The organism is Bartonella sp. HY761 (assembly GCF_026743145.1).
Classification (GTDB): Bacteria; Pseudomonadota; Alphaproteobacteria; order Rhizobiales; family Rhizobiaceae; genus HY038.
Window position 1 is genome coordinate 1 of the sequence record NZ_CP104888.1, and the last position, 57,671, is coordinate 57,671.

Sequence of the window (57,671 nt, forward strand, 5' to 3'; positions counted from 1 at the left end):
TTCCACCAGTAAAGAAGTGTTGGTGCGGTGCTTATGGACCTCAGCCTATAATTCAGTGGTTTTTTGGTTGCTTTATATCGGCATTTTCAAGCTTTTTTACCAAATTATCGAAATTGTTATTGCTTTATTAATAAATTATCGTCTATATTTTCGTAAATATTCGAATTTTTGCAATTTTTGCGAAAATATCACCAAAAGGGATTTATTTGCCAAAATGACTACTGATAAAGCAAATCGTTTCGATTATCTTATTGCCGAGCAGGGCGAAAAAATCTCCAGTGCTTTAAATATGTTGCGCATGCAGCAATATCCGCCCGATGCGAAAAAAGGCTTACGAAAGTTTCAAACCGCTGAAGTTGCGCAGTTAATTGGTGTTACGCAAAGTCATTTGCGGCAGTTAAATATTGAGGGTAAGGGCCCGCAGGTCGAAACAATTAGCGGCCGTCGCTATTACAGCGCCAATGATATGCTGGCTTTGCGTGATTATTTGGAAGACAATAAAAAATCTGACAAACGCTATTATGTGCCGCGCCGCCGCGAGGGCGAGGCTATGCAAGTCGTGTCGGTGGTAAATTTTAAGGGTGGTAGCGGCAAAACCACCACAGCTGCCCATTTAGCGCAATATTTGGCTTTAACTGGCCACCGTGTTTTGGCGGTTGATCTTGATCCACAGGCATCTTTAACCTCGCTTTTTGGTATTCAACCAGAAATGGATGACACGCAATCCTTTTATGAAGCATTGCGTTTTGATGATGAACGCGTGCCAATTTCCAACATTATCCAAAGCACCAATATTCCCGGTCTTGACATTGTACCGGCTAATTTGATGCTGCAAGAATATGAATATGATGTGCCACTTGCGATTTCGGGTAAAAAGGGTGAAGAGGGGCGGCTTTTCCATATTCGCATCGCCAATGCGCTAAAATCAGTTGATGACCAATATGACGTGGTGGTGATTGATTGTCCGCCGCAACTTGGTTATTTAACCATTACTGCGCTTATGGCATCGACGGGGATTTTAATTACCATTCATCCGCAAATGCTTGATATCATGTCAATGTCGCAATTTTTAATGATGCTTGGCGGCATTATGACATCGGTCGCCGATGCCGGTGCGCAAATTAAGGTAAACTGGTTTCGTTATCTCGTCACTCGGTTTGAGCCAACCGATATTCCACAAGCGCAGATGGTTGGCTTTATGCAAAGCATGTTTGCCGCAAATATGCTTAAAAATCCGGTTTTAAAATCGACAGCTATTGCTGATGCTAGCATTAAAAAACAAACGCTTTATGAGGTGGAGCGCGGCGAATTTGTGCGTGCTACCTATGATCGGGCAATGGAAAGTTTAAACTCTGCCAATAGCGAAATTGTTGACATTATCCACCAGCATTGGGGCAGGGTGTGAATTTTTTGTCAGCCGTTTTTATTGTAAAATCGATAAATGAAATAAATAAGTTGCGCCTTTTGAGCAGCTTTTGCAACCGATTAAAGGATCATCATCATGTCGCGTAAAAATCCCTTTGCCAATCTTGATATGTCATCTTTAAATAAAGAAGAAGTAGAAGCCAATCGGCCAAAGGCAAGCAAAACTGGCTATGCTATGACCGGTGCTGCTAAAGCCGTTGTACGCTCAATTGAGGAAATGGCAGAAAATACCAAGAAGCTTATGGATGGTGAAACAATCATCACGCTTGATCCCAATTTGTTAGATGCGTCTTTTGTGTCTGATCGCTTGTCACAAAATGACGAAGCTTACCGCGAATTGCTGGAAGCGATCAAAGAGCAGGGGCAATTATCGCCAATTTTGGTGCGCCCCCATGAAGAACAAGCAGGGCGTTATATGGTGGTGTTTGGCCATAGGCGGGCGCAAGTTGCAAAGGAATTAGGGCTGCAAGTTAAGGCGGTGGTAAAAAGCCTTGATGATGTGGCATCTGCCGTGGCACAGGGGCAAGAAAACTCGGCCCGAGCTAATTTATCCTTCATTGAGCGAGCATTTTTCGCGCAAAATCTTGCAGCGCGTGGCCTATCGCGTCAAGTGATTAAATCAGCATTAAGCCTTGATGATGCCATGCTATCCAAAATGCTAAGCGTTATGGAAATTATGCCGCAAGCTTTGCTAGCTGCACTTGGTGCGGCAAAAAATATCGGTCGTGATAAGTGGTTAAGCTTACGCCAAATCATTTTAAATCCCGCATTTTTAGACCGTGCCCTTGAATATGTTAAAAATGATGACTTTATTGCCCTTGGATATGAGCAGCGCTTTGATGATTTGCATCAATATTTGGTAAAATATCAAAAGAAATCTGCCGCTAAAACCAATGCAAAAACAAAGGCAAAAGGCCAAACGAGCGGCAATGTAAAAAATGCGGTTAAAGCTTGGCAGTCGGATGACAAAAAAATTGATGTTGCGATTAAGCCAAAGCCAAAAGCTCTTAGTTTGGAATTTAATCACGCGGATAGCAAAGCCTTTGGCGAATGGATCGGCAATAATTTAGCAAAGTTTTATGAAGATTATTTAAATACCCAAAAGAGTTGAAACCACAAAGTAGATAGATAAATATTAGTGTTGTTAGAGCGCATTTCGATCTGATTGGATCAGATCGGCGCTCTAATCCATTGTTTACACCGCATTTTTTGTCCGAAAACCGCTTCACATTTTTTTAAAAAACGCTTTAATTATAGGTAAGCTATCTTATTTCAAAGACCCAAACTGATTAAGAGGCGATAATGTCAACGAATTTTTCTTTTAGGTTTAAGACAAAGAGTCCATCTCGTAGCGATATTTACCGCTATATATTAAGAATTTTTACTAAATATCAGGAGGTTTTTCTACGTGGCTCTTTCCATCAAAAAGCAACATTGCGGCATAAAGGTTGGTCTAGCCCAAAAAGCGTGGATTTTGAATTTAGCGGCTATTTCGAAAATATGTCAAAAAACACATTGCTAAAAAACCTAGCAGACTGTAACGGCCAATTTGATTTCCAGTTTGGTGCGCCTGTTGGTGATCGTTATCTTTTTGATTTTCGTACACTGGACCAAAATCAATCAGACAATAAAGATTTTGATTATACTATCGAAAGTCCGAGCGTTAAATTTGGACCTTTCTTCGATTTTGTCGATGATATAGATGGTATATTTTTCGATGAGGAATTTGTCTTTGGTACAATTTCTATCGATCCCACTTTGAGATTGGAGGACCAATTTGTCGTATGCATAAAGCAAGGCGTAACAATAGATCAAATTCCAACTTGGTTACATGGCATATTCGATCCAGATCGCTTTACAGCTCTTGGTGATTTTTTAGGCAATGGTGTCAATTTTTATATGGATAAAAAATGCCAAAGCGAATTTGAAAGTGGACACTTAAGAGAATATTGGTTTTTTGACTATTTCTCAAATCTGCCAAAGTACAAAAATAAAATTATGTAAAAAAATTAGGGGCTGGCATAGATAATGGTTAAGTAAAATTATTTCATAAAGCTTGACAATAGTTTAGGCTCAGGACTCATTAATTAAGATAGAATATTACGGTTGCGGCGATGCATATAGCCGAGAAGAAGGTGTGTGCACATCGGTCATAGCGTGTCGCGATGCGCCGCCAGTCTTTTAGCTTGGCAAAGAGGTTTTCGATTATGTGACGCAACCGATAAGTTTGCCTGTCATAAACTATCTCGGTGGTTCTGCCCTTTCTGGGCGGAATGCAAGCCTTTATTTTTTTGTCAAGCAATGCCTGCCGGAACCAGTCAGCATCGTACCCCCGGTCTGCAATGAGTTCCTTGGCATCTGGCAGATGCGCTAGCAAAAGAGCGGCTCCTTTGTAGTCACTCATCTGCCTTTCAGTTAGTAGCAGACATATTGGCTTTCCATTTTGATCGCAGACCGTGTGCAGCTTTGAATTCAAGCCGCCTTTCGTGCGCCCGATACGGCGGGGAATATCCCCTTTTTTAACAGGCTGGCAGCCGTGCGATGCGCCTTGAGGTGTGTGGCGTCAATCATGATGCGTTGAGGTTTTGGGCCCTGTCCGGCCAGCATTGCGAAGATGCGGTCAAATACACCCAACCTGCTCCAGCGGATAAAGCGATTATAGAGCGTTTTATGCGGACCATAACCGAGGGGCGCATCTTTCCATTGCAGACCATGTTTGATGACATAGACAATGCCGCTGATAACGCGCCTGTCATCGACACGAGCAACCCCATGAGACAGTGGAAAACAGGGCGATATTCGCGCCATCTGCTCTTCGCTCAATAAAAACAAATCACTCATTAGTTTCACCTCCACAAAACCAATGAATCACAAATCAACAAAAAAAGGAATCCAAAAAATTAATAGGTCCTGACCCTAATCAAGTTCTGTGTTGGTCTATAGTTAAAACGCCATTCACACTCCTTTAAATAGAGGTGAAAGTGCTCTTTTGGGATGCCATTAAAGCGACGCATATGCCCTTGGCTTGGCTCCAGAAGGTCTCGATCCCATTGATATGATTGCGCATCAACAAAGGTTTTTGCCCAAAAATTTTTGAATAGTTGATCCGCTTATGGTGAAATTCAGATACATCGAGAACATGATAGGCAGAAAAGCTTATCTCGATAAACAATGGAATCTGGCTTAATTGATTGTCTAATAATCGGTAAAAGTGTTTCATTACGGGCATTTGGTATAGGAAAAGCATGAACTTTTCCATTACGTTTTAGCAGGAATTAGTCTATCAATGGCGGTTGCATCATTTTAACCTGCTATTGGTAGCAAGCTTATTAATATGGAAGCGCTATAGAAAATATATATTGAAACAATTGATAAAAAAGTGGCACAACAATTTTTTTCAGTTAATGCCTCAGTTGGAAAGCTAGTGTTTAATGGTGAACCTTTTACAACCTATACAGCTATACAATTAGCTGATAGACTGGAAGAAATTGAAATAATAAATGTTTTAGCAAGAACTCATTTCTGACAAAAATATTGACAGTGGCTAATTCGGGCAAATCTTATTTGATAGAAAAATCAAGTGCTGTATTTTCTCAAAAAAGGCAGAAAAACAAGCATCGGCTTTGACATGTCAACCTACAAATTGCGAAACAAAGTTGAGAACTTGTATGTAAAACTTAAAAATTGGCGGCTTATTGCAGCAAGATATGCTTAAATAAAGTTGCTCTCATAATTTTCTCAGCAATATGGCATCGCCCCAGCCCTTATATTTATCATTAATGAATGAGCCTAGAATAAACTGCCAAAGCAGTTGCTAAAAAGCCAATGATCAGCTGATCAAGGCACTTTCAAGCACTTGAGCAATTTGCATAAAACTATCATCATTTAATCGATAATTATTAGTAATTGTTATCATTCTTTTTGCAAAATCATCGGCATTGGCTGTTGTATTTGAGCTATTATCTTTCCCCAATATTGGTTGCAGATAATCATAATTGGGAATTGATGACACAAAAAGTCGTGTTACCCCCAAATTGGACGGCCAAAGCCGCTCCATAGCTTTTTGGCAGCTAGCATTGCTTGGCATTAATACCATGATAAAAGGCCAAGTGCCCTTTGCTGCATCCGCACCTTTAACGATTTTTACGCCAAATTCGCGTAAAATGGGGTTATTTTCCAACACTTCGATGCGTTTTAAGGCTTGCATCTTGGCTTTTTGTAAAAACTCCGGCAATCTTAATGCAGCTTTTGCCCCAATTTCGCGGCGCTTTTTGCCAACCTCAAAAATTGGTATTTCTTGAGCAAAATAATCGCCAACCGCATTAATGTAATCGTGTTTTTTTAGCGCTTTGCGCCGACCAAGCCCATAAAAAAGCTCTAACAAAGGTGGATTATAGCAGCAATAATATCCAATTAATTGCGCAAGTTTTATTTTATCAGCGAAAAAATTTGGCTTTACAAGGTTTTTATGGGTTATTTGCAGTTGGTGAAATAAATCGGGGTCTTTTGCGGTTAGTAAACCACCTTCAAAAAGAGTTAAACCTTTGCCAACTGCAAGGCTAAAAAATGCTATATCGCCGCTTTGCCCAATTTCTGCTCCAAGCGCCTGCGCGCCATCTTCAATAATATAGGCACCAATGTTACGCGCGATATTAAGGCTTGCTTCTACATTAGCAAGGCGGCCACCAATATGGGTGGGCAATATCGCTAAGGTTTTGCAACTTGCCAATTGTTGCAATTGTTCAAAGCAAAAATCGAAGCTATTTTGCGCAGTATCGCAAATAATTGGCTTTAAGCCGCAATGATGAATGGCAAGCGGCACTAAAGGGCAATTAAAGGCGGGAATAATCACTTCATTGCGGGTATTGGTAAGATCATCCTTATTATTTAAGCGCTTTAAAGTTTCAAGCGCAATAATTAAAGATGCTGTACCAGAACACTCAAGCAACAAGGGTGGTAAATTAAATTGCTTCGCAATGATTTCAGCTATATCGCCGCCTTTACCAAAAAAATCTGTTGAAACAAGCGGTAAGCCCGCGGTTGGCGGCAACTCGCCATAAATTGTGTCACTTGTCAAAATTTTTGGGTGCTGTTTTTTCGAGGTAAAAAGTAACGGCAAAATTATACTCCTCGATTAAGCTTGTTTCGACTATATTGGCAAGGTTTTTTGCTTTTCCAATTCATCGCGTTCAGCAAAGGCAAGGCAGATAATACCACCAACGATTAATATTGCACCGATAATATGGCTAAGGGGTACATTTTCACCAAAAATAATGACGGAAGCAATCATCACCGTTACCACTTCTAAATGACTGGCAGCAAAGGCTGGGCCAACGGGTGCGCGCCGCAGCAAGGTCATCCAAGTGAAAAACGCACCAATATAGCCGGATATGGCTAAATAGACCCAAGGATGGGAAATAATCCGCCAAAACCAGTCAAGGCTTAACTCCAACGGCTCAGCAATCAGTGCGGTTTGCTTAAAGCTAATTTGCCCGACGGTATCGAACATCATCAAAAAGAAAAACCCTAAAATATAAAAACGCCGCATTTAAAATGCTCCCACAACTGCAACACCAAGTGCAACCAAACTAATGCCGATTATCCGCATCGGGGTGAGTTTTTCATGAAAGAAGATACGGCCCAATACCATGATAACGATAATATTAACCGAGCCGAGCAATATGCCTTCTGATAGGGGCACAAGGGTTAAAAAGGCGAGCCATAGGAAAAATTCGCCCACATAGGCAAAAATACCAACCCATAAAATCGGTTTACGCACCAAGGCATGCCAATAGGCTTTTAAGCCAGGTTCCTCTTCCTCATCATCAGGGATTGTTGCCGCGGCTTTAAATGCAAGTTGGCCAACAGTGTCGAAAACGACATTAGCAAGCCATAGGGTTAAAACGAGCCAATTCATATGTTCTTGCCCTGATTTACTGTCGGTTGATTTGCTGTTAATTGGTTTGCAGCTTGTAAGTTCATGTTTTCAAAAACAGGAGAAAAAGGCGCCGGAATAATTTCAGGCAAATCATTTATGTCCAATTGAGTGTCGCTACACAGTTTTGAAAAAAACTCGACGCTTTTATTAATCACATTTTTTCGGTCGCGATCAATAGTGATAAGATGGTAGCTATTATCAAGCGGAATAAACTCAACCGGTCCAGCCACGTGCTCGGCAATATAGCCACCATTGGTTTTAATATTAGCGATGTCATCATTAGCCGAATGCATAACAAGGCAGGGTGCGCGAACTTCATCTATTTGCGGGCGCATATTTTTGACCAGCATCATCATTTCTGCCAAAGATGGAAATGGATTTCCTGCAAGACCGCCCTTGGTGCTATCACCAGAAAACATGCTGTCGGCAACGGTTTTGCGAATACGCTCATCTTTAAGGCCATAAGGGGGGCGCTCGATAAAAACGCGGTTATGAAATAACCCCATTTTATAAAGCCAAAGAATAAGAAATTGTGTACGGCGTATCAGATAGGGAATACTCCAACCATCATAAATAAGCGTTGCGCCATAAACACCAACACCAGCAATATCCTTGGGGCGTTCTGCTGCAAGTTTAAGTGCCAGTAATGCGCCCATCGAAAGACCGCCGACAAATAATGTGTCAACATGCTCCAAAAATGCATCTGCCGCATCGTTAACGCTTTGGTACCAGTCTTGCCAATTGGTTTTGACAATATCTGCCTCATCACCACAATGGCCAGCAAGTTGCATGCCAAAAACGCTAAAGCCAGCCTTATTTAAGCCCTTGGCAAGAATATGCATCTCAGTAGGGGTGCCGGTTAAGCCATGGATAAGCATAACACCGGCGCGCCCACCCGGCATGTAAAAACTAACATCGCTAATCATGATGCTATCCGCGCCGCCTTTTGTGCGGTGAAGCTATGGGCGCCCATATCATTTGAATGAGTGTTGGACAATTCAACCATCAAATCTGGCCAAAGCGCCATAATTTGTGAAAAATCTTTCACTCGTATATGGGCAATGGCGTGTTTTTCGCAATAATCGGCAAGTTTACCCTTAGCAAGTACAAAATCCGCCTTTTGCGATGGGCAAAAATCTGACGTGCCATCGCCAATATAAATAGTTTTACCAAAAGGGCTAAGTGGCAATGGGTCATAACGGCGACATTTGCAATGACCTGATGGACAATTATTGGCCTTAAATGGAAATTCCAATTTCCATTTTTCACCACCCAAATGCACAAGATGATTGGAATAGACTGGCAAATCTTTAATGCCACTATGTGCTAAAATATGGTTGATGCTGTAATCAAGCCCATCGCTAACGATTTGAGCCGCAGCACCTTGTCGCTTAATCATGTCGAGAAATGGTTTAAAAGCCACATCAATTTGCGCTTCATTTAGCGCGCTATCAAGCTGTTGCGGCGTAGCGCGGATAAGCGCAACTTGCTTTTCCATACATTCTCGTGCGCCAATCGCGCCAGAAAGCCACAAATTTTCTAATTCTTCAAAACCAGGCAAAGCAAATTTATTCAACAATAAATCGGTGACATCTTGATAACAAATTGTGCCGTCAAAATCGATTAATATAGTTGTACGACCATTTAGCTTCATAGTGTCGATATTTGTCATCGAAAAGCTATTGACAGCTAAGGGGGAAAAATTTTTATGTTGCTTATACATTTGTTATGGTTTTTCCTGCGGCTTAAAAAAGTCAAAGTTTTAAACTTAAACACTTGCCATAACTTATGCTATCTACATATAAACTGATATAAGATCTTTGTAGCTTTTATGTAACCAAACTCTGTAACCAAATATGGCAAGATGAATAAAAATATTTTAATAATTGAAGACGATCAACGCCTTGCTGACCTTGTGATGGCCTATTTAAGCAAACAAGGCTATGATGTAACTATTCATTCCCGTGGTGACACGGCGGAAAATGCTATAGCAACTCATAAGCCTGATCTTGTTATTTTAGATGTGATGTTACCAGGTAAATCGGGTCTTGATATTTGCCGCGATGCGCGCAGCTTTTATGATGGGCTTATTCTCATCATGACCGCGAGTGAAGACGATATTGATGAAATTGTCGGCCTAGAACTTGGCGCTGATGATTATTTGTCAAAACCTGTGGAGCCACGCCGTTTGCTTGCCCATATCAGGGCGCTTTTACGCCGCAAGGAAGGCGAACCCCAACGGGTCGAACAAGCCAATGGCTTTGTTAAAGATGTGCCAAAAATTAGTGTGTTACATTTTGGCCAATTAGCCATTGATGATGAAAACCGCCTTGTCACCCTTGGTGATGAAAAACTAGAATTTACCACGGCAGAATTTGATCTTTTATGGTTGCTTGCCAGCCAAGCAGGACAAATCCTATCACGCGATGATATTTTAAATGCTTTGCGCGGGATTGAATTTGACGGGCTTGATCGCTCCATTGATGCAAGGGTATCGCGCTTGCGAAAACGCCTTAAAGATGATCCTGATGATCCGCAATTTATCAAAACTGTGCGTGCAAAAGGCTATTTATTTTTGCAGGCGCAAGAAAGATGAAAACGCGGGCGAGCGAAAAGGTAGAGCGGGAAAAATTCCGCCATAGATTTTATAATTTATTGCGTGCTATTGCCGTATTATTATGCCTTTTGCTCGCGCAAAGTGCTATTGCTTATTTGACGCTGCAATTATTTGACGCCTTGCCCTCATCAATTACTGGTATTCTTGAAGATGAATATGTCGAGCGTAGCACGCATCAAGGCACTATTTTTCTCATTAAAGAAGAAATTAATGAACAAAAAAATGTGTCTCCCGCAGTCGTTTTAAATGAATTGCAGCCGCAATTTGCCTTCCGTCTTGCCTATTCACCGCCCGGCACTATTTATTCGCAAGATGTGCTTGAACAGCTTGAAACGGGGGGAAGTGCTTTTGAGGATGGCTATCTTTATGCCAGTCTTGATAATGGCGGTTACTTGGAAATGGGTCCGCTCATTGTTTCAGATGTTTTGGAAGCTAATGCCAGTGCATTTTTAACCTTGCTTGGGCTTTGGGCAATGGTCAGTGCATTGATTACCTTTGCCATTCTTTATATTGCTTATGCCCGTACATGGCGTGAAGCAATGATGATCAGGCGTACAGCTTTTGACCTTGGCAAGGGGGAGCTTTCTGCAAGAGTACCGCGCATTCATACTGAACCGCTTAAAATGATTGGCCATGTGATTAATGATATGGCCACCCGTATTGAATTACTGGTTAATCATAGTGATGTGATGCGTCATACCATGGCGCATGAATTTAGAACGCCGCTTGCTCGCTTACGTTTTGCCCTTTCCATGATTGACGACGCCGAAGGCGATGAAAAGGAAAAGCTTTACGAGGGTATTGAGCATGATATTAGCGAGCTTGAGGGGTTGATTAAAGTATCGCTTGATTATTTCCGCCTTAACAATAAATCAGCACCAACCAATCCAATTCCGGTCATGGTTAAGGATTGGGTTGAAGAATTGGTGGCTAAACTTAAGCCGTTAAAGCCAGAAAATTTTGAACTGGTTTTAAACGTGCCGGATATTGTTGGCGAGTTTGATTTAGAACTTGGCACTATTGCGCTGCGCAATATTATTTTAAACTGTTTTAAATACGCCAAATCAAAAGCCGTTTTGCATGTTATCAAAGATGGTGATGCGGTAATTTTTGAGCTTGACGATGATGGCGAAGGCGTGCCGGACGCTTTTCGTGAGGAAGTCTTTTCGCCTTTTTATCGCATGGATGTGCATAAGGCCGACATTAAAAACGGCTATGGCGTAGGGCTTTCCTTTGTGCGGGTCATTGCTGAACTTCATCATGGTTCTGCTTTTGTGGTTACCAGCCCACTTGGCGGCGCACGTTTTGTCTTGCGACTTGGCAATTAAAGTAGATTTAAAACTAGCATCAGGACTTATTAATTTAAAAATGCAATTTTATAACATCTAGTTTAAAAAATTTTTGCAATAAAAAATATTGAAAAAATTTTGATCACTAGCAATTTTTTGAGAAGCTACTCATAGGAACAATGTATTATATAATAAGATTTTTTATATGCTGTTTAATCTTTTCTTTATCGTCAAATGCATATATAAGCTCATAAACAGCGTCACATAAATCGTTATTCGTTACAAATTCTTTGGCCGATAATAATCTTGCCGCATAAAAATTTTCATATGCTTTGATTTCATCAACATCTAATAAATTAAAATAATTGGCATCCAACACATCACTAGAAATATCGGGCGCTTCTAATAAAATAATAGAGTTTTGATCTATCATCTTGTCAATCATGGTCTCAATTTTAAGTCTTATTATTTTAGTAGTTATGGTGCTATTGCCATTCAATAGACATTCATAAATATAGCTATCTTCGTATGCTAATCTATGCATATTCACTTTCTTTCATGCTTTGACGTAAAGACCAGATTTATTAATTTTCATGAAATGTCACAAAAAGTATAAAATTTTACAAGACGAAAAGCGAAATTAGATTATATACTCGACTGAACATTAAGAGTTTAACCGAAAATTAAATTGAGTATTACCAGTGATTTATGCTTCATTTTGTTTGTTAGAACGAAGGAGTCTCATAATGAGTTGGACTGATAATACTCGTCATCAGTATAACAGAAGAACACTGCGTTATTCAAGCGATTGTAGCGATGGTGAATAGCAGATAATTCAACCATTTTTAACTCGGTCTTGCAAAGTTGGTCGCGCACGAAAGCACAATGATGGCGATATCTGGAACGCTATTCAATATATAGCTAGTACAGGTTGTCAATGGGATCATCTGCCCAAAGACTTTGCGCCTTTTACAACGGTTCAATATCATTTTTATCGCTTACGTGACAGCGGTTTACTTGACATCCTTAATGAAGCGCTTGTTGCCTTTACGCGTTTGATTGACGATAGAGTACAAAAACCAATAGCTGCGATCATCTATAGCCAATCTGTGAAGACAACTGAAAGTGGCGGCGTGGTAGGTTATGACGCAGGCAAAAAAATCATGGGTCGCAAACGTCATACTATAACCGATATGGCAGGCAGCCTGCTAGATATTGTAGTTTCAAGATACAGTATTCAAGATCGTGATGGTGCAGTTCCGCTTATTAATTCTTGTAAAACCATGTATCCCTTAATCAGCTAAATTTATGCAGATGGCGGCTATGCTGGTAAAAACTTGAATTAGCTTTGGAGCACCATAAAGACCTTGTTATTGAAACAGTAAGACGATCCGATACACAAAAAAGCTTTGTAGTATTGCCTAAAAGATGGGTTGTTGAGCGAACCATCGCATAGCTTAATCGTTGCAGAAGGTTGGCAAAGGATTGGGAACAGACAATAACCTCATCAACTGGTTGGGTACTAATCTCATCAATAATACGTATGAGCCGAAAAATAGCAAGGTATTGAAATATAATTATAATAATTTTGAGTCAGACTCTTAGAAATACGTATGCGGTACTGTTTGTAATATAAAATCAATTTAATAATTTCATCATTATGAATATGCTTTGTATTTTATGCCTCATATAAGGGACTATGCAAAATTTTGTAATCAATCAAAATATAGTTTAATTTAGAAATATTCAAAATATCAATGCATCTGCTATTGTAAATCTAATTATATTCGTGCAAATAATGCCGTTTGATGAAAAAAATATAGCGTCATTTTTTTATGACGGTGTTTTTTAGGGATTTGATATTTATAAATTAGACCTATAAAAAGTAAATGGTTTTTGATATTTAAATGAAAATGAGACGAAATATTTTTGAATGTTATGGTGTCTAATTTGAAAATTCATTCTATATTTATATAATAGTATTTGAAGGCTTTTTCAGTAATTAAGTGTAAGATTATGGTTTTGTCAATTAAAGATGTTTTATTAAATATATTTACCGTTAAACGGCGGCGTTTGCCTTGGGATTTTAATTCTTCCTTTTACCAATATTTATATGATGATGTTTCGATATCGGGTAAATCTCCGCGTCGGCATTATCGCAGCATTGGCCGCCATGAAGGAAGACTATATAAAAAGTCACATTTCGTTAAAAAGACTGACTTGAATGATAATTTTGAAACGATTGTATTTTGCTGTGATGATGAACATGACAGTCTATTTTTTTTCGAAGCGATAAAGAAGCTGTCAGAAAATCATAATATTGTTGTCGTATCTAATTCCAATCACTTAAACGAAATATATCTTCCTTATTGCAATTGGTTTATTCTTAATAAGATTTTTGACCGTGGTGGCAAACATACTTCCAGTTTTATAAAACAGTTATGCTCAACGCCCAATTTGAAATTTGTGGTTTCTAATATTTATGAAGGTGGTTTTTTTTACAAGCACCTTGAAAAAGCAAATATTGCGAATATTCTGATTATTGGCGAAAATCTTGCCTTTGGTAAATGCGATTTGTCCCGTGGATTGCGCAGCGCCACGCGTGTGGTGTACACGAGTGAAAGCTATGCTGAAAAAGTACTATATGATTATATGTATGGCTATCCTGACCAAGTGAGCATATTGTCATCTGCATCCCAAAATGTGGTATTCTCTTCAAACAAATCAGACTCTAAACTTGTTATTGGCTATGGCGATGTGTCATTTGCTGATGGTTTTGATCTTTTTGCAAAGACTGCAAGTCTTTATAAAGAGCAATATCCTGATGATGATACCGAATTTGTTTGGTTACGATCTTCAAATAAGGCTAACAATTTTAGCTGTTTTGAACAAAATCAAAATTGGTTGCAAATACAAAAGGCTGATAATTCCTGCCGCGTCATATCCAAAAATAGCGCAATCGCTAGCTATTATCAAAAGGCTGAGATTTTTTTTGATACATCTCGTTTTGCAAATAAAATGTCTCAGGTGAAATCTGCTTTACAAACTGGAAAAGCGGTTTTTGCTCTTAATACAACTTTACCATTATTGACTCTTTATCGGCAAAATGAACTTGATGATAATTATTTACTAGATCAAAATGATCCTAAGCAATTTATAAAAAATTTACATGATCACTTATATTCAACACCTAAAGCCAGTAGAGATCAATTTATTGAAGTAAGTCGCAATATCGGCGGCGTTATACAGTTTGTTGAAGAATTAGCGGCAATTGGTAACGCTGCTGCTGAACAAATTAGACAAGAAGACAAAGATGCATCAGAGCTTTTTGCTAAAAAGGAATTTGATTTTGAATTTTGGTCGGGGGATAGTTCTAAGCTTTTTACACGTGCAACTATAAAACAATATATCCGCAGTTGGAAAAGCGGTGTGTATCCACGCCGGCCTTGTGCAGGTTTTCAACCCGGAATTTATGCAGAATATCATGATCTTGGCCCAATGCGCAAAGACCCGTTTTTGCACTATCTTGAAGCCGGCAAGCCTAATGGTCCTTGGCAGTGGGAGATGCTGACAAAGCCTGTTAAAATTGAAAAAGCCGTGCTTAATCAAAAAATTGCTTTGCAGATTCATGCCTATTATGTTGAAAAATTGGACGTTATGATCAATGCTTTATTGGTTAATGAAGTGCGGCCAGATTTATTCATCAGTGTCAAGGATGAAGCGGCTAAAACGTTTGCTGAAAGTTTGTTAGAAAACTACCCAGCTAAGGTGTCTATTTTGATTGCGCCAAATCGCGGGCGGGATATTGGGCCTTTGCTAACTTTGTTCCGGGAACAATTGCGTCATGGTTACGATATTATAGGCCATTTGCATACGAAACATAGTGTGCATATTGATGATCGCTCATATGCCGAGTTATGGGGAAAATATTTGACAACCAATCTTTTGGGTGATGGAAAAAAAATCAATGCCGCGGATACAATTATTCAGACGCTGTATAATGACAAGAATATAAATCTTGTTTTTCCAGATGATCGCAATGGCATTAGTTGGGCAAAAAATCGTCCTGAAGCCAAAAGACTAGCACCGCGCCTTGGTATTAACAAATTACCCAATTATATTAATTTTCCAGTTGGCACGATGTTTTGGGCGCGAAGTGATTTAATGCAGCCATTTTTCGATCTTGAACTTGAATGGAATGACTATATGAGTGAACCGCTTCCCCTTGATGGTACTAATTTGCATGCAATAGAGCGTCTTTTTGGTGTGATGAATGACAAAATATCAAAGAAAGTGGTTTGCGTCATGTTCGGTGATATTAAAAGATAAGACGCAATGAGTGGGTTTTAATGGAATTTTATAACGAATTATAACGGAAAATATGACGATTGAAGCATATTTAAATGTGTAATTAAAAGTTTCCTTTAAAAACTCCAATAAGATTAATGACAAACATTATGAATCTGCTATTTACTAAAAAAAATTTATTATAAAAAAAGGATGGCGAAGTGAAAGGTATTATTCTCGCAGGCGGTAGTGGTACTCGATTATACCCAGCTACAATTGGCGTATCGAAACAGCTTATGCCAATTTATGATAAGCCGATGATTTATTATCCGCTTGGTGTCTTGATGCTGGCTGGCATTAAAGAGATATTAATTATCTCAACACCTCATGATTTGCCTTTATTTCAACGACTTTTGGGCGATGGTAGCATTTATGGCATTTCACTGTCCTATGCCGAGCAGGCCCATCCAAATGGACTTGCTGAAGCTTTTATTATTGGTGAAGAATTTATTGGTAGCGATGATGTGGCTTTGATTCTTGGCGATAATATATTTTTTGGTCATGATCTTATATCTCATCTTAAAAATGCCCGTAGCCATCAAACTGGGGCAACAGTTTTCGCCTATCATGTCGATGATCCAGAGCGTTATGGTGTTGTTAGTTTTGATAGTTCCACAGGTATTGCAACATCAATTGTTGAAAAGCCGGTTGAACCAGAATCAAATTGGGCAGTAACTGGACTTTATTTTTATGATAATAAAGTGATAGAATTTGCTAAAAATCTTAAGCCTTCGCCGCGTGGTGAGCTTGAAATTACTGATATCAACGAAATCTATCTTAAAAACAATCAACTAAGAGTTGTGCAATTAGGGCGCGGTTATGCTTGGCTTGATACAGGAACCCACGATAGTTTACATGATGCTTCATCCTATGTTAGAACGATCGAAAAGCGGCAAGGGATCAAGGTTATGTGCCCTGAGGAAATCGCTTATGAAGCAGGTTATATTAGCGCCGAGCAAGTGATTGAGCGTGCTAATCATCTTGGTAAAACTGATTATGCTACTTATTTAAAACGCCGTATTCATGAGTTGAAAAATGCTTGATGTTGAAAAAACGCCGCTTGAAGGCGTGTTAATTATTCGCCCAAAGCAGTTTGGTGATAATCGTGGTTTTTTTTCAGAAACCTATAATAAGCGTTTGTTTTCACAGGCGGGAATGGATGCTGAGTTTGTTCAGGATAATCATTCTTTTTCTAAAGAAAAAGGAGTTTTACGCGGGCTTCATTATCAATTACATCCCCATGCCCAAGGTAAATTGGTTCGTGTAACTAAGGGACGGGTCTTTGACGTTGCGGTGGATATTCGTAAAAGCTCACCGACTTTTAAGCAATGGACTGGTGTCGAATTATCGGCAGATAATTGGACCCAGTTTTATATTCCCCCCGGTTTTGCCCATGGCTTTTTGACTCTTGAGGAAGATTGCGAATTTTTGTATAAAGTCACTGATTTTTATGCGCCTCAATGCGATCGCTCTATCCGTTTTGATGATCCTGATATTGCAATTAATTGGCCTTTAAATGCTGCTAATTTTGTATTATCCGACAAGGATTTAAATGCGCCCTTTTTAAAAGGCGCTGATATTTTTGATTAAAGGATTATTATTTTGAAAATTTTGGTTACAGGTGGTGCAGGTTTTATTGGTTCTGCTCTTTGTCGGCATCTTATTGCGCAAGGTCATCAGGTTTTTAATATTGATAAATTAACCTATGCAGGTAATTTACAATCTTTAAAATCGATCGAAAATTCTGAAAATTATCAATTTCATCAATTGGATATTGCTGATAGAAATGCCGTTGGCGCTTTGTTGGTTGGCCAGTCTATTGAGGCGGTGATGCATCTTGCAGCTGAAAGCCATGTTGACCGCTCAATTTCTGGTCCTGATGCCTTTATTGATACCAATATTGTTGGTACATTTCATCTATTGGAAGCTGTTCGTGCTTATTGGCAAAATCTTGATGCGGATAAGCAAAAAGCCTTTCGGTTCCATCATATTTCAACCGATGAAGTCTTTGGTGATTTACCATTTGATGAAGGTATTTTCACCGAAGAAACGCCCTATCACCCATCATCACCTTACTCTGCATCAAAAGCAGCCTCCGATCATTTAGTTAGGGCTTGGAATCATACTTATGGTCTGCCGGTAGTGCTTTCCAATTGTTCCAATAATTATGGTCCGTTCCATTTTCCTGAAAAGCTCATTCCCTTGGTTATTTTATCAGCTCTTGCTGAAAAGCCACTACCTATTTATGGAAAAGGCGAAAATATTCGCGATTGGCTTTATGTCGAGGACCATGCACGGGCGCTTGAAACCATTGTGTTAAAAGGCAAAGTCGGCGAAAGCTATAATGTCGGTGGTAAAAATGAGCGAACCAATTTGCAAGTCGTAAAATCAATTTGCGATATTCTTGATAAGCAAAAGCCACGAAGCAATGGACAATCCTATCATCAATTAATTAGCTTTGTAACTGATCGGGCAGGGCATGACCGTCGATATGCTATTGATCCGACTAAAATTGAAAATGAGTTGGATTGGCATGCACAAGAAACATTTGAAACAGGTCTTGAAAAGACAGTTGAGTGGTTTTTAAAAAATCAATGGTGGTGGGAGCCATTATTACAACGCGCGAAACTAGCCAAAAAGGGGTGAGTTGATGAAAATTCTGGTTACCGGTGAAAATGGCCAAGTTGCGCAAGCATTAAAAAGCCAAACTTCAAGTAATGTGTCTCTTGTTGTGCTTGGTAGACCAGAGTTAGACATTAGCAATAAAGCTTCAATTGAAAAAGCTATACATGCGCATAAACCAGATTGTGTCATCAATCCTGCTGCCTATACGGCGGTGGATAAGGCTGAAACAGAAGTCGAACAAGCTTTTTTAGTTAATCGTGATGGTGCGCGATATGTGGCGGAAGTAACTGCTGCCCATAATATTCCACTTATCCATATTTCAACCGATTATGTTTTTAATGGTGCAAGTAAAACACCCTATAAGGAAGATGATCAGGTTGGTGCAGTGAATATTTATGGATTATCCAAGTTGCAAGGGGAATGGGCGGTGCATGATGCTAATCCCAATCATGTCATTTTACGCACCGCTTGGGTTTATAGTCGTTATGGCAATAATTTTTTAAACACCATGTTACGCCTTGCTCAAAACCATGATCACTTAAGAATTGTGGCGGATCAATGGGGTACGCCGACAAGTGCTGATTTTATTGCAACATCTGCCATTGCCATTGCGCAAAAAATATCGAAAGGCGATTGTGCAGAAAATTGGCGCGGTATTTTTAACCTTGTTGCCGATGGATATACCAATTGGGCAGATTTTGCTGCAGAAATTTTTGCGTCAAAGCATAATCAAACTGGTAAAATTCCAAATATTACAGCTATTCCTGCTAGCGAATATAAGACAGCAGCAAAACGCCCGCAATATTCAAAGCTTGATAATAGCAAGGTAAAATCAGTATTTGATTTACCAATTGCGCCTTGGCAAGACTATCTCACCCGTTAATTTCATAGGTTGCTATTTAAAAACGCTTAATATACCAAAAAATACGTCATATTTTTTAAATGGTTGTAAGGATCCATCAAATTGAACAAGTTATATAGTGTTATTTTTTGTTGTGATGGTGGATATGGTCGTTATTTGTTGGTGGCACTAGAGGGGCTTATTAAGCATAGCTCACCAATAAAGCATTATGAAATTATTATTATTGATTGCGGATTGGATCAAGAAACCATTCAAGCCATCAAAGCGCGATTGAGTGAATTTAGCAATATTGTTTTGAAGTTTCAAAAATTTGACGAATTATATCAGGCACAAAGAGAAGTTTATTATGCCAATCCTCATATTTCGTCTGCAGCCTATGCGCGGTTTTTTCTAGGCGGTTTAACTGATAATGACCTCATTCTTTATCTAGATGTCGATATTTCGATAGAATGTGATGTCGCTGAACTGATTGATAGTGAGAACCCTGGTGATAAACTGATTACCGCGGCGCCTGATATCGGCATGGAGATATGTCGGCGCTATGAAAAAGGCTGGATTGCCTATTTTAAAAACGTGATCCAATTGGATTATGGCACTGACGCCCATTATTTTAATTCTGGTGTTTTAGTCATTAATCGTCAACAATGGGTTGCGCAAAATATTGAAGAAAAATTAATGGCTTTTCTCGCATCAGATCGTAAATTTCAGTTTTTTGATCAAGATGTGCTGAATATTATCTGCTTTGGTAAGGTACATTACCTCAATTTTCGCTATAATGTTATGGCATCAGATTATAAGCCGCATAAGATTTATCATGATACAATATTGGATGACATGCTGACAGCTTATACCCATGCGGCCAATGGTGATGGGCGTATAATCCATTATACCACCGGTGACAAACCTTGGAGTTCGCCACAAACTAAGCTTGCAGCATCATGGTGGCAAAATTGTCGCACAACAGCCGTTTACGAGCAATGTTTGGGCAATCTTGTTAAACAGGGCAATGTTGGTCGTAGAAAAATATGCTTTCTTGGGCTTGCATTGTTTAAGATTAAGCAAGATAGCCATCGCTATAAGTTTTATTTTTGGAAATTTCATGTATTTGGCTGGCGTAAAAAAGCCAATAGCAAAACCTATTATTGTCTTGGCCTACCATTTTTAAAAATCACTTCTTTAAATTAATAGAATTTTTTGTTCTTAGATGAAGCCCCTAATTTAGAGGAATGGGATTTTATTAAAGCCGTCAAGCGTCAAAGCTAGCGGCAATGATAGATCATTGATAATGACTTAGCTATTGATCTGCAAATAAAAAAGGATGATAAGAAAAATTGGCATAGATTTCATAGTTTAAACCGATGTGATGACATTTATCTACCAAAAAAATATCTTAGCCAGTTGGTCTTTGCCGGTAAAAATCTTGGCTTTGCATTGTTGTTGCAAATAAAGAGCATAACTACCAAGATAAGTTTTATAAAAATTGATATCATAGCTTATACTGTCATACCTCTGCAGTAGAGCTAATCCACCAGTATTTTATTGTTCTTAATTGTCACTTTCTTTATTCTTTGCCATCTTTTCTCCTCTTTAGTGATTATTGTAATTATTAAATAATTGTTTTATTGTATAAAAGTTTCATTTTAATAAGTTTATTAAAATAATATCGAGCTTTTCTAAATCTTTGATAAAATAATAAAGAAGAGCCTTAAAGAATATTTGATTATTTTAACATTTTATACGGTTTAATTATCGATGGGGGAACGGTGGCCAAGAGGTTAAGCCAAAAACATCCAATATTGTTTTTTGTCGCCATATGGCGGCAGAGATGTTTGCGATATTGGCGCAACAGAAAAGATCGACAAAAATTTGCGCTAAAGCGGCAAGCTGAGAGTTTGCCTCATCGGGTATTTTCCCACCAATCAAAACTCATTCGTAATTTTGGTGAAGACTATCATCAGTTGCAGGTAAATAAGATTACCAATTTAAAAAAGGCAATTCCGCTCCTTGATGGTATTGTCATTCACCCTGGTGAAACTTTTTCATTTTATAAATTAGTGGGGCATGCCCATCGTCTACGCGGTTTTCGCAAAGGCTTGGAGCTGTCAGGTGATACAATGAGGGCAGGTATTGGCGGTGGTCTTTGCCAAATTGCTAATATGCTGCACTGGCTGATATTGCATAGCAATTTAGATATTATTGAGCATCATCACCATTCGCGTGATATGTTTCGCGATGATGAGCGGCTTGTGCCATTTGGTTGTGGAGCAACCATATTTTATAATTATCTTGATTACCGCTTTACCAATAATAGCCCAAACATTTGGCAGTTACGTCTTAGCCTTGATGAAAACCATTTGATTGGTGACATTTTGGTCAATGACACGCTTAATGTAAAATATGATATTTGTGAAAAAAATCATAGATTTTTGCAGTGTGAGGGCAAGTTTTACCGCTTTAACGAAATTTGGCGCCAGCAATGGCAAGGCGATAGCTTAATAAGCGAGACGCTCTATCGTAAAAATATTGCGCCGATGATGTATGTGCCCGATGTATTTGATGTGGTTGATAGTTTAAAGGATTTTCAATGAAGCAGATTTTAGGATTAATTAGCTTAACTATCTATTTTTTAATCAGTATTTCAACTTTTGGGCAAAGCAAAGATTTTAATGATAATGCTGAATTGATAACATTAAACGGCAAGCCTTACTTGCTTGATCTGCGCTATGCGAGTGACAATAATTTTTTGCATCGTGCTATTTATAAAGAGCATGGTCTAAGCACCTGCCTTGTTCATAAGGATTTAGCAAAAAAGCTTGAAACAATTAAAAAGGATTTACAAGATCAACACTTGCAACTTGTTCTGTTGGATTGTTTTCGTCCACTTGCTGTACAAAAAGCCATGTGGGACATTATGCCCGACCGCCGTTATGTTGCTAATCCAAAAAACGGTTCCAACCATAATCGCGCCGCCGCGATTGATGTGGCTTTAGCTGATGAAAATGGGAAAATATTGTTTTTTCCAACTGCTTTTGATGATTTTACCAGTAAGGCCGCCGCATACTATAAATGTCCAAAAGCCGATAGTCTTGCTTGCAAAAATCGTGACCTATTGTTTGGCTTGATGAAAAAAGCAGGGATTAAAGGCATTAATAGTGAATGGTGGCATTTTGAATTGCCAAATGCCCGGCAATATCCAATCATCGAATAATTGCATTAAAGAGCAAAGCAATGACCAAGCGTTTTTACAATTATATATTGGGTCTTTGTTTGGCGCTTATTGGCTTTCTTCCAATGAGTATATTTGCACAAGACAATACAGATCAAATCGTGCCAACTATTTTAATGGCATCACCAACAAGCGCAACAGAGCAATCAACATCAATTATTTGTCTTTTCGATAAAAATTGTGATGGGGCTTGGCAACCACAAACCAAGGATGGCGGGGTTAATGAAGGTTTTGGCTTTCAATTTGAACAGCCCTTTCAACTGGATTATATCATGATAACGGTTGTCGGTGATAGCGAAGACCTCACCTTTACCGCTTATCTTGACGGTAAAGATACTATTATTGATGACACAGATAAAGATAGCGATCCAATTCGTATTATTTTGCAACGTTTCGAGATCGATTCCAAGAAGGCGATTTATGTTTTAAGGCGCGATCCGTACTCTGTCATTAATAAACCGCTTACGCTTGATTATTTTGCCAAATCGGTATTTTTTCGTATTACCGATAGTAATTCACCAATAAAATGGACTGTTACCTCAATCGATATTGTTAATAAAAATATTTTTGAAATAATAAACGGTGAAATATCTTTAGTTGAAGATATTTATAATGAGCCGCATGCTTTGGCGATTAATTTACCGATTGAAGCACCATTGATAGAGCTTAATGCCACCTCAATTCTTGATCCACAAACGGCCTATCAACCAAGCCATCTTTTTGATTCCAATATCGGTAGCGCCTTTGCAACAGATGGTAAAAAAGGCAATGGCATTGGCACTAAAATCGTCCTTAACTTTAAAGATCAACAAAATATTGCGGGTGTGATGATATGGAATGGCTATCAAAGGTCAGATAAGCATTTTAGTGCAAATAGCCGCGTGAAAGCTCTTTTGATAAATGGCGAGAAAATTGCGGTCAAAGACGAACAAGCCATGCAAAAAATTATGTTGGCAAAGCCAATCACTAATAGCCAGATTGTTTTGGAAATTGCCGATATTTATGAGGGGCAAGATCATAAGGATGTTGTGCTATCCGAACTGCGCTTTATTGACAATAAGGGCGCCGTTATTTTGCCCCTCAGCCCAGAAACGCCATTATTAGCAGAACTTACTAACAATCATTTCGTCGATAGAAGTTTTAGCGGTTTTTTGAGTCAAATGGTCTTTGTGCGCGGTGAGGTTGAAGCTGATATTTGTGACGTTGGTTCATTTCGCATGCGTAGCAATGGAAGTTTTTCTCTTTATTCGCAAAATGTTAAGGGCATTGATAGGCTGCATTCTTTTGCTATAGCGGCCGAGGGTAATTTTGAAATTATTGAACGCAATAAATTCAAATTATTTGGCAAAAAATATCAAACCATGTTTTCACGGATGACAGGTTATTTAAAGGAAAATGAAGATAATGCGCTCATTAAAGTCGCACCAAGTATTTTTCAAGGCCTTTTTACCATTGAAAAATTTTCTGACCTTAGCGAAAAAGAACAAAAAGACTTGTTAAGTTTGCTTATTAATGAACCACTTTACGAAGAGCCTGAAAAAATTGACGCGGAGCAACCAGATTTTAATATTGGCCTATTTGTTTCGCTTGACCAAGGATTTGTGGTTGAAGCGGCAACGATTAGTGAGGTGCGTGAAAAACTGCGTAAAATATTGCTGACAAAAGAAGTTTATGCGGTAAAATCTGACATTTATACCGACCTTGTTGTCCCCGTTGATCGCGTGCCATTTTGTACAAAAATCTAAACCAATATTTGAGAAAATGTGGTTTATTTCGCCTGTTGAAGAATATAAGATACAGAGTTAATAATAAAAGTTAGCATTTATGGCTGTTAAATTTTTGCCAATATCCATTGATTATTCAATTATAAAAAGGGGCATAAGCTGATGAGGTATTTTTTTAATAATCTATTTCGGCTTTGCCCTGTCATTATTGTCATTATTGGTTTCCTACCAACTTTAGGATATACGCAAGAAAATATGGATCAAATAGTGCGAACTATTTTAATGGCATCACCAACAAGCGCAACAGATCAAATAGTGCCCACTATTTTAATGGCATCACCAACAAGTGCAACAGAGCAATCAACATCAATTATTTGCCTTTTTGATAAAAATTGTGAAGGGGCTTGGCAACCACAAACCAAGGATGGTGCGGTTAATGAAGGTTTTGGCTTTCAATTTGAGCAGCCCTTTCAATTAGATTATATCACCATTACGGTTAAAGGTAATAGCGAAGGCCTCACCTTTACCGCTTATCTTGATGGTAATGATGCTATTGCTGATGCAACTAGTGAAGATAGGGATCCAATTTCTTTTGTTGTCCAACGTTTTGAAGTTGATTTTGAGAAAGCCGTATATGTCTTAAGGCGTGAACCATATCGTGTAGATGGCTCGTTAAAACTTGAATATAAAGCGAAATCGGTATTTTTTCGCATCACTGATGCTACCTCGCCAGCAAAATGGGAAGTCACCTCAATTGATCTGGTCAATAAAAATATTTTAGAATCATTTGGTGGACCTTCATTAGTTAAAGAAATTTATAATGAGCCGCATGCTTTGGCGGTTAATTTACCGATTGAAGCACCTTTGATAGAGTTTGATGCTACATCAATCCTTGAACCATATAGTGCTTATCACCCAAGCCATCTTTTTGATTCAAACACCAGCATGGCCTTTGCAACAGATGGTAAAAAAGGCAATGGCATTGGCACCAAAATCGCCCTTAACTTTAAAAATCAACAAGATATTGCAGGTGTTATGATATGGAATGGCTATCAAAGATCGGATAAGCATTTTAGTGCTAATAGCCGTGTGAAAGCTCTTTTGCTAAATGGCGAAAAAATTGCGGTCAAAGACGAACAAGCCATGCAAAAAATTATGCTGGCAAAACCAATTACGAATAGTCAAATTGTTTTGGAAATTGCCGATGTTTATAAAGGGCAGGCCTATAGAGATGTTGTGCTATCCGAATTGCGCTTTATTGACAATAAGGGCGCAATTATTTTGCCTATTAGCCAAGAAATGCCAGCTGCAACTCAACTTACTGACAATGCTTTTACCGATAAAACATTTAGTAGTTTTTTTGGCGATATGGATTGGGCAACTTTGGGTGAGAATAGCTTGCGCGAAGATTATTGTTATGTTTCAACCTTTCGATTGCGTAGTAATGGCAGCTTTGTGCTTTATCCTGCGCGTTTCAAGCCAGATAGTAAAAATCGTGCTTTCGCCACAGTTGCAGAAGGCAATTTCGAGCTTGTAAAACCAAATGAAATGAGGCTATTTGGTAAAAAATATCAAACGTCTTTTTCACGCAGTGTTGGTTATATCAGTGGTAAGGGAAATGATGAAATTGCCCACGCTGCCCCGCAAATTTTTCAAAATCTTTTTAAAATAGAAAAGTTTTCAAATCTTGATGAAAGCGAGCAAAAAAAGCTTTTAAATTTCCTTGTTGCTATGCCAACCTATGATAAAGAAGAAGATGAGGGTGAAGATTTGGGGCTTAGTGTTTTACTTGATGACGGCTTTGTGGTTGAAGCAAAAACCATTGGTGAGCTTCGTGAAAAATTGCGTAAAATATTACTTAAAAAAGATGTCTATGCAGTAAAATCCGATATTTATACCGACCTTGTTGTCCCTGTGAATCGTGTGCCGTTTTGTACAAAAATATAAACCAATATTGTAGAACTGGCTTTATTTGCTTAGCCATTTTTATGGTTGCGCTTCAGCTGGGGCTTATTCTGTTTCATCAAAGCTATTTTTATGGCTATGATGGCTATTATTACGCAGTGCAAGCGCAAAGCCTCATTGATCATGGTCGCTTGCGTATTCCCGATGATAGTTGGCTGTTTTGGCTGATGAGGCCGCTTGCTTATTTTGTCAATAATGGCGAAGCGATGGTGAAAACCTATATCGCTCTTAGTTTTGGGTTGTTTTTACTGGCCTTTTATCTCCTTTTAAAAATTATAAAAAACATCGCTTTAGCGCTTATTATTTTGTATTGGATTACTCTATCACCTAGCTTTTATTTTATGGCGGTTGAATTTCCTAAACAATTTACCAGTTGGATTATTTTAGTCATTGCCGCAAATTTTATGTATCGCTATCCGCGCTATATTTTTGTTTTTATAGGATTTTCATGTCTTGCGGTGTTTTTCCATAAATCAGCAATCATTTATATCGGGCTTTTTTCGCTATCCCTCATCGGCTATTATTGGTCCAAAAGAAAAGATAATAACAAAGCACAATTGCACGCAGGGCAGGGCGGTAACATTGCTAAATTTAAATGGCAAATACTTGTTGCGGTTACTCTTCTCTCTATCGGTCTCATTGTTGCATTGGTGAGCGGTGTTTTATACTTGGGGCTATTTGATTTTTACCGCTTTCAAAGTAGTCAATTTCAATTGGGGTTAATTGCCTTATTAAGCGAGCCATTTTTGCCGCTTGCAATAAAGCTGGAGCTACTCTTTTGCGGTATTTTGGTGCTTGGTTTGCTATTCTTTGCGGTGCGATCGTCAAAAAGTAATCTATGGCACTTTTTACCGCTTTTTTCTTGTTTTTTACCAAGCCTTGGTCAAGAGCCAATGAATTTTGGTGAACGCATTGCCCTAGCCTTTCCCTTATTGGTTATATGCATCAGTATATGGTTTTTCAAAGACCAGCCAATACCAAAGCCAAAAACGCTTGCAAAATATCTGCAAATGAGCCTGTTGGCGGTTGCGTTGATGATGCTTTCAGGCACATTATTATATCGCAGCGTTAATATTGAAAATATCAATGAAAAAGCAGTTTTTAAACAATATGATGCTTTGATGGCTACTTTTGCGCCGCCGCCAATGCTGATTGTTAATCGCGATATGCATTATTATTACAAATATAAAACTGGCGGTGAAGCGTTTTCTTTCATGCCAGAGCGTCATTGGGACAAAACACGAATTTGGCGGTTGGTTTACGGGTTTAACCCAACTGAGGCTTATGCCTATTGGCCAGAGCAATGTGATTTTGCACAGCCTTTTATTAAAATCATGCCGGTGCTAGGTTATCTTTACATGCGCGAGGATTGCTATCAGCAATTTCGTGATAATGTTGCTGCAAGTTTCAACCAACCATTAGCAGCCACACTTAATGATAATGACTTTAACCCATCCATGGCGAGACCACAATTTTTGTATAATCGCTACCAAGATGAAGATTTAAGCGAATTTCCAGCCCTTCCACCCTCTAACCCATGATGAAGCGATGCCAATTCAAACTTATTTTTATTTTATTGATAAAACAATAGAGACGTTCCAAGACGATATTGTCTTTATAAAAGAACGAAATCATGATGATATTATTTTATGGTGTGACCATTTGGGTGTTTTTTGGCGCGGGATTGAAAATGGCAAGCTTACTCAACCTTTTGAAATAAAACGCCCATCAATTAGGGCTGCAACCCTCATAGAAATTGCTAATTCTCATATGCTGCAATATGTTTATGGAGCCGTACAAATAAGCCATCGCGGCGTATATAGTATGGATTTTAGAGATGAATAATTCAGATCTAACAGATGTTTGTTGCTTCACCTACCTTTGTCGCTAAAAATAGTATTCATTTAGCCATGATTTATTTTGTTTTGTTCAAAGGGTAATAATATGGAAATTGTTTCTAGGATATTTAAATATTTCGATACTACTTATTTGCTTAGAAATTATATTTGGGCAATTATTTGGACGGTAATCTGCGTTTTTTTAACTATATATTTAAATGACATAAGACCTTTATCGATGGCAATTAACATCGTTATCCTGGTTATCATTCTTATGAACCTTATTCTTTTTCCATTTGCTAAACTGGTTTGGGGCTATGTCGAAGATTTATTCTTTGGCGCTTTTACATCTGATTTTGACCTAGATATTTGGACGGTATTGGCGCTTGTTTTAAGGGTGATTGTAAATATCTTTTTGTCCAGCGTAGCTTTTATTATCGCACCTATTGGCATTGCATATATTGTTTTTAAAAATAAGCGTGATAAAAATGGGCAGGTAAACTAAATCAGATTTTTACACCAAAAGCGTTTAAAGTGCATCTTCTTTAAAGAGCGACTTCGTATAACTGGCTAATTGATTAACAATGGTAATCAATGATGGCAAGCCAATCGTCTGGCTTTGTGCGTTTTAACCGTTGATCGATAAAATCTTGCCACTTTTGCAATTTTTTTTCATAATCTTCTAAAATATCGGACTCGCTATCTTCTAATTCATGCCAACCATTTTCATCAAGCAAGGCATATGTGGATAAGGGTGGTGCAGCATTTATCCAATCATCTATTTTGGGGTAAGCTCTGGAAGAGCTAACATAATTTAAAAGCCCAATATAGAAGCGATAAGGATAATTTACATTGTCTCTAATATAGGCTTTAAGCTTTTGATACTGTGCTTGTGAATTTTTTTTAAAAAATTCTTTTTGCAAGTCGTTGATTTTATTTAGTACTTCATATCGTATTTTATCAAGATCAATTTTCAAGCTATTAATATCGCCCAAAGCCGCATATGAATCTCTTATTGTATCTTGCCAAAGTTGCAACCGCACTTGTACCGCTTTATTTTTCATGGCTATCCAATCAATTTCATTATATTGGATGCAATTCGTGGCACTATTTTTCAAGTCTTCAAATTGGTCCTTATGTCGCCATTTTGACCAAAGGCTTCGCTTAGGTAAAATTGGTGGTGTCTTTCTTATCATTGTGTCATTCATTCTGCCACCGAGCAGCCAAAAGTCCCACTTCCCATTGGGGTTGGTTCTATTTATAACCTTTATAAGTTCTTCGCCTTTAAAAATTACATGGCCAAAGTAATGTTCATTCTCTATGTCGATAGGATCACCTAATTCAACAATTGGCAAAGCTCTGCTTTCTATAATATAGTCTTTTAAATTTTTACAATCACAGGTTTTTGCAGTTTTATTTGCTTTTAAGCTGTTATATTCTTTCAGTACTTGCGCTGTTTCGTCTATGTCTTCGATGTGGTTGCTATTAAACTCTTCGCAGTCACTAAGTTGATATGGATATAACCAACTATCCAATATATCTTGCTTATCAAGATCTTTACCAATCACGAGCAAATAAAAGTGCATATCAAACCTTTTGTAAAACTGTTTACTGTATTCATTTTTAATTCTATAAAGTAAAAATATATTATATTTTAAAGTCTATCAAATTATAATATTGTTTAATGCGATAAATGGATTTTCATCATGAAACGGTTCTTTTTAACATATTATTTTAGTTTTCTTATTGTTGCAGGCGCGGTTATTTTTGGTTTTTCGGTGTTAGATATTATTCATTGGGGCGGATTTAGCCACGTTGATGAAATGTATTTTTTAATAATCCTTGCAGGAATTATTGCTTTATCTGTTTACAACATTACCCTTTTTGTCGTCGTTGTCACTCCGCTTTATTTATTGCAACGCAAGTTTTTACCTTTAAATTTCCATCTAACGCTGATTTATGGCATCATCATCGGCATTTTAAATTTTTATGCTTTCGGCAATATGTTGACCCTTTCTACCAAGCCTTATCTTTATTTGTTTACCGGCTTTGGTGTGATGTTTGGCGCATGTTTTTGGTGGTTTTATTCACGTGAGCAAAATGCGCCAAAAATGGGCGAAATATAAAGGTAGATGACAATTTTAAACCTTCTGCAAAATTGATATTTAATAGAGGGCAGAATGAAAAAATTAGATGACTATCGCGTGGCCGACGGCATCAAGGTTGATATTACTGATCACATCGTACATCCAAATGCAAAATTAGAGTTTCATATAGCTTGCACCGGTATTGGCATTAAATTCCAAATTTCCAATGCTAAAACATATGCTACCTATGGCGATATTTATTATGATTATTATGATGATATTTATTTTGATGAAGATAACAAACTCGCATCGATCCGCCCGGTAGTTGAATTTATTAACGAAAAAGCCGAATTAGCGTCAACCGAGCTTTTCGGCACTTTGAGTAAAGTCGATGAATTAGGATATTTTACTTATAGTCATTTGCGGTATTTCAATAAGGATAAAAAATACCTTGTTGGCTTTGATAAGGCTGAAGATTTATTAGGAAGTGAAGTTGTTTTATTTCATCAAGATTTTGGTTATATTTTTAAAAATAGACAATATGTGGGTTGGTACTTACAAAATCCATTAAACTATTTATGCAATGATGATATAAAGTCCAATAAACCCTATAGCGATGTTCGCGACAATGAATATGATGTGCTAGAAATGTTTATCAATACATTTTGCGATACTGATTTTGAAGAGCTTTATGATGGTAATGAAGAGCTTGCCGTTGTTTTATGGGATAGAATATTTAAAATAGCGCCTATTATAAAAAACCAACAACGACGTAAGATCTTTATCGATGCCGCAAGAAATTATTATGAGTGGCGTTGCCATAAATTCCCTGATGAGCCTCATTCGTGAGGCTTTAACTATAGCTCTATTATTTAAAAAGCTTAGTAAATTAGAGGTCAAAGCTACTTCAATAAACATGCTAGGATAAAAAAATATAAAATCAATTTACAGGGAAATATGCGATGAAAAAAAGTATAATTTTTTTAGCATTTGTTTTGTTTTTGGGGACATCGACATATCAAGCTTTTGGTACAGATTATGGGCCTAGTCGGATTGATGATGATTATGTATCGAATGATAATATTATTATAGATGATGAAGATAAATTGGATTTAACTATTAATAGCAATAATGGGCCAATTTATATCAGACTTCCTGACGGCGAACCGCTGTTTTTTGCACCACCAAATGAGGATACCGCAATTGAATATGGTAGCCTATCAGGATTTCTATCTGAGTTAGAATATCATATTTTTAAAGAAAACATATGTAATGTTTATAAAATGAAAGGCAATGAACTCACGCTGAAGTGTCAAAAATCCGATTGGCAGGAGGTCTATTCATTGAAAAAGGATGAAAATGGTTTCCAAATTTATTCAATTGATGATGGTATTAAGCTTAGAACAAAAACAGCAGATATTATAACTTATATGTATGATAAAATTATTGAAATAGAGGTTGGCAAAGCTCTTGATCAATGATTAAAATTATTTTGCTAAAACGAAATTGCTATAAGTTTACTTAGTTTTCACGGCATTTTATAAAATTTTAAAGGAAACCATAATGGATGAGAAAAAGACTTACCGTTTTGTATTGATCGCCTTTGCCCTTTTCCCAACCTTATGGGGGATTTTAGGACTGCTTAATAATGCATCTGGCTTTGCAAGCACGGCTGAATTTGCTATTAAACCATTGTTCGCGATGAGCGATACTTATGGCAATCCTGCACAAACATGGCGTGCAATTTCTTGGGGGGTAGCGCCTATTTTAGCCCTTATCCTTATTACAACGGTTGAAACGCTGGCTGGCATTTTGGGGCTTATAGGGATTTTAAAATTGATTAAAAATTTCAATGCCCCTTATGAAAAATTGCAAAGCGGTAAAAGTTTCGTTGTACTAGGTGCCACCTTAGCTGTGCTAGTTTGGGGTGTAGGCTTTATGGTTATTGCTGGCGACTGGTATTTAGCATGGCAGGCGAAAACCAATCCATTAAATACCCAAATTGGCGGTATGATTTATGCGCTTCCTAATATGATCACCATTATCATCTATATGTTACATCGAGAAACGGCGAATAAATCTTATCAATAGATTTAGCTTATATATCCTTATTATGATGAAGGTCTAATTGATACTTAAAGATCAATCTTTGTTCTTCCACCGTGTGTGCTATATTACATAGTATAAATTGCTTTAAAATAGGAACAAATGCTAAGTTGCATTTGTTCCTTTATTAATTATTGCACCGAGCAGATTTTAAACCCTGAATCGATGCACCTTTGTGCAGCTTTTTTGATCTTTTCTATTTGCTCTTGTGTAAATATTTTTTCCATATCCTCTTTATACCAGAAAAGCCGTTTGCTTAAGACCGCATCAACACAGTGCCACATATAGCCGGTTTCGAGATCTTTTTTTGTGCCTCGCCCCTCTTTATATTCCCAAGCGAGAGAAGAAAATGCAGGCTGATATCCCTGTTCAGCCGCAGCCTTATTTAATTCAAAAATTTTAATAGAAACATCTTTCGTAAACTGGCTATAGGGATAGCACCGCGCTAATTGATATTGAGCTTCTGCAAGACCTTTATCAGCTGCGATTTTAAACCAATGAGCCGCCATTTTTCGGCTATAACGGGCGCCCCAATAATTGATATAGCTAAGCCCTACATGATAACAACCCATCATGCTATCCAATTGAGCAGCTTTTTCAAAGCATTTAAAGCCATAGGTCCGGCTTTTTTTAACGCCAAGCCCATAAATATGCAAATAGCCGACATTATCCCAAGCATCGCCATGGTCTTGCGCCGCCGCGAGACGAAACCATTTTGCCGCAATGCTAAAGTCTTGAGCAACAACATTACCATCACGGTAAAAAGTGCCATAATGATATTGTGCTTGCGCATAATTTTGTTCAGCCGCATGTTTTATATATTGGAAAGCTGTCAATAAGTCTTTTAAGCCATATATATCGCTTTCATAAATAAGACCAAGTTGATAGATAGCTTTGCTATAATTATTATCTGCTAAAGTTTTGTAAAGTTTGATGGCCTTGGTTAAATCTAAATCAACACCATCACCATTTTGATAGCAAAGCCCAAGCTTAAATTGCGCGGCTAAATCACCATTTTTTGCTAATATTTGCCAATAATGAAAGGCTTTTTTTGCATTTTTCTTGATGGAGTAATGTTTTGGAATTGAGCATTCAACTGCGACGCCATTTTCAAAAATAAGCGCAAGTTGGTAAATAGCGTCATGATGACCTTGATGGGCTGCCTGTTCAAAATAGCTAAGGGCAAGGCCAAAATCTTGCGCAATACCATAATCGCTATAAATGCCGCTAAGATAAATTTTGGCAAGTTTGAGCATGGCGTCAACATTACCAAATTCAACAGCCAGTTGAAACCATTTTAAGGCTTCATCACAATCTTGGCTAATAGCAATGCCATTTTCATAAAATTCGCCTAATTGATAAAGCGCTTTAGCGTGTCCTTGATCTGCGGCTTTTTGAAACCAATGCAATGCTTCAAAGCTATCTCGGTTAAACTCATCAGCACATTCATCGACAAGTTTATCAGCATATTGATTGGCAGTAAGGTAAAATTGACCTAAATTAAATTGTGCTTCAACATCGCCTTTAATAGCGAGCAAGCGTGTTTGTTCCATAGTTGGAGATTGGCTATACGACATAATGTTCTTCTTTGTTTTTGCGCGCGCATATACATTCAAACGCGACTATCATTTGATTTTTAATGAAAAAATTTATGATACAAAGAAAACATTCATGGATATGCTACTTAGCCTTAAAAATTTAATGTCTCACCTTTAGACCAATATTATATCGCGGTCAAGTAGCTATTGATGGGTTTTATTTATAATATTATTGCAATAAATTATAAAATATTAAAGCTTATCTGACAAATATTATCAAATAAGCTAAATTAAACATCAAACTTAGTTTAAACACAACCTAGCGATGGTTTAGTCTTTTTCTAATTCACCATCTGGCTGTATAATGTAAAGCAGAACCATTATAATCGTAATAAAAAAGCGGAAAGCATCGGGAACGCCATTCCACTGTTTTGACATCCACATGCCAAACCATTCACCACCTACAGACATAAAGGCTACTTGCCAAACCAGAAAGCCAATTGTTAAACCGGCAATGGCAACGGTTTTTGATGATTTAAAAGCTTTGGCACTTGCCTTAACTGATAAAAGCATTTTAATGCCGCCAATCCAGCACAATAAGGCAGTAAGAAATTCAAGGCTCATAATGCCAATATAGCCAAGATTATGGATCAAGTTACTGTTAATTGCACGGTAATGAATAGATGCTTCGGGCGGTATTGTATCCATCATAAAAACATGGTGAACAAATTGAAAATTGGTGTTGTAATCAGTTACATTTCCAAAAACTACCAATGATGTAAAAAACGCAATAGCACAAACCATAAGTGCTTTGGATAGACGTAAAATCATAAATATTTTCCTTTGTAAAACACTTAAAAAGCGCAGAATCTTCTTAAGCATTTACACAATTGCTGGTTTAAAAATCCATTAACAAAAAGTTGATTAAAATATTCATGTTATTATTGTTTGTACTTACGCTGAGGACTGTTTATTTTAAAGTACCAAACACAATAAAGGGCAAAATACATAATTTTGATATAAAGGGTAGGAAGGCGAAGATTGCGCCGGCATAGATGGCGATATAAGTTATGTTGATAGATTTTATGCTGCTATTATTTCTAACAATATTTCGCTAAATTTGTTTAAAATAATTATTCATAATATTAAATGAAACATTCGCGCTTATTTTTAGCAGTTAAGCTGTCATTGAAACGAAAAAAATCGCACGTCACCGCCCCATAATTGGCTACAGAATTTTGGCGAAATTCTTTCTCGTCCGCTTCCTTGATGGATTGGGTGCTAAAATAATACTCAGCATTGCAGCTGGTTTAATTTTAACTTTAATGGCGATTTTTATTTGAATAATTTTCAAAAGCAAAACCAAATCCAAAAAGCGGACTGTCAGGCAATAAATAATGAGGGCAGGCTTTAATTTCACCAGATAGGCAATCGTGTACTTGTTTTTGTGCTGCTTTAATGTCGCTATCATTCATTGTTTGCGCAATGCGTTTCAATACGGCATCGGTTTTTTCATGTGGTGGATCAGATCGTAATTTCACCATATAGCATAATCTATAGGCTTCCATTGTATCTTTTTTAAAAACATTTCCTTCAAAAAATACTTCTCCAAGTAAACATTGGCTGCCTAGGTGTTCCATACTACCCGCTTTATAAAACCATTGAATTGCCGTTTTTTTGTCTTCTTCAACGCCATAGCCATGCCAATAGGCTTTAAATAGGTAAAATTGACTTTCTGCATCATGCTGTTTTGCCGCTTCAAAATAATAGCCAAAAGCCTTTTTTAAATCTTTTTTAACAACAATGCCGCTTGCATAAAATGAACCAAGTTTAGCCACAGCTTTTATATTTTCAAGATCTGCAGCTCTTTCATAGTAATAATAAGCTCGCTTTAAATCTTTATGGACAATGGCACCATCCTCATAAAACTGCCCAAGTTTAAAAATTGCTTGGTCATCACCAGCATTGGCAAGCATTAACCACCATTTAAAAGCTTGTTTTTTATCTTCATACTTTAAAGATCTGCTATAAAATTTGGCAAGCGCGATTTGCGCCTTTTTTTGCCCCTGCCACGCTGCAGTTTCTAGCCATTTAGTTGCTTGCATGTCGTTAGTTGTTTTTAAGTAGTAATCAAAATCATCCGTATCATAAAACCCCATTGGCAGCTCGCACTGATGTGGCATCATTAATATTACATTTAGCATCATGAGCGTTTGTAACAGATCGGCTAATTCTTTACTGTTTTCCCGTCCATAGCTTGCCTTTTCAATTAAACCGATAGACCAATAGGTTAAGTAACGACCATATAAAAAACCACACTCTTTATCGCCCAGATTTTGTAGGGCAGGATCAACATTTTCCAAAAACGGCAAATTATAGCTTAAAATTTGTGTATTTAACGCCGTATCACTTTCATTAAGATGCATGATACTAAACAATGCATTAGGACCGTTAATCTGCGTTTGTTGGTTTGATGGCTTTAACGAAATGATATTTTCGCTTGCCTCTGCCTTAATGACTATTAAAAAAATATGCGCTAAAAGAATAAAAAATATGAGCTGCAAAGAATAATGATTGGATAATTCAAAGGTTTTTCGCCGACCTTTGCCAAAAAAAATGCTCATTATATTCCCCCTATAAAGGCTCTAGCTATAATTTTTAACATTTAACGCGTGCGATTATTGGCTTTTTTGCGCAAATATTTTGGCTAAAACAACTTGCTTGCTGAAAGAAGAACCGCTCTTCTTCTCGCAAAAAATCCTACATACCATTTCGTTCAAATTAATGGGTCCTGCCCCTAATCACTATATAATAAATATAGTCTAACTATAAATAATATAAATAAACAATAAGGCGTCTCAAAGGCATTAAAAATCAAGTTCTTTTAAAAGTACTGGCCAATTTTGTTTGCCGCCCAAAATACGAATAATAACAATATTCTCACCAACAAGATTATAAATAATGACATGTTGATGATGGGCATGTATATGCACAGGAGGCTCAAAATTATGACGCAAGGGTGCTAAATTGGGCATGATGCTGATCAGCTCAAAAACTGAAACCAATTCATCTAGATATTTGTCAGCTTGATTTTCTGACCATGTTTGCGCACCAAAACGCCAAATTTCTTCCAAATCTTGCTCTGCTTGCGGAGTTAATTGATAAGCCATATCGTTCAAGGTTTTTGGCGCATGCGCTGCTTGAATGCAAGCTTATCAAAAGCCTTTGGCGTACCGCTTTGTAAACCTTCATCGATTGCGCTTTGAAAAGCTTGTGTCGCGATTTGATGTTGCTGGTCTTTTCGGATTAAATCACGAATATAATCGCTGACATTTTGATATCGGCCATTATCTGATTGCTTTTCAGCCCAATTTTTCATCTGGTCTGGCAAGGAAACATTCATGGTTGCCATAATATATCCTTTCAAAACTGTATTTTAAAACATTATATGGCAAAGTTTGCCAATTTTCAATCATTTTAAAGTCAATTCAGCACAAGTTTTGCCAATTGTTATATTTGTCATTATTCTGCCATGCAAACGCAATGTCATTGTCATAACTTATTGGCAAAAGGGTATCTTGAACAATAAGCTCATTCAATATGGCATATTTGCAAAGCGGGAAAGCCATGAATAAACATTTTGATGTTATTATTATTGGCGCCGGTATTGTTGGCCTTGGTTGTGCTTTGGCTGCGGTTAATCGCGGTAAAAAAGTAGCAATTATCGAGCGCAATGCCAAGGCGGTTGGTGCTTCTATCCGCAATTTTGGCTTTGTAACCGTTACAGGACAACGCGCCGGCGCCCATTATAATCGTGCAAAGCGTAGCCGCGATATTTGGGCGGAAATTGCTCCTAATGCCGGCATTGACGTCTTGCATAAAGGGCTTGTTTTACCCGCCTATCGCGAGGAAGCGCGCGACGTTGTCGCTGCTTTTTTAAAAACCGATATGGGCGCAGATTGTAGATTATTGACCAAAACTGAAGCGCAAGCGCAAATTGCCAACCTTAAATTATCCGGTGATGAAGCAATCTTATATAGCCCCCATGAATTGCGGGTTGAATCCATGACAGCAATTCCAAAATTGGCCCATTGGCTTCATGAAGCAAAAGGGGTTGATTTTTTCTGGAAAACCGCAGCCCTTGGCATTATTGATAATCGCGTGAAAACCAGTCGTGGTAATTTTTATGGCAATACGATAATTGTTTGCCCGGGCGATGATTTTTCATCACTTTACCCAGAGCGCATTGCCCCGCATGCTCTTTCTATTTGCACCTTGCAAATGCTGCGCGTTGCACCTAATGGCGCTGCTAATCTTTCTAATAACAACACCTGCAGATTTAATGCAGCTTTAATGTCAGATCATAGCCTTGCCCGCTATGAGGGGTTTTCTGCTTTGCCGCAAGCTGCTGCTCTTGGCGCGCGGTTAGATCGTGATTATCCGTTAAAGCGGCAACTGGGTATTCATTTAATTGCAGTTCAATCAGCTGATGGCTCGCTTGTGATTGGGGATAGCCATATTTATGGCAATGCACCAGAGACTTTTGCAAAAACAGCCATTGATGATTTGATGATGGAATGCTTGGATGAAATTATTGATCTACCAAAGCGTGAAATTATTACTCATTGGATTGGCACTTATGCCGCATCAAAAACCAAAACAGTATTGGTTGATAGCCCGCAAGATCATGTGCGCCTTGTAATGGTGACGGGTGGCACTGGCGCTTCAACCGCTTTTGCTTTGGGTGAAGAGGTAATGGATGATCTTTTTTGAGGCAATTATTTTACAATGACATGTATTTATGCTTGCCCTCCTTGGGTGGTGGTGATTGTATCAGCATAACCAATCAATATGAAAAAGGCGAAAATTGCGTTACCTTTTATAGCTAAAAAGGGCAAAGATATAGGCCCTATTATTTTGAAGATGAAAATGCTGCTTATATAGATTTCGTGGTGAGGGTAATCGGTATAAGTCAAAGCTAGAAGCAAACTATGCAATATTCAAATGATATAGAAAAGCGCTTTAGTGCAGCCTTCATCTTATCGAGATTTAAAAAACGATAAAGAATAAATTTATCTCCAACACTCTAGGTCCTGACCCTAGCAACTTCATAGGAAAAAAACGTGACACAGTTAAAAGCGGCAATTTTCGATTGGGCAGGAACCACGATAGATTTTGGCTCCTTTGCACCAATGGGTGTGTTTGTTGAAAGTTTTAAAGCCTTTGATATTGATATATCGATTGGCGAAGCCCGTGCGCCAATGGGGTTGCCAAAACGTGACCATATTGTAGCGGTCTTAAACCAACCACGTATTGCCAAGTCATGGCAGGACACACACGGAAAAACTGCTGATAACACTGATATTGATGCTATTTACGCGCATTTTTTACCGCTTAATGAAGCAATTGTCCATAATTATGCTAGCCTCATCCCTGGCACTTTAGAAGTTGTAGCAGAACTTCGCCGTAGAGAGATGAAAATTGGCTCTACCACCGGTTATACACGCTCGATTATGGAGCGTGTTTTACCCCTTACTAAGGCCCAAGGTTATGAGCCAGATAATCTTGTTTGTGCCGGTGATCTACCGTTTGGGCGGCCAACACCGCTTAATATGTATCAATGCTTTTTAGACCTTTGTGTGTGGCCGGCGCATCTCACCGTAAAAATTGATGATACCGGCGTTGGTATTATGGAGGGAGTTGCTGCTGGATCATGGACCATTGGCCTTGCCTTAAGCGGTAATGAAGCAGCTTTAAGCCTTGCAGATTATGAGGCGATGGACAAAAATGCCCGCAATGATCTAATGGCTAAAATTGCACCACGCTTAAAAGCTGCAGGTGCGCATTATGTCATTGAAACTATAGCCGATCTTATACCTGTTATTGATGATATTGAACAAAGGCTTAAAAATGGCGAACGGCCATTTTAAAAGCATCAATGATCGGTGCTACTTTTTATACCTATAAGTAAATCTGATGATAATTCATAAACTACCCTTGATCGCAGTTCCGCGCTGATAAATCGCGCTCATTGCATCATTATAATCAGCAATAATTTTTTAAAAGCTATTTTAACTTGCGGCGTTAGCGAAACACTGCAAGTGCCATGCTGTGCTGCTAATTGGTTGAGATTTTTGATCGTTGAGATGGGGTTAAATGCAAAATGCTGACTGTCTTGATTAGGCTTTGCAATTTAGCTCGTTTTACAACTATCGCAGTTTTCGATACAAAACTACAATAACTCATTTTTAAAAATTTTATAAATAAATTGAAAAATTACATTTCTTTTTTTTCCATATTGAAGTTAAATTATAAAATGGGAAATCATTAAGGGGCAATGATTGGAACTACCTACAAATTTATTAAAAATAATAATGATGATGAGTAAAGAAACGCATCTTTAATGGCTAAATTTAGCTCATAAATGCGGTATGCGTTATTAATACTTGACGATTTAACTACGAGGTAGAAGCCATTTCACGTGCTTTTCTTAAAGATTTATCATAGATTTATTCAAGGAGGAGGAATAAATTATGGTTAATTTTGATGAGACTATTGATCGCAAATCTTCAAATTCAATGAAATGGTCATATCCTGATCGTTTTTTGACAAAGCAACAGGTGCAGTTAGATCCACTCCCTATGTGGGTTGCCGATATGGATTTTAGGGTCGCGCCTTGTATCACTTCTGCTCTTCAAAATGTATTAGATCATGGTGTTTTGGGTTATAGCGGTGTGAGTGCCTCCTATAGGCAAGCAATAACAACATGGCAAAAAAAGCGTCATAATTGGCATACTGATCCTGACTGGCTTGTGCTTAGCCCCGGCATAGTTACTATGCTTAACATGATTATACAGGCTTTTACCACGCCCAATGATAGTATTTTGGTGCAACCACCTGTTTACATCCATTTCCACCAAGATGTTATCACCAATGGCCGCAAGCTTGTTACTGCCCCGTTACAACTTGTCGGCGAGCGATATGTATTTGACGCAGAGCTTTTTGAAAAGGCCATCACGGCGGATACAAAATTATTTATTTTATGTAATCCCCATAATCCAACCGGTAATGTTTGGTCATCTCACGAGTTAAAGACCATGGGCGATATATGTGCCGCCCATAATGTAATTGTTGTATCTGATGAAATTCATGGCGACCTCATTATGGATCCGGGCAAAAAATTTGTACCCTTTGCTTCACTTGGTGATGAATATGCTCAAAATTCGATTATTTGTACGGCAGCTAGCAAATCGTTTAATCTTGCCGGTTTGCAATGCTCTAATAATTATATTGCAAATCCAGTTATAAGGGAAAAGCTAACCGCCCATATGAAGACTTGCGGTTTAAACTTGATTAATATTATGGGCATGGTGGCGACTGAAGCTGCCTATAGCCAAGGAGAAGAGTGGCTAGATGACTTATTAAAATATGTTCGTGAAAACCAACAAATATTTGCTTCAAAAGTTAATAATTCTAATTTGCCACTCACCGCATTACCAATGGATTCGCTTTACCTATCTTGGCTCGATTGTCGGCAATTGAACTTATCAGCCGAAGATCTAAACGATTTTTTCCTAACCAAGGCTGGGCTATGGTTTGATGATGGGCGCAAATTTGGTCAAGAAGGACATGGTTTTATGCGGGTTAATCTTGGTTGCACCCGCCAAACATTAAATGAGGCTTTAAAGCGATTGGAGGCGGCATTTCAATAAAACACTACATAAATCCGTAAAATTTTATAAAAATAAAGGGGAAATATTATGGATATAAGTTCAACAACTGCTTTAAATACCAGCAAAACCGAAAAAATTCCGTTTACCCGCTATGATCTTGGTTGGGTAGTCTTATGCATCGGTATGGCAATTGGTGCAGGAATTATTTATCTACCAATTCAAGTGGGATTAAAAGGCATATGGGTATTTTTGGCCGCCTTATTGCTCGCCTACCCTGCATGCTACTGGATGCAAGCACTTTATTTAAAAAGCCTTTCCGAAACAAGTGAATGCGAGGATTACTCCAATGTAATTAGCCAATATCTTGGCAAAAATTGGGGGGTGGTACTCGGTGTTTTATACCTTCTTATGCTGTTTAAAGGCATTTTAGGATATTCCCTTACTATCACTATTGATAGTGCTAAATATTTACAAACTTTTGGCGTTACGGAAGGGCTTTTATCCCAAAATATCTGGTATATTTTAGGATTGCTAACATTTTTGGTGTTGATTGCTGCCCAAGGCGAGCGGCTGCTTTTTAGAATTTCTGGTCCAATGGTGGTCGCCAAAGTAGCTATTGTGGTATTACTTGGCATCGTCATGGTACCCTATTGGGACTTTTCAAACATTCCAGGCTTTCCACCAGTACTCTCTTTTGTTAGGGATACAATTTTAACTTTGCCATTTGCGCTATTTTCTATTTTATTTCTGCAAATTCTAAGCCCAATGAATATTGCCTTTCGCAAAACTGAACCAGATCCACAAAAAGCAACTTATCGCGCATTACGCGTCAACTTGATTGCCTTTATTGTCTTAGTGGTTTGCGTTTTATTTTTTGCACTGTCTTTTACCTTTTCAATTAATCATGAACAAGCAGTTTCAGCAAAGCAGCAAAATATTTCTGCCCTTGCATTGGCAGCGAGTGTCTTAAGCGGTAAAACGATTGCGATTATGTCGGTATTGCTTAATGTATTTGCGATAGTAACGGCGTTTTTTGCCATTTTTCTTGGTGTTTATGAAGCTTTTAAAGGCATCATCATAAACCTACTTTCACGCATTATGAATGTGGCGAATATACCTAATTTCATTGTACAAATTGGTATTTGTGCAATTATCATTCTTATTCTTTGGGGCTGGGTGGCTTTAGACTTTTCGGTTATTGCCATGATACAATTCCTCTCACCCTTAAATGGCATTGTCGGCTTTATCATTCCTTGTTGTTTAATTTTAAAAGTGCCGGCATTGCGTAAATTTATCACCCCATCTTATTGGTATGTATTTGGCTTTGGTGTCGTATTTTGCCTTGCACCATTGCTTAAATTTTTTGAATAAAGACATATAAAATATTAAAAATGGAACACTTCATTCATCACCATGAAGTGTTCCAGTGTCGGTATTGGATTAAGCACTAAGCACTAAGCACTTTAGCAACAGCACTTGCAAAACGTTGACATTCTTGGATTTTTAAACCTGCAATATTAATGCGCCCGCCAGGTACTACGTAAATGGCAAATTCTTCGCGCAAGCGATTTACCGCCTGCTCATCAAGCGGTAGAAGGGAAAACATGCCCTTGCCTTTTTCAATATAGGCAAAGCGATCAGGTTCAAAAAATACTGCTAATTCATCAGCTAAGCTTTTGCGCAAGCTATTAATGCGCCCACACATAAGCGCAAGTTCCTGATGCCAATTTTGATAAAGGTTTTTATCAACTAAAATGCGCCGAACAATTTCTGCGCCATGATCTGGTGGCATCGAATAGCTAACACGAGCCACGCGACTTAATTGCGATTGCACAGCTTTTTGCGTTGCCCCTTCATGAGAAAAAACAAAGGCAGCGCCGGTGCGCTCTCGGTAAAGGGCAAAGTTTTTAGATGCGCTAATTGCTACCAATCCTGCAGGCAAGGTATGGGTAATAATGCGAAGGCCGTCCAAATCTTGTTGTAAATTGCTGCCAAGCCCCAAATAAGCAAGGTCAATAAAGGGAATAAGCTCTTTGCGCAATAATAAATCAGCCACTTGCTGCCATTGCTCAGCGTCAAGATCAACTCCGGTTGGATTATGGCAAACACCATGCAACAGCACAACATCGCCTTTTTGAGCTGTTTCAAGATCTGCCAACATGGCGCTAAAATCAAGGCTTGCAGTTTTTGCGTTATAATAAGCGTAAGTTGCAAAACTATGGCCGCACGCTTGAAAAATAGCGCGATGATTGCCCCATGTGGGGTTGGGTAGCCAAATAATTTTTTTGCCATCAATGGCTAAAAAATCGGCAAGTGCACGTAAAGCGCCCGAACCACCCGGCGTTTGCAAGCTAGATAGATTAAGATCATGGCTAAAAATTTTAGTCGATAAAAGATCAAGAAAGCCGATATTGCCCCGAATACCAAGATAGGTTTTGGTTTTTTCATCGCGCAAAATACCTTCTTCAGCAGCTTTTACTGCTTGCATTATCGGGGTGTCGCCCTTGTCATCGCGGTAAACACCCACACCTAAATCAATACAATCTTCGCGTGGATCTTTGCGCAAAAGATCCATTAATGCCAAAATTGGATCTCCATCAGCTTCATGATAGGTGCTTAAAAAATTGCTCATTTATACCCTATTTCCTATTTTTTTTACTACCATAATCTTGGCAATTATTTACCAGAAATTTAAAAGTTTAACAGCAAAGTGGGCAAAAAATCTACGAAAATATCTGCACGTAGATTGTCTACACTTCCTCAAAAAAATGGGCGGTGGTTATAGTTTACTTATCCATATGCTTAATAATAACATGGCAACAAAAAATAATATGACCAGATGAATTTTTATAATACTAACGATAAGATCTGTCCGTTGGTCTGAAAAACGCCCAGACTGAAGCCCCATACCCCAAAAAATTGCACCTAAAATAATCAAAACTGGAAAATTGAAGATCAAAGATAATGAATTCACAAAAATTAAAAAATCAAAAATCGAGTAAGTTAAATCTTCTCCTAGTTAATTAGTAAAAAAAGTCATACTTGCAAAAGACAACATAAATTTAACTATCGCAAGACAATCTATTATTATCGCTATCCAGATAAAAATATTTTTCTTCGTGGTTACCTGCTTTTCGCTCATAATGTCTCTTAAACTTGTATTATTATAAAAATAATAAAATAACATTTAAAAATTATTTAACAGATTTTTGCCGCCAGCATAAGATCAAATCATTTATTAGATAAAATAATTTGCGCAAATAAAGCGTAGGCGTGTTTTTCTTTACGCCTGCTAAAATCGCAGTAGAAAAAGCCGGTAAACCCCAAAAGAAATACTTAATCAGTTTTACTTGTTTTACTTGTGAAAGGAGACTTTTACGCCGTGACTTATCCATTTGACACCAATGGCTTTTTTTCGCAATCTATACCAACTTGTTATTAAAGATGGAACTATGATGGCGCAGTGGCAAATTGAAAATTGCGGTGATAATGAGTATTGTTTTGCTTATTGCGATTATTTATATAATCGCCTCATCCGTATTTTAAAATGTGGCATTGATCTTGAAGATGGCATGTATATTGAGGGCCTTGTCCGTTCATTTAAACAAATTCAAACAATAAATCCTCCTATTTATGATTATTATGCTAAATTGTTTTTGTTTTCTTTATCAGAATATTTTGCTCCAAAGCTCATCAAAAACATGATTGTTGATCATATACAAAAAGACAAATAAAAAGCCGGCGAAAAAATTCGCCGGCTTTGTATATTTAACTACTACTCAATGAGCTCTGTTTATTTTTGATGATAGGTTTTGCGCGCAAAAGCAAAGAAGCAAACAGCAAGCAAAACAAACCATAATGGTGTATAGATAAGTGCAATACGGGTATCTGCTTCAAGTGACAATAGTGCTAAAATAAACACGAAGAACGCCATGACCACGTAACACATAGCAACGCCACCAGGCATTTTATAGATTGAAATCGCATGTTGATCTGGACGTTTTTTGCGATAAACCACATAGCTAATGAGAATGATTGTCCAAACAAACATAAACAAAATAGCTGAGATGGTGGTCACAACTGTAAATGCACCCATAACGGTTGGAATAATGGATAAAACTGAATAACCAATCAAGATGCAAAGGCATGAGAATAACAAACCATTAGCTGGAACGCGTTTGCTTGATAATTTGCCAAGAACCTTTGGCGCTCCATCTTTTTCAGCAAGACCATAGACCATGCGACTGGTTGAGAAAACACCACTATTAGCTGATGACGCCGCTGAGGTTAGCACCACAAAATTAACAAGGCTTGCAGCAATTGGAATACCAATAAGCACAAACATTTCAACAAATGGGCTCTTTGTTGGATCAACCTGATCCCAAGGGGTTACCGACATAATAATAATGAGCGATAAAACATAGAAGAAAATAACCCGAATTGGAATTGAGTTAATCGCTTTTGGCAATGTGCGCTCTGGATGTTTCACTTCTGCCGCAGCAGTACCGGCAAGTTCAATACCCACAAAGGCAAAAACTGCAATTTGGAAGCCAGCAAAAAAGCCCATTACACCATTGGGGAAGATATTGCCACCATTCCAGACATTGCTAAGTGAGGTAACATTGCCATTTGGAGAGGTAAAACCGGTAACAATCATATAAACGCCAATGGCAATCAGCGCTAAAATAGCCACGATTTTAATTAAAGCAAACCAGAACTCTAATTCTCCAAATAATTTTACTGCAACAATATTGAGGATAAAAAATGCGGCAACGCACATAAGCACCGGAATCCATGGATTAAGCCATGGCCACCAGAAATGCGCATAACCGGCAATGGCAATAACATCAGCAACGCCCGTTACAATCCAACATAGCCAATAGGTCCAGCCGATGAAAAAACCGGCCCAAGGGCCTAAAAGATCAGCCGAAAAATCGATAAAGGATTTATATTCTGTATTGGCAAGTAATAATTCACCCATAGCGCGCATGACGAAAAACAGCATAAAACCAATAATCGCATAGACAAGCACAATTGATGGCCCTGCCGCGTGAATAGTTTTACCAGAGCCCATAAATAGACCGGTGCCGATAGCCCCGCCAATCGCAATCAGCTGAATATGACGGTTTTCAAGCCCGCGCTCAAGGTGCTGCTCGTCTGGATTATTTGTTTTTTTTGTCATCCAGTTTTCCCCTTAGTTAAAAACTCGATTTTAAAGAAGTTTGAATGTATAAGATTAGCAAGCCCTTGGCACAATGTAAATTGTTTTCAATTAAAAATAATCACATTTTTGACACAAATTAATTGCGTTTTTTGACTTAATTTATTACTTCTAAAGACGAAAATGGCCGGTTGCGTTACAAATACAACTTAAATATCACCTATTTTATATGATTTATTTGGTATTTTAAGAACCAAAACATAAGACATATACAATTGTTACCTTGTTACCAAATCGCTACATAAAGCCTACAGCCACGAACAAAAGCCTTTGCTAATTCTGCATTACTTAAAAGTTTGGAGCAATTGCAATGGCAATATTTCACGGATATAAAGACGGCGAAGCAAACGAAATTGAAAATAATTTACTTCAAGATGAAGCAAAATATTGTTCGTTTGGCGATACGGTTCATTACGTCAATCCACCAAAAATCTTCGCCGGCTGCGAAGGGTCTTATATGTACGACCTTAAGGGCATTCCTTATCTTGATTTGCAAATGTGGTATTCTGCGGTCAATTTTGGTTATGCCAATCCACGCCTCAATGAAGTGCTAAAACAACAAATTGATACTTTACCACAAACTGCTAGTCAATATTTGCATCCAACCAAAATTGAGCTTGCAAAAACCATCGCTGTAGACATGAAAAACAAATTCGGTCTTGATGGCCGCGTGCATTTCAATGTTGGTGGTTCGCAATCAATTGAAGATTCATTAAAAATCGTACGCAATGCAAAAAATGGCAAAAGCTTAATGTTCGCCTTTGAAGGTGGCTATCACGGCCGCACGCTTGGTGCTTCATCCATCACATCAAGCTACCGCTATCGTCGTCGTTATGGCCATTTTGGCGAACGCGCAATGTTCTTGCCTTTTCCATACCCATTTCGCCGCCCCCGCGGAATGAGCGTTGAAGAATATGGCGAACATTGCGTGAATGAATTTGCCCGTCTTTTTGAAACAGAATATAATGGCGTTTGGGATCCTAAGGCAAGCGAGGCTGAATATGCTGCCTTTTATATCGAGCCCTTACAAGGTACTGGCGGTTACGTCGTGCCACCGCGCAACTTCTTCAAAGGCATCAAGAAAGTTCTTGATCAATATGGCATTTTAATGGTTGTTGATGAAATCCAGATGGGCTTTTATCGCACTGGTAAATTATGGTCAATTGAGCATTTCGGCGTCACCCCTGACGTGCTTGTATTTGCCAAAGCCTTGACCAATGGACTTAATCCGCTTGGTGGCCTTTGGGCGCGGGAAGAATTGATCAATCCTAAAGTGTTCCCTCCAGGTTCAACCCATTCAACCTTTGCATCTAATCCGCTTGGCACTGCGCTTGGCTTGGAAGTAATGCGCATGACCGCCGAAACCGATTTTGAAGGCATGGTTATGGAAAAGGGTGCGCATTTCCTTGAAGGTTTACAAGATTTGCAAAAACGTCATCCTGAAATTGGCGATGTTGATGGTCTTGGTCTTGCTCTTCGTTGCGAAATTTGTAACGAAGATGGCTTTACACCTAACCGTGAATTGCTTGACCGGATGGTTGACATTGGCCTTTCAGGTGATCTTGAATATGAAGGTCAAAAAACCGGTCTTGTCTTGGATGTTGGTGGTTATTACAAGAACGTTATCACCCTTGCACCATCTTTGATGATTAGCAAAGCGGAAATTGATAAGGCCATTGCCTTGCTTGACCAATTATTGAAGCGGGCAAAAGCCAGCATGTAATTTCGTGCGTCGCAATCCCTAGTGATAGGGTGAGAAAAAGAGGTTGTTCAAGTGACTAAGCACAAGGAAATAGGCACGGATAAAGTTATTTATTCGCGCAATAATCTTGAGCCTAGTCATTTGTCTAGCCTCTTTTTTGCTTATTTGCCAAAAGACTTTATAAGCATTGATTTAAATTCTGGTTTGCCTTGCTTTGGCGCTAAGTTTGATCTTTTAACCACGTTGGAAAGCGATGCACGAAAGCGTATGGAAAGCCTGCCGTTTTTTAAAATATGGTCGCGGCTTTTAAAATTTAACACGCTTTTTGTCGGCACCACGGTAAGTGAATTTACACCCTTACCTGAAAATTTTGATTTTGACAGCTCAGCTCAAGAATTAATAACCAAAGCAAAGACCAATTATCCTTTGGTCATTGTTAAAGATTTGCCACTGCAAAATCCTTTGGTATGCCTTAGTGATAGTGATGCAAGTTGCAATTTTTTAAACGCCTTAGAGCGTTGCGGCTTTATCAAGGTTGAGGGGCAGGCGCTTGCCTATGTAAAAATGGATTTTACCTCAATTGATGAATATTTGAACCGTTTTTCAAAAAATCGCCGCAAAGATTTTCGCCGTAAACTTCGTCACCGTGATGAATTGATTATTGATGTGCTTGAAGCAGGAAACTCGTTGTTTTTTGATGAAAAAGCACTTGATCAATATTATAGCCTTTATTTACAGGTCTATCAGCAAAGTGAAGTGCATTTTGACCTATTAAGCCGTGATTTTTTTGCCAATTTATTGCAAAATCCTGATCCCTCTTTGCGCGTTTTTACTTATAAAACCAAGGATAATCAGCTTATCGGCTATAATATTTGTTTTATCCATGACAATAAGCTGATTGATAAATATATCGGTTTTGAGTATCCAGCTGCGACCAATTATAATTTGTATTTTTTAAGCTGGTTTATCAATCTTGAATATGCGTTCGCCCATCGCTTAGAATTTTATGTTGCCGGCTGGACAGATCCTAAAGTAAAAGCTTCGCTTGGGGCAAAATTTGCCATGACCCAACATGCAGTTTACATCCGCAATCCAGTTTTGCGACGGATTTTAAAGCATTTTCGCCATCACTTTGAAAGTGATAGTATGGCTATAGCGCCAAAAGAAAATAACGCTGCCACATCGGTGGAGAATAATCTATGAAGCCAATTATTCTCGATTTTGATCACAGCGTTAAATCCTTAGAGGATGAAATAAGATTACCGCTTAGCGATTATCAAAAAACTATTCGCTTTGCCGCATCGATGCGCAATTATAAAAAGCTTGGGGCTTATCTTGAAGACCAATTGGGCGACCATCAAGGCCCAGTATTTTTAGGCAGTGGTGACTATCATCATATTAGCCATTTGCTCATTGCACGCCAAGCCAAATTATTGGGTGATAAACGCCTTACCGTGGTTATTTTGGACAACCATCCAGATAATATGCGTTACCCTTTTGGCATTCATTGCGGCTCGTGGGTAAGCTATACGGCTGCACTGCCATTTGTTGACCATGTCCATGTGCTTGGCATAACCTCAAATGATATTGGTTTAAGCCATGCAGTTGAAAACCGCTTAAGTCCGCTTATCCGCGGCAAGCTTACCTATTGGTCAACTGGTGTTGATGTTGGCTGGGCAAAATATCTCGGCTTAAAAAATTGCTTCATGAGTTTTAAGAATATTGATGATCTGGTGTCAGCCTTTATCAGCGCGCAAATATGCCAAAATCAGTCAATTTATCTGTCCATTGACAAGGACGTTTTATCTAAAGCAACTATTAAAACCAATTGGGACCAAGGGCAGATGGAAATGCGTCATTTGCAGGATTTGGTTGTTGCTTTAAGTCCCTGTATCCGCGCTTGTGATATTACGGGGGAAGTATCTGATTATCAGTATAAAACCCTTGGCAAACGTTTGATGAGCAAGCTTGACGGACAAAATCCTGTGCCGATCAATGAGCTTGATAGCTGGCAAGAAGAACATCGTATTTTCAATCAAATGCTGCTTGGACTTTTTGCCCGCTTTTGCCCTATATTATCAAGTCTTTCGCGATAATAACCTTATATACCACGCTCAACAAGTACAATTAAAGCAAATCGTGGTTTTTTCTTAGCATTTGCTAATCTTTTTGCAATCTCATCAGGAGAATTTTTTTGAATATGCATCATTTCAATATGGCTTATCGCACCAGCTAAAAAAGGTTGTATTGCACCGGTAAAAGAATCTCCCACGATCCATAAATCCACCTGATTGGCAGCGTCAGGATTAATTATAATATTATTATCTGTTGTTGCAATAGTACCTAAATCGAATTGAGTTTCGCTACCATCTTCTTTTTTAAGCTTGGCGTTAGGCGTTGGCGACTTATATTTTATAATGTAATTATCGTCATCAATAAGTGGAATGGTGGTAAGGTTAGCAATCGATACAATATCGCCGGCAAAAGATTTTGCCAATTCAATCTTGTAGGGAGGTGGTGGGTTCAAATTCCATTTTTGCAATAGCTTTAATGCAACAAGTTCACCTGCTTTAAAATTCCAATGGGTGTCGGTACGATAATACAACAAGCCTGCTTGCTTATAATTAATTAAATCCTGCGTTGGATCATAAACATCAACACCATCATTTTGCATTTGTGTGATAATTGGTGTTATATAACGCTTGGGTGAAGGTTTAAGTATTGATGGTAAATTTTCTGGATATATACTTTGTTTATCAGGCCCAACCAGAAATATTGTTTTTATCCCATGTTTTTTAAAAACATTTGCATAAGCTTCAAGCCTTTCAACACTTTTTAAGGCATCTTCTTTGGTAAAATGTTTGCTTCCAGTAAATTTATCAATGGTGTTTTCAAAATTATTGCCTAAATACAACCAATTTTCGTGCCCCTTAAAAGCCTTTTGCGGATCGATATTATCATTAAAAACAAGAGTAATATTTCTATTTATCCCTATAAGATTAGAGCGGGCTGGAAAATTATCTGAAACGAATTTATCTATATCTGCAAAATACCCCTTGATTGAACGAGAACTTGCATTTTTAATTTTTAAAGGAAATGTTGCAGCTTCGCGTCTTTCGTCAATAAGCAACTCACCTGCCGGCTTTAAAAAAAGCAATAGTGGGATAGTAAATATTGCTAATAGGAAAAGACAGGAAATTATGTTTTTAATAGTATTTTTCATCTGTTTTCCTTCCTTGGTTTAAAAATTAAAATAAATAAATGGATTGCGTGAATTGGTTAATTGCATGGACAACGATATGACAAATAAAGCTGCCTGTACAAGATAAATGCTAAAACCAAAGGCGGTTGGCTTATGTGAAGTTGGCTGCGGAATGAACCGATCAGGAATAAGCACAGTAATAATACCAGCAAGAGTTAAAAGACTGGCAATTTTATAATAGGTGAGGTTTACTTCCATACCTTGGAAACTAAACATATGCCCAATATAGGCCATAGCCGAACTTAAATCATTCGATCTAAAAAATACCCAACCAATCAATACAATGATGATTGTGTAAAAGCGCATAACAAAAATTGGCAAACGATCGATTAAAGCTGCGATTGGCTTTAATCGTTCAAACACCAAAAACGCCCCATGCCATAAGCCCCAAATGACAAAGGTCATATTGGCCCCATGCCATAAGCCGCAAAGGAAGAATACAATAATCATGTTACGATAAGTACCCCATTCACCAGAACGGCTGCCGCCAAGGGGAATATAAACATAATCACGGAACCAACTTGAAAGTGATATATGCCAACGACGCCAAAATTCTTTAATCGAGGCAGAGGAATAAGGGCGTTTAAAGTTTTCTTCAAAACGGAAACCCATCATGGCTGCAAGACCAATTGCCATATCCGAATAGCCAGAAAAATCGAAATAAATCTGGATTGCATAGGCAATAATACCAATCCAAGCATCTATCATGCCAATCCCGCTAATAGAATTGGCAAAAGCTGCGTCAGCAAGGTGAGCCGCTGAATTGGCAATCAATATTTTTTTGTTAAGACCAACCAAAAAGCGATAGACACCAAAATTGAATAATTCGCGGCTTGGGCCTCGTTGGTCTATGTCATCTTGCACTTGCGCAAAGCGCACAATTGGTCCGGCAACAAGATGGGGAAACATGCAAAAATATGTTAAAAAATCAAGGGCGTTTCTGGCGGGCTTTATTTGTCCACGATATATATCGATAATATAACTTAAAGCATGGAAGGTAAAAAAACTGATGCCAAGTGGCATAGCATGATGAGAAACTGAAACATTGGGCAATATTAACGACATTGCCCAAACAAAATATTTATAATAAAAAAGAATACCAAGATTAATAAAAACCAAGGTTAGAAGATGAATTTTTTTATGTTTGGAGTTTGCAATATTATTACCTCCAATATAATTTAAAATAGCAAGTCCAAGCAGTAAGAAAACATTATAAGCTTCGCCCCAGATATAAAACAGTAAGCTAATAGCCAATAAAAAACTATTACGTAAATAAATGTTCTTAAACGAGCGCGCAAGCGTGTCTAAAAACAGCGCAAGGGGGAATAGCAAAAAAATAAATGAAAGAGATGAGAAAACCATAAGCCCGCCATTAAATATATCGTTATCCCGCGATATCACGAACTTATACAAAGATCAATTAAAACACGGTCCTTTAATTCATGTTTCATCTTGTGGGGAGAGCGCTATTTTATTTGGTAAAATAATTGCCTTTGTTTATAATTTCATGCATAAAAGTAGCAACAAAACCGTAAATCGCGTTAATCCCACAAAAAAAGGGAATGAATTATGAAAAAAATACTGGTTGCTGCAGTGGCGGCTTTATCCTTTGCATTGCTAAGCCTAACGAGTTTATCGGCAAGCGCTACCGATAAGGTACAAGTTGATATTACTCAAATTGTTGCTCACCCAGCCCTTGATGCTGTGCGCAAAGGCGTTGAAGATTATCTTGAACAGCAAGGCTATAAAAAGGGTGAAAATTTAACCATTAACTTCCAATCGGCACAGGGTAATATTCCAACCGCGACGCAAATTGCCCGTCAGTTTGTAGGTGAAGAACCCAATGTGATTGTCGCCATTGCGACCCCATCAGCACAAACCATGGCAGCAACCACCAAAGAAATTCCAATTGTATTTTCTGCCGTATCTGATCCAGTGGAAGCCAAATTGGTTGCTAGCCTTGAAAAGCCCGGCGCAAATGTAACAGGCGTATCAGATCGCTCACCAGTTGATGAGCATATCAAGCTATTGAAAGAAATCTTTCCAGATTTAAAAAATATTGGCTATCTTTACAATGCCGGTGAAGCTAATTCTGTTTCTAATTTGAAATTGTTAGAAGAAGTAGCAAAGGCTAATAATATTAATGTCATCCCATCATCTGCATCAAAAGCATCAGATGTGCAAGCTGCAACCCGTTCACTGCTTGGCAAGGTTGACGTTATTTATGTACCAACTGATAATATGATCATTTCAGTTCTTGAAGGGGTATCTGTGGTTGCTCTTGAAAGTCAAACACCACTATTTACAGCCGATGCAAGTTCGATTGGACGCGGACCATTTGCTGCACAAGGTATTAATTATTATGATGCTGGGCTTGAAACTGGTAAGTTGGTTGAGCGTATCTTAAAAGGTGAAAAGCCAGCTGATATTGCGGTTACGACGCCGCCCGCCAAAGATATTTCAATTGATTTAAAAGCCGCTGAAAAATTAGGTGTAACTGTTCCGCAGGCTGTTATTGATCGTGCTGCCAAAGTTATTCGTTAATTGCTTTAAAGAGAAGTGCACTGCACTTCCCTTTTTGCATTAATCAACTGCAAAGAGCAGTGCTTAAACCCTGCACTACTCTTAAAATCGGGCCCAATAACTGAAAATGCATAATAATATATTTATGAGTGGTTTTGATAATTAGTTTCAAAAGCAAGGTTTAAAATGCTTAAACTTTATAAAACTTTGTCTATTTCTCTATTGTTGATTTTTAGTTTTTTTGGCTATGCCCAATCATCTTTTGGGCAAAATTTTGATGCAGCGCAAAACGAATATTTAAAAACTACCTATGGTTATGAAATTGCTGCATTGAACCAGTTTTATCAAAAAAGAGATGAGATATTTCTAAATTGCAAGAAAAACAATGATCATTGTATAGAAATGGCAGTGCTTAATTTTTATATGAATATTGAGGAAAAAAGAGACATATTCTTATTATCAACACAGGCTTATTTTAAAACAACCAGAGATACGAAACTGAGCGATTTTGCTGTTAGCTTTAATTTTCTATGTCAAAATAATAATGGCGCACGAGAAAAAAGCTTAGAAATCGTCATTGGAAACGAAATATTCAATTATTCAATAGGGGAGGGGTTTGAATTCATCATAAACAACCAACATTTTAAGTTTTTTAAAAATCAAAATAAATTTGTTAATGAAAATAATGATGATATCAATAAAATATTGACGGTTTTTTCTGCCAAAAAAGATGCTTCCTTGCAAATAATATCTAGAAATACTTATCAGGGGTTACTCATAGCTGATAAACTTAATTTTCCATATGATATTGTTCAAAAAACTTGCGTTTATTGAGTGATGTTAAGTTTTTACAATAAATGACGATTTATTCCATGTAAGCATTTTCATCGCTATCTTGCGCCTTGGCTTGCATGGTGCAAGATAATAGAACCGAGCATATTAAAAACTTAAAAAAGTGTTTTTCATACATAAAGACAAATCCAAAAGTAAAATTTCATCTTGCTAGACTTTTTACTTAATAATTGTCATTTTGATGGCAATAAGTTCCAAGATTATTTTTAAAACTTTGAGCAATCCTTGGCGAATATAATGCAGAGCACAAAAATTATAGAGCGCATTACTGCCCTCAACTTGGTTAATATATGAAAAACTAATTTATGTCGACATTAATATCTTTAAACTGTGGGTAAAGTGTTTTTAATAATTCTAATTGCTCGTGACCTTTAGCATTAACGAAATAGCGCTTACTATCAATCATAAGGGCGACGGTGGGAAGCTCGGATTTTTTTTTATTGCCATCACGCATTTCGACCTCGCTGGACATGGGAATGATCGCATATTTTTCACCATTGCTCAGTTGCCGATAATCAACGTCATTAGGATTAAATTGAAGCTTTACGGACATAATATTTTTATAACTTTCAGTATTCATATTGATTAATATTTCCTTGATCGCATCAATATCAATATCAAGTTCGTTGGCCATTTGCTCATATATTGCAGGCGGGGTTAAACTAATTAATTTTTTAAAATCTTTTGATTGAAAATTGCTTATGAGGTTTGATATTTCTTTTTGCAATTGGGCTTTTTCACTTTCATTCCAATCGCTACCAGTTGCTTGTTGAGCATAGGTTGGTAAAGTAAAAAGAAAGATAAATACCAATATAGAAAATATTTTTTCCACAATTACTCCAACATATCATCAAATATAAATAATATTTATCAAATTAATATCATATTATACGGTAAACTCCATTATTTAAATTAAATATTTTTGCATTTGATATTAAAATTTAAATTTACCATATTAATATAAACGTTTTAGGGTTGGTGATAGAAGCAAGCACCGACCCTAAATTATAAAATTTAACTTAATGTCATTTTTAAAAGCTGCTTGTTAAGCCTTATCAGCTTTTTTTGGGAATGTTTACACCATTAATAGATATCTAGCTTAAATACCTGTTTGTGCGACGAGACGGGGGCTTGTACTATAATATTGAGCAAATAATTGCTTCAAATTTTCGATCTTTGGTAAATCATTATAAAGGATATAGGGTTGGGTTGGATTATTGGTTAAATAATCTTGATGATAGGCTTCTGCAGGATAAAAAGACTTGTCCATTTCAATTTTGGTAACAATAGCACTTTTATAAACACGGGCTGCGTTAAGCTGACCGATATAGGCCTTAGCGATTTTTGCTTGTTCTGCAGTTTGCGGAAAAATAGCCGATCTGTATTGTGTGCCACGATCTGGCCCTTGCCGGTTGAGTAGGGTTGGGTCATGGGCAACCGAAAAATAGATTTGCAAAATTTCACCATAGCTGATTTGTGCAGGGTCAAATGTAACTTTAACCGCTTCAGCGTGGCCAGTTGTGCCACTCGTCACAGCACCATAATTAGCTGTTTCGCTAGCGCCGCCCGCATAGCCGGAAACTGCGCTTATCACACCTTTAGTATGTTGGAAAACGCCTTGTACGCCCCAAAAACAACCACCAGCCAACACGATGACTTGCGGCGCTTTGGCTTGGCTTTGGTCAAGCTTTGGCGGTGGAATGGCAATGCCTTCTTGGGCACTTACCGGCATGAATGTTGCAAAGCCAATCAAGCCTAGCAATGAAGTCATAAGCACTAAAAAAGCTTTTATCCTTAATGTCATGTTTGCCTCCGTCAGCATATTTTTTAAAAAAGTGTGAAGCGGTTTTTCTCATCCAAAATATGCTTTTAAAACCTATATTTTAGATAAAATCTGTGCATTATTTTGTTGTAAATATGCGGCAAATTGTAAGTTTACCGCATATTTACGCAGGGGTTTTTATTAGCCAAAGGTAAAGGCATAGGCCTCAATGCCCGGTTGCATGAATTCAATTTCAAAGAGATGATCTTCATCACCTGCGCCTTCTTTTTGGCGGATAAGTTGATAAAGTCTTTGTTCTTTGACAACGCCTTCGCCATTTTCATTAACATCGCTACCATGGGCATTTTCTGGCGCTTTACCGTCGATTTTTACCTTAAAAGCAATGGTTTTACCTTGTTCTTTAGGACCAAGCACAAGGTGTAAATCACGGGCATGGAACCGAAAAACAATGCTGCCTTTTTCACTGTTTAAAGTGGCATTTTCTTTGCCAATCGTCCAATTGCCGTTTAAGCCCCATTCATTAAGGCGTGGATCGCCATCGCTATAATCTTTAGGCGCATTTTCGACCATGCCATCAGGGGAAACAAAATTTTCCGCCCGCTCAAAACCAATATAGGTTTCGGGCGAAAGTACATTGGCTAGGTCAGGTGCGGCTTCTTCGCCGGTTGCCTTTACATCAACAACATTTTTGTCAATATTTGTGTGTCCAGCTTCAGCTAATAGGCTTTGAATAACGCGCTCGGATTGTTCATAATCGCCTTCACCAAAATGATGGTGGCGAATTTGCCCCTTAGCATCAATGAAATAATGGGCAGGCCAATATTGATTTTTATAAGCGCGCCAAATGGCATAGCTATTATCAACCGCCACCGGATAAGTGACATTTAATTTTTGCGCAGCGTTTTTGACGTTATTGACATCACGCTCAAAAGCAAATTCAGGGGAGTGAACGCCAATAACAACTAAACCCTGATCCTTATATTTTTCTGCCCAAGCACGAACATAGGGAATGGTTCGCAAGCAATTAATGCAAGAATAGGTCCAAAAATCCATCAATACCACTTTGCC

52 protein-coding genes and 2 pseudogenes (1 of these 54 running past the window's edge) are annotated in these 57,671 nt (G+C 38.1%); 33 read left to right on the forward strand and 21 right to left on the reverse strand.

Annotation, left to right across the window (positions count from 1 at the left end; translation table 11 throughout):
* Positions 1–214 precede the first annotated feature (214 nt).
* From repA to N6A79_RS14570, 3 genes are all read left to right on the forward strand, one after another.
* Positions 215–1,405 carry a plasmid partitioning protein RepA gene (gene repA / locus N6A79_RS14560; protein ID WP_263499868.1) on the forward strand — a complete coding sequence of 397 codons (1,191 nt, stop codon included), beginning with the start codon at positions 215–217 and terminating at the stop codon, positions 1,403–1,405.
* A 96-nt stretch (positions 1,406–1,501) separates the two neighbouring features.
* Positions 1,502–2,536: a plasmid partitioning protein RepB gene (gene repB, locus N6A79_RS14565; RefSeq protein WP_263499869.1), complete on the forward strand. Its 1,035-nt coding sequence runs from the start codon at positions 1,502–1,504 to the stop codon at positions 2,534–2,536.
* 191 nt (positions 2,537–2,727) lie between these two features.
* Complete coding sequence (locus N6A79_RS14570) at positions 2,728–3,429, forward strand: hypothetical protein (RefSeq protein ID WP_263499870.1); 702 nt, start codon at positions 2,728–2,730, stop codon at positions 3,427–3,429.
* 79 nt (positions 3,430–3,508) lie between these two features.
* Here the strand turns inward: N6A79_RS14570 and N6A79_RS14575 are convergent.
* From N6A79_RS14575 to N6A79_RS14605, 7 genes and pseudogenes are all read right to left on the reverse strand, one after another.
* A protein-coding gene (locus N6A79_RS14575) for an IS5 family transposase (RefSeq protein WP_263499871.1) occupies positions 3,509–4,266 on the reverse strand; the annotation gives its coding sequence in 2 pieces (ribosomal slippage) (positions 3,509–3,933 and positions 3,933–4,266; 759 coding nt in all).
* Between the two features lie 59 nt (positions 4,267–4,325).
* Positions 4,326–4,697: pseudogene (locus tag N6A79_RS14580) on the reverse strand (IS1595 family transposase); the annotation flags it as partial.
* Positions 4,698–5,254: 557 nt separating this feature from the next.
* The gene (locus N6A79_RS14585; protein WP_263499872.1) at positions 5,255–6,544 is read right to left on the reverse strand and encodes a DegT/DnrJ/EryC1/StrS family aminotransferase; all 1,290 of its coding nucleotides are present in this window, start codon (positions 6,542–6,544) and stop codon (positions 5,255–5,257) included.
* A 30-nt stretch (positions 6,545–6,574) separates the two neighbouring features.
* Positions 6,575–6,973 (reverse strand): DMT family transporter, encoded by a 399-nt coding sequence (locus tag N6A79_RS14590; RefSeq protein WP_263499873.1) that lies wholly within the window; start codon positions 6,971–6,973, stop codon positions 6,575–6,577.
* Positions 6,974–7,342: a DMT family transporter gene (locus N6A79_RS14595; RefSeq protein ID WP_262080808.1), complete on the reverse strand. Its 369-nt coding sequence runs from the start codon at positions 7,340–7,342 to the stop codon at positions 6,974–6,976.
* The gene (locus tag N6A79_RS14600) at positions 7,339–8,289 is read right to left on the reverse strand and encodes an alpha/beta hydrolase (protein WP_263499874.1); all 951 of its coding nucleotides are present in this window, start codon (positions 8,287–8,289) and stop codon (positions 7,339–7,341) included. The genes N6A79_RS14595 and N6A79_RS14600 overlap by 4 nt, the downstream gene beginning before the upstream one ends.
* The gene (locus N6A79_RS14605) at positions 8,286–9,086 is read right to left on the reverse strand and encodes an MtnX-like HAD-IB family phosphatase (RefSeq protein WP_263499875.1); all 801 of its coding nucleotides are present in this window, start codon (positions 9,084–9,086) and stop codon (positions 8,286–8,288) included. Before N6A79_RS14605 ends, N6A79_RS14600 begins: the two co-directional genes overlap by 4 nt.
* Before the next feature lie 141 nt (positions 9,087–9,227).
* Between N6A79_RS14605 and N6A79_RS14610 the strand changes: the two genes are divergently transcribed.
* Together N6A79_RS14610 and N6A79_RS14615 are read left to right on the forward strand one after the other, a co-directional pair.
* Positions 9,228–9,959, forward strand: a complete 732-nt coding sequence (locus N6A79_RS14610) for a response regulator (RefSeq protein WP_262080813.1) — start codon at positions 9,228–9,230, stop codon at positions 9,957–9,959.
* Complete coding sequence (locus N6A79_RS14615; protein ID WP_263499876.1) at positions 9,956–11,308, forward strand: ATP-binding protein; 1,353 nt, start codon at positions 9,956–9,958, stop codon at positions 11,306–11,308. Before N6A79_RS14610 ends, N6A79_RS14615 begins: the two co-directional genes overlap by 4 nt.
* Before the next feature lie 145 nt (positions 11,309–11,453).
* Here the strand turns inward: N6A79_RS14615 and N6A79_RS14620 are convergent, their stop codons facing one another.
* On the reverse strand, positions 11,454–11,813 hold the full coding sequence (locus N6A79_RS14620; RefSeq protein ID WP_268547665.1) for a hypothetical protein: 360 nt from the start codon (positions 11,811–11,813) through the stop codon (positions 11,454–11,456).
* Positions 11,814–12,015: 202 nt separating this feature from the next.
* On the opposite strand from N6A79_RS14620, the pseudogene N6A79_RS14625 reads away from it, so the two are divergent.
* The 14 genes and pseudogenes from N6A79_RS14625 (at position 12,016) to N6A79_RS14690 (ending at position 28,361) form a co-directional block, all read left to right on the forward strand.
* A pseudogene (locus N6A79_RS14625) lies at positions 12,016–12,839 on the forward strand (IS5 family transposase).
* Between the two features lie 446 nt (positions 12,840–13,285).
* Positions 13,286–15,598, forward strand: a complete 2,313-nt coding sequence (locus tag N6A79_RS14630) for a rhamnan synthesis F family protein (protein ID WP_263499878.1) — start codon at positions 13,286–13,288, stop codon at positions 15,596–15,598.
* 179 nt (positions 15,599–15,777) lie between these two features.
* Positions 15,778–16,659 (forward strand): glucose-1-phosphate thymidylyltransferase RfbA, encoded by an 882-nt coding sequence (rfbA, locus tag N6A79_RS14635; protein ID WP_263499879.1) that lies wholly within the window; start codon positions 15,778–15,780, stop codon positions 16,657–16,659.
* The gene (rfbC, locus tag N6A79_RS14640; RefSeq protein ID WP_263499880.1) at positions 16,652–17,206 is read left to right on the forward strand and encodes a dTDP-4-dehydrorhamnose 3,5-epimerase; all 555 of its coding nucleotides are present in this window, start codon (positions 16,652–16,654) and stop codon (positions 17,204–17,206) included. The genes rfbA and rfbC overlap by 8 nt, the downstream gene beginning before the upstream one ends.
* Positions 17,207–17,218: 12 nt before the next feature.
* A complete protein-coding gene (rfbB, locus tag N6A79_RS14645) occupies positions 17,219–18,262 on the forward strand; it encodes a dTDP-glucose 4,6-dehydratase (RefSeq protein WP_263499881.1) in 1,044 nt (347 codons plus the stop codon).
* Between the two features lie 4 nt (positions 18,263–18,266).
* Entirely contained in the window at positions 18,267–19,124 is an 858-nt protein-coding gene (gene rfbD / locus N6A79_RS14650; protein ID WP_263499882.1) for a dTDP-4-dehydrorhamnose reductase, read from the forward strand.
* An 81-nt stretch (positions 19,125–19,205) separates the two neighbouring features.
* On the forward strand, positions 19,206–20,288 hold the full coding sequence (locus tag N6A79_RS14655) for a glycosyltransferase family 8 protein (RefSeq protein ID WP_263499883.1): 1,083 nt from the start codon (positions 19,206–19,208) through the stop codon (positions 20,286–20,288).
* A gap of 644 nt (positions 20,289–20,932) precedes the next feature.
* Positions 20,933–21,691: a VanW family protein gene (locus tag N6A79_RS14660; RefSeq protein WP_268547668.1), complete on the forward strand. Its 759-nt coding sequence runs from the start codon at positions 20,933–20,935 to the stop codon at positions 21,689–21,691.
* Positions 21,688–22,311, forward strand: coding sequence for a M15 family metallopeptidase (locus N6A79_RS14665; protein ID WP_263499885.1), 624 nt, complete (start codon positions 21,688–21,690; stop codon positions 22,309–22,311). Before N6A79_RS14660 ends, N6A79_RS14665 begins: the two co-directional genes overlap by 4 nt.
* A 20-nt stretch (positions 22,312–22,331) precedes the next feature.
* Entirely contained in the window at positions 22,332–24,074 is a 1,743-nt protein-coding gene (locus N6A79_RS14670) for an NADase-type glycan-binding domain-containing protein (RefSeq protein ID WP_263499886.1), read from the forward strand.
* Between the two features lie 141 nt (positions 24,075–24,215).
* Positions 24,216–26,000, forward strand: a complete 1,785-nt coding sequence (locus tag N6A79_RS14675) for an NADase-type glycan-binding domain-containing protein (protein ID WP_263499887.1) — start codon at positions 24,216–24,218, stop codon at positions 25,998–26,000.
* A gap of 41 nt (positions 26,001–26,041) precedes the next feature.
* Positions 26,042–27,559 carry a hypothetical protein gene (locus tag N6A79_RS14680; RefSeq protein ID WP_263499888.1) on the forward strand — a complete coding sequence of 506 codons (1,518 nt, stop codon included), beginning with the start codon at positions 26,042–26,044 and terminating at the stop codon, positions 27,557–27,559.
* Positions 27,560–27,566: 7 nt separating this feature from the next.
* A complete protein-coding gene (locus N6A79_RS14685; protein WP_263499889.1) occupies positions 27,567–27,863 on the forward strand; it encodes a hypothetical protein in 297 nt (98 codons plus the stop codon).
* 99 nt (positions 27,864–27,962) lie between these two features.
* On the forward strand, positions 27,963–28,361 hold the full coding sequence (locus N6A79_RS14690) for a hypothetical protein (RefSeq protein ID WP_263499890.1): 399 nt from the start codon (positions 27,963–27,965) through the stop codon (positions 28,359–28,361).
* Between the two features lie 73 nt (positions 28,362–28,434).
* On the opposite strand, the gene N6A79_RS14695 is transcribed toward N6A79_RS14690, so the two are convergent.
* Positions 28,435–29,424: a hypothetical protein gene (locus N6A79_RS14695; protein WP_263499891.1), complete on the reverse strand. Its 990-nt coding sequence runs from the start codon at positions 29,422–29,424 to the stop codon at positions 28,435–28,437.
* Between the two features lie 138 nt (positions 29,425–29,562).
* On the opposite strand from N6A79_RS14695, the gene N6A79_RS14700 reads away from it, so the two are divergent.
* From N6A79_RS14700 to N6A79_RS14715, 4 genes are all read left to right on the forward strand, one after another.
* Positions 29,563–29,982, forward strand: a complete 420-nt coding sequence (locus N6A79_RS14700; RefSeq protein ID WP_263499892.1) for a hypothetical protein — start codon at positions 29,563–29,565, stop codon at positions 29,980–29,982.
* Positions 29,983–30,036: 54 nt separating this feature from the next.
* Entirely contained in the window at positions 30,037–30,792 is a 756-nt protein-coding gene (locus N6A79_RS14705) for a hypothetical protein (RefSeq protein ID WP_263499893.1), read from the forward strand.
* A gap of 113 nt (positions 30,793–30,905) precedes the next feature.
* Positions 30,906–31,424 carry a hypothetical protein gene (locus N6A79_RS14710; protein WP_263499894.1) on the forward strand — a complete coding sequence of 173 codons (519 nt, stop codon included), beginning with the start codon at positions 30,906–30,908 and terminating at the stop codon, positions 31,422–31,424.
* Positions 31,425–31,506: 82 nt separating this feature from the next.
* A complete protein-coding gene (locus N6A79_RS14715) occupies positions 31,507–32,034 on the forward strand; it encodes a DUF2165 domain-containing protein (protein ID WP_263499895.1) in 528 nt (175 codons plus the stop codon).
* Between the two features lie 146 nt (positions 32,035–32,180).
* Here N6A79_RS14715 and N6A79_RS14720 read toward each other — a convergent pair whose 3' ends face one another.
* The 5 genes from N6A79_RS14720 to N6A79_RS14740 form a co-directional block, all read right to left on the reverse strand.
* The gene (locus N6A79_RS14720; protein WP_268547669.1) at positions 32,181–33,626 is read right to left on the reverse strand and encodes an SEL1-like repeat protein; all 1,446 of its coding nucleotides are present in this window, start codon (positions 33,624–33,626) and stop codon (positions 32,181–32,183) included.
* 291 nt (positions 33,627–33,917) lie between these two features.
* The gene (locus N6A79_RS14725) at positions 33,918–34,418 is read right to left on the reverse strand and encodes a DUF2165 family protein (RefSeq protein WP_182419908.1); all 501 of its coding nucleotides are present in this window, start codon (positions 34,416–34,418) and stop codon (positions 33,918–33,920) included.
* 491 nt (positions 34,419–34,909) lie between these two features.
* Positions 34,910–36,211: a tetratricopeptide repeat protein gene (locus N6A79_RS14730; protein WP_263499897.1), complete on the reverse strand. Its 1,302-nt coding sequence runs from the start codon at positions 36,209–36,211 to the stop codon at positions 34,910–34,912.
* 243 nt (positions 36,212–36,454) lie between these two features.
* Positions 36,455–36,757 (reverse strand): type II toxin-antitoxin system RelE/ParE family toxin, encoded by a 303-nt coding sequence (locus N6A79_RS14735; protein WP_182419910.1) that lies wholly within the window; start codon positions 36,755–36,757, stop codon positions 36,455–36,457.
* Between the two features lie 5 nt (positions 36,758–36,762).
* Positions 36,763–36,999, reverse strand: coding sequence for a type II toxin-antitoxin system ParD family antitoxin (locus N6A79_RS14740; protein ID WP_182419911.1), 237 nt, complete (start codon positions 36,997–36,999; stop codon positions 36,763–36,765).
* A gap of 215 nt (positions 37,000–37,214) precedes the next feature.
* On the opposite strand from N6A79_RS14740, the gene N6A79_RS14745 reads away from it, so the two are divergent.
* From N6A79_RS14745 to N6A79_RS14760, 4 genes are all read left to right on the forward strand, one after another.
* Positions 37,215–38,360, forward strand: a complete 1,146-nt coding sequence (locus tag N6A79_RS14745; RefSeq protein ID WP_263499898.1) for a TIGR03364 family FAD-dependent oxidoreductase — start codon at positions 37,215–37,217, stop codon at positions 38,358–38,360.
* A gap of 350 nt (positions 38,361–38,710) precedes the next feature.
* Positions 38,711–39,517, forward strand: coding sequence for a phosphonoacetaldehyde hydrolase (phnX, locus tag N6A79_RS14750; RefSeq protein WP_263499899.1), 807 nt, complete (start codon positions 38,711–38,713; stop codon positions 39,515–39,517).
* 603 nt (positions 39,518–40,120) lie between these two features.
* Positions 40,121–41,299 (forward strand): MalY/PatB family protein, encoded by a 1,179-nt coding sequence (locus N6A79_RS14755; RefSeq protein WP_263499900.1) that lies wholly within the window; start codon positions 40,121–40,123, stop codon positions 41,297–41,299.
* A 45-nt stretch (positions 41,300–41,344) separates the two neighbouring features.
* A complete protein-coding gene (locus tag N6A79_RS14760) occupies positions 41,345–42,631 on the forward strand; it encodes an amino acid permease (RefSeq protein WP_442784294.1) in 1,287 nt (428 codons plus the stop codon).
* 76 nt (positions 42,632–42,707) lie between these two features.
* On the opposite strand, the gene N6A79_RS14765 is transcribed toward N6A79_RS14760, so the two are convergent.
* Positions 42,708–43,892, reverse strand: a complete 1,185-nt coding sequence (locus N6A79_RS14765; protein WP_263499901.1) for an amino acid aminotransferase — start codon at positions 43,890–43,892, stop codon at positions 42,708–42,710.
* A gap of 823 nt (positions 43,893–44,715) precedes the next feature.
* On the opposite strand from N6A79_RS14765, the gene N6A79_RS14770 reads away from it, so the two are divergent.
* Positions 44,716–44,994, forward strand: a complete 279-nt coding sequence (locus tag N6A79_RS14770; protein ID WP_268547670.1) for a hypothetical protein — start codon at positions 44,716–44,718, stop codon at positions 44,992–44,994.
* A gap of 59 nt (positions 44,995–45,053) precedes the next feature.
* Here N6A79_RS14770 and cycA read toward each other — a convergent pair whose 3' ends face one another.
* Positions 45,054–46,442, reverse strand: coding sequence for a D-serine/D-alanine/glycine transporter (cycA, locus tag N6A79_RS14775; protein ID WP_182419919.1), 1,389 nt, complete (start codon positions 46,440–46,442; stop codon positions 45,054–45,056).
* Between the two features lie 349 nt (positions 46,443–46,791).
* Between cycA and N6A79_RS14780 the strand changes: the two genes are divergently transcribed.
* Genes N6A79_RS14780 through N6A79_RS14790 form a run of 3 tightly spaced genes read left to right on the forward strand, consistent with a single transcriptional unit; the run spans position 46,792 to position 50,279 of the window.
* A complete protein-coding gene (locus N6A79_RS14780) occupies positions 46,792–48,204 on the forward strand; it encodes an aspartate aminotransferase family protein (RefSeq protein ID WP_262080852.1) in 1,413 nt (470 codons plus the stop codon).
* Between the two features lie 51 nt (positions 48,205–48,255).
* Positions 48,256–49,386 carry a GNAT family N-acetyltransferase gene (locus tag N6A79_RS14785; protein ID WP_263499904.1) on the forward strand — a complete coding sequence of 377 codons (1,131 nt, stop codon included), beginning with the start codon at positions 48,256–48,258 and terminating at the stop codon, positions 49,384–49,386.
* Positions 49,383–50,279, forward strand: a complete 897-nt coding sequence (locus N6A79_RS14790; protein ID WP_263499905.1) for a hypothetical protein — start codon at positions 49,383–49,385, stop codon at positions 50,277–50,279. Before N6A79_RS14785 ends, N6A79_RS14790 begins: the two co-directional genes overlap by 4 nt.
* A gap of 5 nt (positions 50,280–50,284) precedes the next feature.
* Here the strand turns inward: N6A79_RS14790 and N6A79_RS14795 are convergent, their stop codons facing one another.
* Together N6A79_RS14795 and N6A79_RS14800 are read right to left on the reverse strand one after the other, a co-directional pair.
* Positions 50,285–51,406, reverse strand: a complete 1,122-nt coding sequence (locus N6A79_RS14795; RefSeq protein WP_263499906.1) for an alginate O-acetyltransferase AlgX-related protein — start codon at positions 51,404–51,406, stop codon at positions 50,285–50,287.
* Between the two features lie 18 nt (positions 51,407–51,424).
* Complete coding sequence (locus tag N6A79_RS14800; protein WP_268547672.1) at positions 51,425–52,807, reverse strand: MBOAT family O-acyltransferase; 1,383 nt, start codon at positions 52,805–52,807, stop codon at positions 51,425–51,427.
* 207 nt (positions 52,808–53,014) lie between these two features.
* Here N6A79_RS14800 and N6A79_RS14805 point away from each other — a divergent pair, with 207 nt between their 5' ends.
* The gene (locus N6A79_RS14805; RefSeq protein ID WP_263499908.1) at positions 53,015–53,989 is read left to right on the forward strand and encodes an ABC transporter substrate-binding protein; all 975 of its coding nucleotides are present in this window, start codon (positions 53,015–53,017) and stop codon (positions 53,987–53,989) included.
* Positions 53,990–54,154: 165 nt separating this feature from the next.
* Complete coding sequence (locus N6A79_RS14810) at positions 54,155–54,802, forward strand: hypothetical protein (RefSeq protein ID WP_263499909.1); 648 nt, start codon at positions 54,155–54,157, stop codon at positions 54,800–54,802.
* A gap of 316 nt (positions 54,803–55,118) precedes the next feature.
* On the opposite strand, the gene N6A79_RS14815 is transcribed toward N6A79_RS14810, so the two are convergent.
* The 3 genes from N6A79_RS14815 to N6A79_RS14825 all read right to left on the reverse strand — a co-directional run.
* Complete coding sequence (locus tag N6A79_RS14815; protein WP_263499910.1) at positions 55,119–55,652, reverse strand: hypothetical protein; 534 nt, start codon at positions 55,650–55,652, stop codon at positions 55,119–55,121.
* A gap of 267 nt (positions 55,653–55,919) precedes the next feature.
* A complete protein-coding gene (gene msrA, locus N6A79_RS14820) occupies positions 55,920–56,624 on the reverse strand; it encodes a peptide-methionine (S)-S-oxide reductase MsrA (protein ID WP_442784293.1) in 705 nt (234 codons plus the stop codon).
* Between the two features lie 159 nt (positions 56,625–56,783).
* Positions 56,784–57,671 carry the end of a cytochrome c biogenesis protein DipZ gene (locus N6A79_RS14825; RefSeq protein ID WP_263499911.1) on the reverse strand. 1,008 nt of this gene lie beyond the right edge of the window, so 888 of the gene's 1,896 nt are visible here — the last part of the coding sequence; its start codon lies beyond the right edge, outside the window; the stop codon is at positions 56,784–56,786.

Excerpts from the sequence above, each read along its gene's own strand:
- repA (WP_263499868.1), top strand. The coding sequence starts at position 215 with ATGACTACTGATAAAGCAAATCGTTTCGATTATCTTATTGCCGAGCAG.
- repB (WP_263499869.1), top strand. The coding sequence starts at position 1,502 with ATGTCGCGTAAAAATCCCTTTGCCAATCTTGATATGTCATCTTTAAAT.
- N6A79_RS14570 (WP_263499870.1), top strand. The coding sequence starts at position 2,728 with ATGTCAACGAATTTTTCTTTTAGGTTTAAGACAAAGAGTCCATCTCGT.
- N6A79_RS14590 (WP_263499873.1), bottom strand. The coding sequence starts at position 6,973 with ATGCGGCGTTTTTATATTTTAGGGTTTTTCTTTTTGATGATGTTCGAT.
- N6A79_RS14595 (WP_262080808.1), bottom strand. The coding sequence starts at position 7,342 with ATGAATTGGCTCGTTTTAACCCTATGGCTTGCTAATGTCGTTTTCGAC.
- N6A79_RS14600 (WP_263499874.1), bottom strand. The coding sequence starts at position 8,289 with ATGATTAGCGATGTTAGTTTTTACATGCCGGGTGGGCGCGCCGGTGTT.
- N6A79_RS14605 (WP_263499875.1), bottom strand. The coding sequence starts at position 9,086 with ATGTATAAGCAACATAAAAATTTTTCCCCCTTAGCTGTCAATAGCTTT.
- N6A79_RS14610 (WP_262080813.1), top strand. The coding sequence starts at position 9,228 with ATGAATAAAAATATTTTAATAATTGAAGACGATCAACGCCTTGCTGAC.
- N6A79_RS14615 (WP_263499876.1), top strand. The coding sequence starts at position 9,956 with ATGAAAACGCGGGCGAGCGAAAAGGTAGAGCGGGAAAAATTCCGCCAT.
- N6A79_RS14620 (WP_268547665.1), bottom strand. The coding sequence starts at position 11,813 with ATGCATAGATTAGCATACGAAGATAGCTATATTTATGAATGTCTATTG.
- N6A79_RS14630 (WP_263499878.1), top strand. The coding sequence starts at position 13,286 with ATGGTTTTGTCAATTAAAGATGTTTTATTAAATATATTTACCGTTAAA.
- rfbC (WP_263499880.1), top strand. The coding sequence starts at position 16,652 with ATGCTTGATGTTGAAAAAACGCCGCTTGAAGGCGTGTTAATTATTCGC.
- rfbD (WP_263499882.1), top strand. The coding sequence starts at position 18,267 with ATGAAAATTCTGGTTACCGGTGAAAATGGCCAAGTTGCGCAAGCATTA.
- N6A79_RS14665 (WP_263499885.1), top strand. The coding sequence starts at position 21,688 with ATGAAGCAGATTTTAGGATTAATTAGCTTAACTATCTATTTTTTAATC.
- N6A79_RS14670 (WP_263499886.1), top strand. The coding sequence starts at position 22,332 with ATGACCAAGCGTTTTTACAATTATATATTGGGTCTTTGTTTGGCGCTT.
- N6A79_RS14675 (WP_263499887.1), top strand. The coding sequence starts at position 24,216 with ATGAGGTATTTTTTTAATAATCTATTTCGGCTTTGCCCTGTCATTATT.
- N6A79_RS14680 (WP_263499888.1), top strand. The coding sequence starts at position 26,042 with ATGGTTGCGCTTCAGCTGGGGCTTATTCTGTTTCATCAAAGCTATTTT.
- N6A79_RS14685 (WP_263499889.1), top strand. The coding sequence starts at position 27,567 with ATGCCAATTCAAACTTATTTTTATTTTATTGATAAAACAATAGAGACG.
- N6A79_RS14690 (WP_263499890.1), top strand. The coding sequence starts at position 27,963 with ATGGAAATTGTTTCTAGGATATTTAAATATTTCGATACTACTTATTTG.
- N6A79_RS14700 (WP_263499892.1), top strand. The coding sequence starts at position 29,563 with ATGAAACGGTTCTTTTTAACATATTATTTTAGTTTTCTTATTGTTGCA.
- N6A79_RS14705 (WP_263499893.1), top strand. The coding sequence starts at position 30,037 with ATGAAAAAATTAGATGACTATCGCGTGGCCGACGGCATCAAGGTTGAT.
- N6A79_RS14710 (WP_263499894.1), top strand. The coding sequence starts at position 30,906 with ATGAAAAAAAGTATAATTTTTTTAGCATTTGTTTTGTTTTTGGGGACA.
- N6A79_RS14715 (WP_263499895.1), top strand. The coding sequence starts at position 31,507 with ATGGATGAGAAAAAGACTTACCGTTTTGTATTGATCGCCTTTGCCCTT.
- N6A79_RS14720 (WP_268547669.1), bottom strand. The coding sequence starts at position 33,626 with ATGTCGTATAGCCAATCTCCAACTATGGAACAAACACGCTTGCTCGCT.
- N6A79_RS14725 (WP_182419908.1), bottom strand. The coding sequence starts at position 34,418 with ATGATTTTACGTCTATCCAAAGCACTTATGGTTTGTGCTATTGCGTTT.
- N6A79_RS14730 (WP_263499897.1), bottom strand. The coding sequence starts at position 36,211 with ATGAGCATTTTTTTTGGCAAAGGTCGGCGAAAAACCTTTGAATTATCC.
- N6A79_RS14735 (WP_182419910.1), bottom strand. The coding sequence starts at position 36,757 with ATGGCTTATCAATTAACTCCGCAAGCAGAGCAAGATTTGGAAGAAATT.
- N6A79_RS14740 (WP_182419911.1), bottom strand. The coding sequence starts at position 36,999 with ATGGCAACCATGAATGTTTCCTTGCCAGACCAGATGAAAAATTGGGCT.
- N6A79_RS14745 (WP_263499898.1), top strand. The coding sequence starts at position 37,215 with ATGAATAAACATTTTGATGTTATTATTATTGGCGCCGGTATTGTTGGC.
- N6A79_RS14755 (WP_263499900.1), top strand. The coding sequence starts at position 40,121 with ATGGTTAATTTTGATGAGACTATTGATCGCAAATCTTCAAATTCAATG.
- N6A79_RS14765 (WP_263499901.1), bottom strand. The coding sequence starts at position 43,892 with ATGAGCAATTTTTTAAGCACCTATCATGAAGCTGATGGAGATCCAATT.
- N6A79_RS14770 (WP_268547670.1), top strand. The coding sequence starts at position 44,716 with ATGGCGCAGTGGCAAATTGAAAATTGCGGTGATAATGAGTATTGTTTT.
- cycA (WP_182419919.1), bottom strand. The coding sequence starts at position 46,442 with ATGACAAAAAAAACAAATAATCCAGACGAGCAGCACCTTGAGCGCGGG.
- N6A79_RS14780 (WP_262080852.1), top strand. The coding sequence starts at position 46,792 with ATGGCAATATTTCACGGATATAAAGACGGCGAAGCAAACGAAATTGAA.
- N6A79_RS14790 (WP_263499905.1), top strand. The coding sequence starts at position 49,383 with ATGAAGCCAATTATTCTCGATTTTGATCACAGCGTTAAATCCTTAGAG.
- N6A79_RS14795 (WP_263499906.1), bottom strand. The coding sequence starts at position 51,406 with ATGAAAAATACTATTAAAAACATAATTTCCTGTCTTTTCCTATTAGCA.
- N6A79_RS14800 (WP_268547672.1), bottom strand. The coding sequence starts at position 52,807 with ATGGTTTTCTCATCTCTTTCATTTATTTTTTTGCTATTCCCCCTTGCG.
- N6A79_RS14805 (WP_263499908.1), top strand. The coding sequence starts at position 53,015 with ATGAAAAAAATACTGGTTGCTGCAGTGGCGGCTTTATCCTTTGCATTG.
- N6A79_RS14810 (WP_263499909.1), top strand. The coding sequence starts at position 54,155 with ATGCTTAAACTTTATAAAACTTTGTCTATTTCTCTATTGTTGATTTTT.
- msrA (WP_442784293.1), bottom strand. The coding sequence starts at position 56,624 with ATGACATTAAGGATAAAAGCTTTTTTAGTGCTTATGACTTCATTGCTA.